The 52,073-nt window shown below is 72.0% G+C and carries 52 protein-coding genes; 23 read left to right on the top strand and 29 right to left on the bottom strand.

Annotated elements, in window-relative coordinates; all coding sequences use genetic code 11:
* Nucleotides 1-309: biotin carboxylase N-terminal domain-containing protein (locus J7E93_RS29400; RefSeq protein ID WP_308368784.1), on the bottom strand; the 309-nt coding region annotated here is incomplete at its 3' end.
* 345 nt (nt 310-654) lie between these two features.
* On the opposite strand from J7E93_RS29400, the gene J7E93_RS29405 reads away from it, so the two are divergent.
* The gene (locus tag J7E93_RS29405; RefSeq protein ID WP_215073041.1) at nt 655-1,095 is read left to right on the top strand and encodes a hypothetical protein; all 441 of its coding nucleotides are present in this window, start codon (nt 655-657) and stop codon (nt 1,093-1,095) included.
* A gap of 27 nt (nt 1,096-1,122) precedes the next feature.
* On the opposite strand, the gene J7E93_RS29410 is transcribed toward J7E93_RS29405, so the two are convergent.
* The 3 genes from J7E93_RS29410 to J7E93_RS29415 form a co-directional block, all read right to left on the bottom strand.
* On the bottom strand, nt 1,123-1,728 hold the full coding sequence (locus J7E93_RS29410; RefSeq protein ID WP_215073042.1) for a nucleoside triphosphate pyrophosphatase: 606 nt from the start codon (nt 1,726-1,728) through the stop codon (nt 1,123-1,125).
* Nucleotides 1,729-1,846: 118 nt separating this feature from the next.
* Nucleotides 1,847-1,975 carry a morphogenic membrane protein MmpB gene (gene mmpB / locus J7E93_RS37890; RefSeq protein WP_285440970.1) on the bottom strand — a complete coding sequence of 43 codons (129 nt, stop codon included), beginning with the start codon at nt 1,973-1,975 and terminating at the stop codon, nt 1,847-1,849.
* A gap of 75 nt (nt 1,976-2,050) precedes the next feature.
* Nucleotides 2,051-2,719: a TetR/AcrR family transcriptional regulator gene (locus J7E93_RS29415; protein ID WP_215073043.1), complete on the bottom strand. Its 669-nt coding sequence runs from the start codon at nt 2,717-2,719 to the stop codon at nt 2,051-2,053.
* Between the two features lie 35 nt (nt 2,720-2,754).
* Here J7E93_RS29415 and J7E93_RS29420 point away from each other — a divergent pair, with 35 nt between their 5' ends.
* A complete protein-coding gene (locus tag J7E93_RS29420) occupies nt 2,755-4,149 on the top strand; it encodes an MFS transporter (RefSeq protein WP_215073044.1) in 1,395 nt (464 codons plus the stop codon).
* Nucleotides 4,150-4,313: 164 nt separating this feature from the next.
* Here J7E93_RS29420 and J7E93_RS29425 read toward each other — a convergent pair whose 3' ends face one another.
* Nucleotides 4,314-4,526, bottom strand: coding sequence for an acyl-CoA carboxylase subunit epsilon (locus tag J7E93_RS29425; protein ID WP_215073045.1), 213 nt, complete (start codon nt 4,524-4,526; stop codon nt 4,314-4,316).
* Between the two features lie 19 nt (nt 4,527-4,545).
* Nucleotides 4,546-6,138, bottom strand: a complete 1,593-nt coding sequence (locus J7E93_RS29430) for an acyl-CoA carboxylase subunit beta (protein WP_215073046.1) — start codon at nt 6,136-6,138, stop codon at nt 4,546-4,548.
* Nucleotides 6,139-6,282: 144 nt separating this feature from the next.
* On the opposite strand from J7E93_RS29430, the gene J7E93_RS29435 reads away from it, so the two are divergent.
* From J7E93_RS29435 to J7E93_RS29450, 4 genes are all read left to right on the top strand, one after another.
* On the top strand, nt 6,283-7,134 hold the full coding sequence (locus J7E93_RS29435) for a biotin--[acetyl-CoA-carboxylase] ligase (RefSeq protein WP_215073047.1): 852 nt from the start codon (nt 6,283-6,285) through the stop codon (nt 7,132-7,134).
* Between the two features lie 183 nt (nt 7,135-7,317).
* Entirely contained in the window at nt 7,318-8,454 is a 1,137-nt protein-coding gene (locus tag J7E93_RS29440; protein WP_215073048.1) for an adenylate/guanylate cyclase domain-containing protein, read from the top strand.
* Between the two features lie 95 nt (nt 8,455-8,549).
* Nucleotides 8,550-9,353, top strand: a complete 804-nt coding sequence (locus J7E93_RS29445) for an enoyl-CoA hydratase/isomerase family protein (protein ID WP_215073049.1) — start codon at nt 8,550-8,552, stop codon at nt 9,351-9,353.
* A 111-nt stretch (nt 9,354-9,464) separates the two neighbouring features.
* Nucleotides 9,465-10,580, top strand: coding sequence for a GGDEF domain-containing protein (locus J7E93_RS29450; protein ID WP_215073050.1), 1,116 nt, complete (start codon nt 9,465-9,467; stop codon nt 10,578-10,580).
* An 88-nt stretch (nt 10,581-10,668) separates the two neighbouring features.
* Here J7E93_RS29450 and J7E93_RS29455 read toward each other — a convergent pair whose 3' ends face one another.
* Both J7E93_RS29455 and J7E93_RS29460 read right to left on the bottom strand, forming a co-directional pair.
* Nucleotides 10,669-11,127: an ATP-binding protein gene (locus tag J7E93_RS29455; protein ID WP_215073051.1), complete on the bottom strand. Its 459-nt coding sequence runs from the start codon at nt 11,125-11,127 to the stop codon at nt 10,669-10,671.
* A 96-nt stretch (nt 11,128-11,223) separates the two neighbouring features.
* A complete protein-coding gene (locus J7E93_RS29460; protein WP_215073052.1) occupies nt 11,224-12,171 on the bottom strand; it encodes a hypothetical protein in 948 nt (315 codons plus the stop codon).
* A gap of 247 nt (nt 12,172-12,418) precedes the next feature.
* Here J7E93_RS29460 and J7E93_RS29465 point away from each other — a divergent pair, with 247 nt between their 5' ends.
* The 3 genes from J7E93_RS29465 (at nt 12,419) to hutH (ending at nt 15,143) form a co-directional block, all read left to right on the top strand.
* Entirely contained in the window at nt 12,419-13,276 is an 858-nt protein-coding gene (locus J7E93_RS29465; RefSeq protein ID WP_215073053.1) for a helix-turn-helix transcriptional regulator, read from the top strand.
* Nucleotides 13,273-13,467 carry a DUF397 domain-containing protein gene (locus J7E93_RS29470; protein WP_215073054.1) on the top strand — a complete coding sequence of 65 codons (195 nt, stop codon included), beginning with the start codon at nt 13,273-13,275 and terminating at the stop codon, nt 13,465-13,467. Before J7E93_RS29465 ends, J7E93_RS29470 begins: the two co-directional genes overlap by 4 nt.
* A gap of 134 nt (nt 13,468-13,601) precedes the next feature.
* Nucleotides 13,602-15,143, top strand: coding sequence for a histidine ammonia-lyase (hutH, locus tag J7E93_RS29475; RefSeq protein WP_215073085.1), 1,542 nt, complete (start codon nt 13,602-13,604; stop codon nt 15,141-15,143).
* A 64-nt stretch (nt 15,144-15,207) separates the two neighbouring features.
* On the opposite strand, the gene J7E93_RS29480 is transcribed toward hutH, so the two are convergent.
* On the bottom strand, nt 15,208-15,474 hold the full coding sequence (locus J7E93_RS29480) for a hypothetical protein (protein WP_215073055.1): 267 nt from the start codon (nt 15,472-15,474) through the stop codon (nt 15,208-15,210).
* Between the two features lie 108 nt (nt 15,475-15,582).
* On the opposite strand from J7E93_RS29480, the gene J7E93_RS29485 reads away from it, so the two are divergent.
* Both J7E93_RS29485 and J7E93_RS29490 read left to right on the top strand, forming a co-directional pair.
* Nucleotides 15,583-15,936 carry a hypothetical protein gene (locus tag J7E93_RS29485; protein WP_215073056.1) on the top strand — a complete coding sequence of 118 codons (354 nt, stop codon included), beginning with the start codon at nt 15,583-15,585 and terminating at the stop codon, nt 15,934-15,936.
* A gap of 193 nt (nt 15,937-16,129) precedes the next feature.
* Nucleotides 16,130-17,398 carry an Ig-like domain-containing protein gene (locus J7E93_RS29490; protein WP_215073057.1) on the top strand — a complete coding sequence of 423 codons (1,269 nt, stop codon included), beginning with the start codon at nt 16,130-16,132 and terminating at the stop codon, nt 17,396-17,398.
* 113 nt (nt 17,399-17,511) lie between these two features.
* Here J7E93_RS29490 and J7E93_RS29495 read toward each other — a convergent pair whose 3' ends face one another.
* Nucleotides 17,512-18,375: a helix-turn-helix transcriptional regulator gene (locus tag J7E93_RS29495; protein ID WP_215073058.1), complete on the bottom strand. Its 864-nt coding sequence runs from the start codon at nt 18,373-18,375 to the stop codon at nt 17,512-17,514.
* A 129-nt stretch (nt 18,376-18,504) separates the two neighbouring features.
* Here J7E93_RS29495 and J7E93_RS29500 point away from each other — a divergent pair, with 129 nt between their 5' ends.
* A complete protein-coding gene (locus J7E93_RS29500) occupies nt 18,505-19,548 on the top strand; it encodes an NAD(P)-dependent alcohol dehydrogenase (RefSeq protein ID WP_215073059.1) in 1,044 nt (347 codons plus the stop codon).
* Nucleotides 19,549-19,636: 88 nt separating this feature from the next.
* Nucleotides 19,637-20,005 (top strand): DUF1330 domain-containing protein, encoded by a 369-nt coding sequence (locus J7E93_RS29505; protein WP_215073060.1) that lies wholly within the window; start codon nt 19,637-19,639, stop codon nt 20,003-20,005.
* Here the strand turns inward: J7E93_RS29505 and abc-f are convergent.
* Both abc-f and J7E93_RS29515 read right to left on the bottom strand, forming a co-directional pair.
* Entirely contained in the window at nt 19,988-21,664 is a 1,677-nt protein-coding gene (abc-f, locus tag J7E93_RS29510) for a ribosomal protection-like ABC-F family protein (RefSeq protein ID WP_215073061.1), read from the bottom strand. The genes J7E93_RS29505 and abc-f overlap by 18 nt on opposite strands.
* A 281-nt stretch (nt 21,665-21,945) precedes the next feature.
* On the bottom strand, nt 21,946-22,374 hold the full coding sequence (locus J7E93_RS29515) for a VOC family protein (RefSeq protein WP_215073062.1): 429 nt from the start codon (nt 22,372-22,374) through the stop codon (nt 21,946-21,948).
* A 51-nt stretch (nt 22,375-22,425) separates the two neighbouring features.
* Between J7E93_RS29515 and J7E93_RS29520 the strand changes: the two genes are divergently transcribed.
* Nucleotides 22,426-23,214 carry a helix-turn-helix domain-containing protein gene (locus J7E93_RS29520; RefSeq protein WP_215073063.1) on the top strand — a complete coding sequence of 263 codons (789 nt, stop codon included), beginning with the start codon at nt 22,426-22,428 and terminating at the stop codon, nt 23,212-23,214.
* Between the two features lie 16 nt (nt 23,215-23,230).
* On the opposite strand, the gene msrA is transcribed toward J7E93_RS29520, so the two are convergent.
* The 4 genes from msrA to J7E93_RS29540 all read right to left on the bottom strand — a co-directional run bounded on the left by msrA (nt 23,231) and on the right by J7E93_RS29540 (nt 28,276).
* Nucleotides 23,231-23,893 carry a peptide-methionine (S)-S-oxide reductase MsrA gene (gene msrA / locus J7E93_RS29525; RefSeq protein ID WP_215073064.1) on the bottom strand — a complete coding sequence of 221 codons (663 nt, stop codon included), beginning with the start codon at nt 23,891-23,893 and terminating at the stop codon, nt 23,231-23,233.
* 132 nt (nt 23,894-24,025) lie between these two features.
* Nucleotides 24,026-25,162: a hypothetical protein gene (locus tag J7E93_RS29530; RefSeq protein ID WP_215073086.1), complete on the bottom strand. Its 1,137-nt coding sequence runs from the start codon at nt 25,160-25,162 to the stop codon at nt 24,026-24,028.
* A gap of 153 nt (nt 25,163-25,315) precedes the next feature.
* Nucleotides 25,316-26,917 (bottom strand): M48 family metalloprotease, encoded by a 1,602-nt coding sequence (locus J7E93_RS29535; protein ID WP_215073065.1) that lies wholly within the window; start codon nt 26,915-26,917, stop codon nt 25,316-25,318.
* A 249-nt stretch (nt 26,918-27,166) separates the two neighbouring features.
* The gene (locus J7E93_RS29540) at nt 27,167-28,276 is read right to left on the bottom strand and encodes a hypothetical protein (RefSeq protein ID WP_215073066.1); all 1,110 of its coding nucleotides are present in this window, start codon (nt 28,274-28,276) and stop codon (nt 27,167-27,169) included.
* 73 nt (nt 28,277-28,349) lie between these two features.
* Between J7E93_RS29540 and J7E93_RS29545 the strand changes: the two genes are divergently transcribed.
* A complete protein-coding gene (locus J7E93_RS29545; protein ID WP_215073067.1) occupies nt 28,350-29,504 on the top strand; it encodes a cystathionine gamma-synthase in 1,155 nt (384 codons plus the stop codon).
* Between the two features lie 146 nt (nt 29,505-29,650).
* Here J7E93_RS29545 and J7E93_RS29550 read toward each other — a convergent pair whose 3' ends face one another.
* Genes J7E93_RS29550 through J7E93_RS29565 form a run of 4 tightly spaced genes read right to left on the bottom strand, consistent with a single transcriptional unit; the run spans nt 29,651 to nt 31,155 of the window.
* The gene (locus J7E93_RS29550) at nt 29,651-29,842 is read right to left on the bottom strand and encodes a DUF1059 domain-containing protein (RefSeq protein ID WP_215073068.1); all 192 of its coding nucleotides are present in this window, start codon (nt 29,840-29,842) and stop codon (nt 29,651-29,653) included.
* Between the two features lie 50 nt (nt 29,843-29,892).
* Entirely contained in the window at nt 29,893-30,144 is a 252-nt protein-coding gene (locus tag J7E93_RS29555) for a hypothetical protein (RefSeq protein WP_215073069.1), read from the bottom strand.
* Nucleotides 30,141-30,608, bottom strand: a complete 468-nt coding sequence (locus J7E93_RS29560; protein ID WP_215073070.1) for a sigma factor-like helix-turn-helix DNA-binding protein — start codon at nt 30,606-30,608, stop codon at nt 30,141-30,143. Before J7E93_RS29560 ends, J7E93_RS29555 begins: the two co-directional genes overlap by 4 nt.
* Nucleotides 30,609-30,639: 31 nt before the next feature.
* Nucleotides 30,640-31,155 carry a MarR family winged helix-turn-helix transcriptional regulator gene (locus tag J7E93_RS29565; protein ID WP_215073071.1) on the bottom strand — a complete coding sequence of 172 codons (516 nt, stop codon included), beginning with the start codon at nt 31,153-31,155 and terminating at the stop codon, nt 30,640-30,642.
* A 148-nt stretch (nt 31,156-31,303) separates the two neighbouring features.
* On the opposite strand from J7E93_RS29565, the gene ilvA reads away from it, so the two are divergent.
* The 3 genes from ilvA (at nt 31,304) to J7E93_RS29580 (ending at nt 34,658) form a co-directional block, all read left to right on the top strand.
* Nucleotides 31,304-32,533, top strand: coding sequence for a threonine ammonia-lyase (gene ilvA / locus J7E93_RS29570; RefSeq protein WP_215073072.1), 1,230 nt, complete (start codon nt 31,304-31,306; stop codon nt 32,531-32,533).
* A 254-nt stretch (nt 32,534-32,787) separates the two neighbouring features.
* On the top strand, nt 32,788-33,816 hold the full coding sequence (locus J7E93_RS29575; RefSeq protein ID WP_215073073.1) for an ATP-binding cassette domain-containing protein: 1,029 nt from the start codon (nt 32,788-32,790) through the stop codon (nt 33,814-33,816).
* Nucleotides 33,813-34,658, top strand: a complete 846-nt coding sequence (locus J7E93_RS29580; protein ID WP_215073074.1) for an ABC transporter permease — start codon at nt 33,813-33,815, stop codon at nt 34,656-34,658. Before J7E93_RS29575 ends, J7E93_RS29580 begins: the two co-directional genes overlap by 4 nt.
* Before the next feature lie 139 nt (nt 34,659-34,797).
* Here the strand turns inward: J7E93_RS29580 and greA are convergent, their stop codons facing one another.
* Together greA and J7E93_RS29590 are read right to left on the bottom strand one after the other, a co-directional pair.
* A complete protein-coding gene (gene greA / locus J7E93_RS29585; RefSeq protein WP_215073075.1) occupies nt 34,798-35,295 on the bottom strand; it encodes a transcription elongation factor GreA in 498 nt (165 codons plus the stop codon).
* A gap of 189 nt (nt 35,296-35,484) precedes the next feature.
* A complete protein-coding gene (locus J7E93_RS29590; RefSeq protein WP_215073076.1) occupies nt 35,485-35,886 on the bottom strand; it encodes a DUF4307 domain-containing protein in 402 nt (133 codons plus the stop codon).
* A gap of 97 nt (nt 35,887-35,983) precedes the next feature.
* Here J7E93_RS29590 and mca point away from each other — a divergent pair, with 97 nt between their 5' ends.
* Nucleotides 35,984-36,865: a mycothiol conjugate amidase Mca gene (gene mca / locus J7E93_RS29595; protein WP_215073077.1), complete on the top strand. Its 882-nt coding sequence runs from the start codon at nt 35,984-35,986 to the stop codon at nt 36,863-36,865.
* Nucleotide 36,866: 1 nt separating this feature from the next.
* A complete protein-coding gene (locus J7E93_RS29600) occupies nt 36,867-37,124 on the top strand; it encodes a hypothetical protein (protein WP_251067270.1) in 258 nt (85 codons plus the stop codon).
* A gap of 67 nt (nt 37,125-37,191) precedes the next feature.
* On the opposite strand, the gene J7E93_RS29605 is transcribed toward J7E93_RS29600, so the two are convergent.
* The gene (locus tag J7E93_RS29605; protein WP_215073079.1) at nt 37,192-40,452 is read right to left on the bottom strand and encodes a tetratricopeptide repeat protein; all 3,261 of its coding nucleotides are present in this window, start codon (nt 40,450-40,452) and stop codon (nt 37,192-37,194) included.
* 276 nt (nt 40,453-40,728) lie between these two features.
* On the opposite strand from J7E93_RS29605, the gene J7E93_RS29610 reads away from it, so the two are divergent.
* Nucleotides 40,729-41,094: an RdlA protein gene (locus tag J7E93_RS29610; protein ID WP_215073080.1), complete on the top strand. Its 366-nt coding sequence runs from the start codon at nt 40,729-40,731 to the stop codon at nt 41,092-41,094.
* Between the two features lie 138 nt (nt 41,095-41,232).
* The gene (locus J7E93_RS29615) at nt 41,233-43,266 is read left to right on the top strand and encodes a thioredoxin domain-containing protein (protein ID WP_215073081.1); all 2,034 of its coding nucleotides are present in this window, start codon (nt 41,233-41,235) and stop codon (nt 43,264-43,266) included.
* 14 nt (nt 43,267-43,280) lie between these two features.
* On the opposite strand, the gene J7E93_RS29620 is transcribed toward J7E93_RS29615, so the two are convergent.
* Nucleotides 43,281-44,312 (bottom strand): LCP family protein, encoded by a 1,032-nt coding sequence (locus J7E93_RS29620; RefSeq protein ID WP_308368831.1) that lies wholly within the window; start codon nt 44,310-44,312, stop codon nt 43,281-43,283.
* A 771-nt stretch (nt 44,313-45,083) separates the two neighbouring features.
* Here J7E93_RS29620 and J7E93_RS38435 point away from each other — a divergent pair.
* A complete protein-coding gene (locus J7E93_RS38435) occupies nt 45,084-46,637 on the top strand; it encodes a glycosyl hydrolase (RefSeq protein WP_215073082.1) in 1,554 nt (517 codons plus the stop codon).
* 38 nt (nt 46,638-46,675) lie between these two features.
* Here the strand turns inward: J7E93_RS38435 and J7E93_RS29630 are convergent, their stop codons facing one another.
* The 5 genes from J7E93_RS29630 to murJ form a co-directional block, all read right to left on the bottom strand.
* Nucleotides 46,676-47,860: a GNAT family N-acetyltransferase gene (locus J7E93_RS29630; RefSeq protein ID WP_374105446.1), complete on the bottom strand. Its 1,185-nt coding sequence runs from the start codon at nt 47,858-47,860 to the stop codon at nt 46,676-46,678.
* Nucleotides 47,857-48,540 (bottom strand): YveK family protein, encoded by a 684-nt coding sequence (locus tag J7E93_RS29635; RefSeq protein WP_215073089.1) that lies wholly within the window; start codon nt 48,538-48,540, stop codon nt 47,857-47,859. Before J7E93_RS29635 ends, J7E93_RS29630 begins: the two co-directional genes overlap by 4 nt.
* A 17-nt stretch (nt 48,541-48,557) precedes the next feature.
* Nucleotides 48,558-49,691, bottom strand: coding sequence for a glycosyltransferase (locus tag J7E93_RS29640; protein WP_215073083.1), 1,134 nt, complete (start codon nt 49,689-49,691; stop codon nt 48,558-48,560).
* Nucleotides 49,688-50,488, bottom strand: coding sequence for a polysaccharide deacetylase family protein (locus tag J7E93_RS29645; protein WP_215073084.1), 801 nt, complete (start codon nt 50,486-50,488; stop codon nt 49,688-49,690). Before J7E93_RS29645 ends, J7E93_RS29640 begins: the two co-directional genes overlap by 4 nt.
* The coding region (murJ, locus tag J7E93_RS29650) for a lipid II flippase MurJ (RefSeq protein WP_251067271.1) at nt 50,385-52,073 on the bottom strand (1,689 nt) is incomplete at its 5' end. The genes J7E93_RS29645 and murJ, both read right to left, overlap by 104 nt.

Consider the following 52,073-nt stretch of genomic DNA (forward strand, 5'->3'; position numbering starts at 1 on the left):
GCCGATCCAGGTCAGCCCGGCGTCGATCACGGCCTGCGCGAAGTCGGCGTTCTCGGAAAGGAATCCGTAACCGGGGTGGATCGCGTCCGCACCCGAGTCCTTCGCGGCCTGCAGCACCTTGGCCATGTCCAGATAACTGGCGGCCGGGGTGTCACCGCCCAGAGCGAACGCCTCGTCGGCCGCACGGACGTGCAATGCGTCCCGGTCCGGATCGGCGTAGACGGCGACACTGCCGATCCCCGCATCCCGGCACGCCCGGGCGACGCGGACAGCGATTTCGCCACGGTTGGCGATGAGCACCTTGCGCACGATGGCTCCCTCCTTGAAACAAGCTGAGTTTAGGGACTGCCGACACGGCCTTTCGACCCATCCCCAGTGGTGAGCTTGCCCACACGGAGCGTGATACGAGGCGTTCGGGGTCGTGAAATCCCTTGTCGTACCACGGTACGCAGGGTTCCTTTACGGCACAGTAGCTCCGAGGTGTGGCGCAGGTCTCTGTTCCGGCGACCAGTCGCCGAACGGGTTTCTTTGTGGAGTCCCTACGAATGGCCCAATGATTCTTTGCCGCACGGTCCCTCTGCGCGGACCCTTGTCCGAAGGTTTACCAGTCAGTAGCCTTCGCGCTGTCGTCCGTACTGCAGGTAACAGCCGTATATGGGGGTGGCCGAGGTGGCCCGCAGACCGATAGCACTCGTGACGGCGGCGGTGCTCTTCCTCGAGGCGCCGGGCATCGTCGCGCTCAACGCCGTCATGGCCCGGTTCGTCGACGTCCAGTCGATGTCCCTCGACGGTCTGGACCCGGACGCGATGGTGACCGGCACCTGGGTGCTCGGCATCGTCTCCGGCCTCCTGCTGGCCCTCTGCGCCACCGTCGCCCTGATCGCCGGCGTCCGGGACAGGCGCCCCGGCCGGGCGGGCCGGGCCCTGCTCATCGGCTGCGCGATCGTGCACGGGGTGCTCGGCGCGGTGACGGTCGGGCTGATCGGCTGGGGCGCGTTCGCGTTCATGACGGTGGTGCTCGGCCTGATCGTGCTGACCCTGGTGGCCTACGGGAAGGGCGCCGACGCCCCCGAAGGGGCGCCTGCCGCCGCCTGAGGCGTGCGCCTTCACCGAACGACGGCCTCAGACCCACAGGTCGGTGATCGAGATCCCCAGCTTGCCGAGCAGGCTCCGCAGCAGCGGCAGCGACAGGCCGATCACATTGCCCGGGTCCCCGTCGATGCCGTCGATGAACGGTGCCGAACGGCCGTCGAGGGTGAACGCGCCCGCCACGTGCAGCGGTTCCCCGCTCGCCACGTACGCGGCGATCTCGGCGTCCGTCGGTTCGCCGAAGCGGACCACGGTGGAGGCGGTCGCCGACTCGTAGCGCTTGGCGGTCGTGTCGTACACACAGTGACCCGTCTGGAGGATGCCCACCCGGCCGCGCATCGCCTTCCAGCGGGCCGTGGCCTCCTCGGCGTCGGCGGGCTTGCCGAGCGCCTGCTTGTCCAGCTCCAGGACCGAGTCGCAGCCGATGACCAGTGCGCCGCTCGCCTCGGGCCGGGCGGCCACATGGGCGGCCTTCGCCTCGGCGAGGGCGAGGGCGAGCTCGGCCGGGGTCGGGGCGTGCATCTTGTCCTCGTCGACGCCGCTCACGATCACCTCGGGGGCGAGTCCGGCCTGCCGCAGCAGTCCGAGACGGGCGGGGGAGGCGGAGGCGAGCACGACACGGCGGCGATCAGCAGTCATGGGGGCAGCGTAGCCAGTACGACGGCTCCCGGTCGCCCGATCGCCCGGACCGTGGTGGACGCGGCGGGGGACTACGGGCAGGGCCGGGCGGGCTCGGGGAACTCGGCTCGGGGAACGCTCAGTGCACGCCGGCCACGAACATCGCCACCACCATCGCCAGGGCCAGCAGGATGGACGCGCGGCGCAGCATCTGCTGCATGTCGCGCATCTCCTTCGGAGGCTCGTTCTTCGGGTCGGACCAGAGCATGGCTTCGATCCTGCGGGCGGGAAGGCCGGGGCGCCTGAGTATCCGTACTCAGGCCCCCCGGTGCCAACGGACTAATTACGGGCCGGTGAACACCCCGCCACCGGCCGCCGCCAGCGCCGCCAGAACCGCCCGCTCCGCGTGCTCGGGGCCCAGCGGCTCGCGGGTGACCATGAAGCGGTAGTAGAGCGGCGCCGAGACCGCGCGCAGCAACTCCAGGCCGTCGGTGTCCGGCGGGATCTCGCCGCGGGCCGCCCCCCGCTTGGTGACGGGGACCCACTCCTCCAGGCGGGCCCGGTAGAAGCCGTTCAGGGCCTCCGCGCACTCCTCGTCGCAGGCCGCGGCCGCGATCACCGCGCGGAAGACGGCGCCCATCCGGGGGTCGGTGAGGGTCTTCCGTACGAGTTCGGCGTTGGCCCGCAGATCGCCCGCCAGGCTGCCGGTGTCGGAGGCCGGCAGGGACCGGTCCGCCATGTCCCGCAACAGGTCGGCGACGAGGCCGACCGGGGAGCCCCAGCGGCGGTACACGGTCGTCTTGCCGACGCCCGCGCTCGCGGCGATCTGGTCCATGTTCAGCGCGTGGAAGCCCGCGGCGGCCAGGGCCTCCTCGGTCGCTTCGAGGACGGCCCGGCGCACCTTCGCGGTACGGCCCCCGGGGCGCACGGTGCCGGCCGCGGCCGACTGGCTCTCGCTCAAACGGGTCTCCTGTTCCATTAACAGCTCCGACTCTGGTACGGTCCTGACCATCCTAATGGAACCGAGAGCCCATTAAGGGGTCCGTCATGGCCGCCACCGCACTTTCCACCCGTACAGACGACCCGCCCGCCCGCATGGACGGCCGGATGCGACTCGTCCTCCTCGTCCTCCTCGTCGCCCAGTTCATGCTGGCCGTCGACTTCTCGATCCTGAACGTCGCCCTGCCCGTCATCGGCGAAGGACTCGGCTTCTCGCTGGGCAACCTGCAGTGGATCGCCACCGCCTTCGCCCTCGCCGCCGCCGGATTCACCCTCCTCTTCGGGCGCGTCGCCGACATCGTCGGACGCCGGCGCCTCTTCCTCGGCGGCATGGCGCTCCTCGGGATCTCCTCACTCGTCGGCGGACTCGCCACCGGCCCCGAGACACTGATGGCCGCCCGCGTCGCCCAGGGGCTGGCCACCGCCGCCGTCACCCCCGCCGGGCTCTCCCTGCTCACCTCCTCCTTCCCCGAGGGCCCCCTGCGCGCCAAGGCGCTCGGCCTCAACGGCGCCCTCATGTCCGCCGGATTCACCACCGGCGCCGTCCTCGGCGGCGTCCTGACCGAGCTGCTCTCCTGGCGCTGGGCCTTCTTCCTCAACGTGCCGGTCGCCCTCGCCGTCCTCGTCGTCGCGCCCGGCGTCCTGAAGGAGAGCCGCCCCGAGGTCCGCCCCCGCCTCGACATCCCCGGCGCGATCACCGTCACCGGCGGGCTCCTCGCCCTCGTCTACGGCCTCACCGTCGCCGGCGAGCACGGCTGGACCGACCCCCTCGCCCTGACCGCCCTCGCCGCAGGCGCCGTCCTCCTCGTCGCCTTCCGGTTCGTGGAGAAGCGGGCCGCCTCCCCCCTCGTACCGCTGCGGATCCTGGGGCGCCGCACCGTCGTCTGGGGCAACCTCGCCGGGCTCGTCGCCTTCGTCACCGAGACCTCGCTGGTCTTCCTGATGACGCTCTACCTGCAGGACGTCCTCGGCTTCTCGCCGCTCGCCGCCGGGCTCTCCTTCGGTGTCCTCGGCGCCGGAACGATCCTCGGCGGGGTCTACGCGTCCCGGTTCATCGGCCGCTACGGCAGCCGGGCCGCCCTCGTCGCCGGCGGACTCCTCCAGGCCGTCGCCACCGTCGCCCTCTACGCCCTCGGCGACGACCGGAGCTGGCTCTGGCTGCTGCTCGCCGCCACCTTCGCCGGCGGCATCGGCAACATGCTCGCCATCGTCGGCTTCATGGTCACCGCCACCTCCGGACTGCCCGACGAGGAGCAGGGCATGGCGACCGGCCTCGCCACGATGACCCAGCAGATCGGCATCACCATGGGCACGCCGATCATGAGTGCCGTCGTCGTCACCTCCACCACGGTCCTCGACGGCATCGGCCTCGCGGTCCTCGTCAACGCCGCGATCGTCCTGGCGGGCGCGCTCCTCGCGGGGTTCTTCCTGCGGCGCGCATGAGCCCCTCGCACGCACCGGGGACGCACGAAGGCCGGACCTCCCGCACAAGAGGTCCGGCCTTCACGGCTTCGTGCCCGTCACCGGTTGGGACCCGTCACCGGGCCGTCTCCGGCATCGTGTTCGTAGCGGTCACCGGGCCGTGCCCGGCACCGTGTTCGTACCCGTCACACCGGCCAGTAGGAGCGCGCCCACGAACGCGGCCCCGGCCGGTGCCGTACCCCGCGCGCGATCCGCGACGGGTCCGACCAGCCCTCGGGGACCACCGGGCCGCCACCGGCGGCGGACGCCGCCGCCGTCGCCGCGGCCCGGGCCTGGACCACCGCCAGTGCGGCGGCCAGCTCCTCCGGGGTCGGATTTCCTCGTACGACCTTGATCACAGCCGCTCCTTCCAGACCCTTAGAGGGGGATGTTGCCGTGCTTCTTCGGAGGCAGGGATTCCCGCTTCGTGCGCAGCTGACGCAGACCCTTCACGATCTGCGGACGCGTGTCGGACGGCATGATCACACCGTCGATGTAGCCACGCTCGGCCGCCGTGTACGGATTGAGCAGCGTGTCCTCGTACTCCTGGATCAGCCGCGCCCGCTCCGCGTCCTGGTCCTCGGCGGCGGCGATCGTCCTGCGGTGCAGGATGTTCACCGCGCCCTGCGCGCCCATCACCGCGATCTGCGCGGTCGGCCACGCCAGGTTGAGGTCGGCGCCCAGGTGCTTGGAGCCCATGACGTCGTACGCGCCACCGAACGCCTTGCGCGTGATGACCGTGATCAGCGGGACGGTCGCCTCGGCGTACGCGTAGATCAGCTTCGCGCCGCGGCGGATGATGCCGCCGTACTCCTGGTCCACGCCCGGCAGGAAGCCCGGCACGTCGACGAAGGTGATCACCGGGACGTTGAAGGCGTCGCAGGTACGGACGAACCGTGCGGCCTTCTCGCTGGCGTCGATGTCCAGGCAGCCGGCGAACTGCATCGGCTGGTTGGCGACGATGCCGACCGGGAAGCCCTCGACCCGGCCGAAGCCGGTGACGATGTTCGGCGCGAACAGCGCCTGGGTCTCCAGGAACTCGCCGTCGTCCAGGACGTGTTCGATGACCTTGTGCATGTCGTACGGCTGGTTCGCGGAGTCCGGGATCAGGACGTCCAGCTCGCGGTCCTCGTCCGTGACGTCGGTCTCGGCGACCTCAGGGAAGGCCGGCGGCTCGGAGAGGTTGTTCGACGGCAGGTAGGACAGCAGGGACTTGACGTACTCGATCGCGTCCTTCTCGTCGCCCGCCATGTGGTGCGCGACACCGGAGGTGGCGTTGTGGGTGCGGGCGCCGCCCAGCTCCTCGAAGCCGACGTCCTCGCCCGTCACCGTCTTGATGACGTCGGGTCCCGTGATGAACATGTGCGAGGTCTGGTCCACCATCACCGTGAAGTCGGTGATGGCGGGGGAGTAGACCGCGCCGCCCGCGCAGGGGCCGACGACCAGGGAGATCTGCGGGATCACACCGGACGCGTGGGTGTTGCGACGGAAGATCTCGCCGTACATGCCGAGCGCGCTGACGCCCTCCTGGATGCGGGCGCCGCCGGAGTCGTTGATGCCGATGACCGGGCAGCCGGTCTTCAGGGCGAAGTCCATCACCTTGATGATCTTCTGGCCGAAGGTCTCGCCCAGCGCGCCGCCGAAGACGGTGAAGTCCTGGGAGAAGACCGCGACCGGGCGGCCGTCGACCGTGCCGTAGCCGGTGACGACACCGTCTCCGTACGGCCGGTTCTTCTCCAGGCCGAAGTTGGTCGAGCGGTGCCGGGCCAGCTCGTCGAGCTCGACGAACGAGCCCTCGTCGAGCAGCAGCTCGATCCGCTCGCGCGCGGTCAGCTTCCCCTTCGCGTGCTGCTTCTCCACGGCACGCTCGGAACCGGCATGGGTCGCCTCGTCAATACGGCGCTGCAGATCCGCGATCTTGCCCGCGGTCGTGTGAATGTCGATCTCTTGTGGCTCTACCGACTCGGACATCGGGATGCGGCTCCCTGCCTGGTCACGGGGGTTCGTTGACTACGAATGGGCGAATGGTTGGCTGCTGATGGCCTACTGATCCGTAGGGTATCGACGCCGATACGGTTCGGCACTGCGGTCTTTGCCACACCTAGGCTGCCTTGCATGACGTCCTCTCATGGCTCAGGAGGGCCCTGGTCCGACCTGGACCGGCCCCCGCTCAACGCCGGCGCGCTGCGCCGCGCCCTCGTCCTTCCCGACGGTCTGTGGACCTCGCTCGACGTGATCCCCACCACCGGCTCCACCAACTCCGACCTGGCCGCCCGCGCCGACGAGCTGCCCGAGGGCACCGTGCTCGTCGCCGAGGAGCAGACCGCGGGGCGGGGCCGCCTCGACCGCAGCTGGGTGGCCCCGGCCCGGTCCGGCCTCTTCCTCTCCGTGCTCCTCAAGCCCGACGTGCCCGTCCACCGGTGGGGATGGCTGCCGCTGCTGACGGGCGTCGCCGCGGCGACCGGACTCGCGAAGTCCGCCGGCGTCGACCTGTCCCTCAAGTGGCCGAACGACCTGCTGGTCTCTGTCGGCGGCGAGGAACGCAAGACCGGCGGGATCCTCGCCGAGCGGGCCGGCGACCGGGCGATCGTCCTCGGACTCGGCATCAACGTCACCCTGCGTGAGGACGAGCTGCCCGTGCCGGGGGCGGGCTCGCTGCTGCTGGCGAACGCGGTCTCCACGGACCGCGACACACTGGTGCGGGCCGTCCTGCGGTCGCTGGAGAAGTGGTACGGACAGTGGGTGCGGGCCGACGGCGACCCCGAGGCCTCGGGCCTCCAGGCCGCCTACGCCGCGGGCTGCGTGACGCTCGGCCGCCGCATCCGGGCGCAGCTGCCGGGCGAGCGGGTGCTGGAGGGCGAGGCGGTGGCCCTGGACGGCGACGGACGCCTGGTGGTGGCGACCGAGGGCGGCGGCACGGAGGCGGTCTCGGCGGGCGACATCGTCCACGTCCGGTCCACGGCGTAGAGGTCCGGTCCACGGCGTAGAGCGGGGGCCTCCGGCCCGTTCCGCCCCCAGCGGAACGCAGGGTCCACAACCGGCCGCGCGGACGGTTCGGGCGTGAGCTGGCACACACCTGTCGTATCGTGGAGCGCGATCCAGGCTACAGATCGGCAGGGCAGTGGGCAGGGAACGGGCAGGAGGCGGCCGGTGACCGTCGACGACGAGAACGCGGGCGGGGACGAGCCGGCCACGTATCCCACGCCGCACCATGTCGTCGACCACACGGCGGAGCCGACCGACGACCCCCTCGCCATCCGCCTCGAACAGCTCATCCTCGGGGCCGACCGCCGCTACACCCCCTTCCAGGCCGCCCGCACCGCCGGCGTCTCCATGGAGCTCGCCTCCCGCTTCTGGCGCGCCATGGGCTTCGCCGACATCGGCCAGGCCAAGGCGCTCACCGAGGCCGACGTCCTCGCCCTGCGCCGCCTGGCCGGTCTCGTCGAGGCCGGGCTGCTCAGCGAGCCGATGGCCGTGCAGGTCGCCCGGTCCACGGGGCAGACGACCGCGCGGCTCGCCGAGTGGCAGATCGACTCCTTCCTGGAGGGCCTCACCGAGCCGCCCGAGCCCGGCATGACCCGTACCGAGGTCACGTACCCCCTGGTCGAGCTGCTCCTGCCCGAGCTGGAGGAGTTCCTGATCTACGTCTGGCGGCGCCAGCTCGCCGCCGCCACCGGCCGGGTCGTGCAGGCCGCGGACGACGAGGAGATGGTCGACCGTCGCCTCGCCGTCGGCTTCGCCGACCTCGTCGGCTTCACCCGGCTGACCCGTCGTCTGGAGGAGGAGGAGCTCGGCGAGCTGGTCGAGGCCTTCGAGACGACCTGCGCCGACCTCGTCGCCGCGCACGGAGGCCGGCTGATCAAGACCCTCGGCGACGAAGTGCTGTACGCCGCCGACGACGCCGGCACCGCCGCCGAGATCGCGCTGCGCCTGATCGAGACGCTCAGTCACGACGAGACGATGCCGGCGCTGCGCGTGGGCATCGCCTTCGGCACGGTGACGACCCGGATGGGCGACGTCTTCGGTACGACGGTGAACCTCGCGAGCCGGCTCACTTCGATAGCGCCCAAGGACACCGTCCTGGTCGACGGAGCCCTCGCCGAGGAGATCACCAGGACCGGTGACGCGCCCGTCTCGGAGACGCAGGCGGCGGAGGAGGCGGCCCGCGCGGAGAAGGAGGGCGAGGAGCCCCCGACGTACCGTTTCGCGCTCCAGCCGATGTGGCAGCGCCCGGTGCGCGGTCTCGGAGTCGTCGAGCCCTGGCAGCTGAGCCGCCGCCCCACTTAGGGGCCGCGGGGGTGGATCGGGCCGGGCCCGGCCGCATCCGCCCGGCACCCCCTAAGATCCCGGTGAACAGTCGTTAACCGGGAGGGTGTGCGGTCATGTCGGACCAGTCCGAGCAGCGTTTTGGTGAATTCGTCGCGGTCCGGAAGGGCGAGCACGGGCATGTCGCCGAGCTCGTCCTCGACCGGCCCAAGGCGATGAACGCGGTCTCCTCCGAGATGGCCCGCTCCATCGGCGCAGCCTGCGACGCGCTCGCCGCCGACTCCTCGGTACGGGTGACGGTGCTGACCTCCTCCAACGAGCGGGCCTTCTGCGTCGGCGCCGACCTCAAGGAGCGCAACTCCTTCACGGACGCCGAGCTGGTCCGCCAGCGGCCCACCGCCCGGGGGGCGTACACCGGCGTGCTGGAGCTGCCCATGCCGACCGTCGCCGCGGTGCACGGCTTCGCGCTCGGCGGCGGGTTCGAGCTCGCGCTCGCCTGCGACGTGATCGTGGCCGACGCGACAGCCGTGGTCGGGCTGCCGGAGGTCTCCGTCGGCGTGATCCCCGGCGGCGGCGGTACGCAGCTGCTGCCGCGCCGGGTCGGTGCCGCCCGCGCGGCGGAGCTGGTCTTCACGGCCCGGCGGGTCGAGGCCGCGGAGGCGCGCGAGCTGGGTCTGGTGGACCTGCTGGAGGAGGACGCCCGTACGGCGGCCCTTGAGCTGGCCGGCCGGATCGCCGCGAACTCCCCGGTCGGGCTGCGCGCGGCCAAGCGCGCGATGCGGCTCGGGCAGGGGCTCGACCTGCGGGCGGGTCTGGAGGTCGAGGACGCGGCGTGGCGGTCGGTGGCGTTCTCGGGGGACCGGGCCGAGGGTGTCGCCGCCTTCAACGAGAAGCGGAAGCCGCAGTGGCCGGGCGAGTGAGCACCCGGTGAGCCGGTGGGGCCTTGTGAGGGATGCCGGCTTCTCTCCGGCAGGTAACTTTCCGTGACGCTTCGCAGGTAAAAACAGACCAAACGTCCCTAAGCTGTAGAAATGGGAGAGGACGTGCGGCTGCGGGCCGTGGTGGCGCTGGCGCAGGCGATGGCGGCGGCGCACGCCCCGCGCGAGTTCTGGCGGGCGGCGGCGCTCGGCGCCCGCGACGCGCTCGGCGGCACGTTCGCCGCCCTGTCGGTCTGGGAGCGGGACCACGGCCGGCTCAAGGTCCTGGTGAACGCCGGGCAGCGGGCGGTCGGGGAGGAGGAGTTCCCCGACGCGGAGACCTACCCCGTGCACCAATTCCCCGAGATCACCGAGTTCCTGCACGAGCAGTGGGCGGGCGGCGGTGAGCCGGACGCCTGGGTGGAGACCGCGGGGGACCGCATCCCGACGGGCCGCGTGACCGGCCTGCGCAGGCGCGGACGCGGCTGCTGCGTGGTCGCGCCGATCGTGCTGCACGGGCGGGCCTGGGGAGAGCTGTACGTGGCGCGGCCGGCCGGGGCGCCGGTCTTCGACCGCGACGACGCGGACTTCGCGGCGGTGCTCGCCGCGGTGGTCGCGGCGGGCATCGCCCAGGCGGAGCGGCTTGAGGAGGTACGGAAGCTGGCCTTCACCGACCCCCTGACGGGGCTCGCGAACCGGCGCGCGGTCGACACCCGGCTCGACGAGGCGATCGAGCGGTACCGGACGGACGGGTCCGTGGTGAGCCTGGTGGTCTGCGACCTGAACGGCCTGAAACGGGTCAACGACACCCATGGGCACGCGGTGGGCGACCGGCTGCTGGAACGATTCGGCTCGGTGCTCTCGCGGTGCGGGGCGATGCTGCCGGGCGCCCTCTCCGCGCGCCTTGGGGGCGACGAGTTCTGTCTGCTGTCGGTGGGGCCGACGGCGGACGAGGTGGTGGCCGTCGCGGACGAACTGTGCGTACGGGCGGGGGAGCTGGAGCTGGGGGAGGGCGTGGCGTGCGGGGTGGCGTCGACGGGCGATCCGATCGGACCGCTGAAGTCCGCCCGCCGGCTCTTCCGTCTCGCGGACGCGGCGCAGTACCAGGCGAAGGCGGCCAGATCGGCGAAACCGGTCGTGGCGGGCCGTGACGGCACGGTCATCGCCCTGGCCGACGCCCCACCCGGAGCCCGCGACCGCCGCCGCTTCCGCGACGCGCCACCGGTGTGACGGGGCGGGGCGCGGGGGACGCCGGGACGGCGGCTCGGGTCAGCAGGTCGGGTTCGCGGCTCGGGTCGGTGGCCGGCCCCCGATCGCATCAGCGGGCGGGGAGCGTGGCGCAGGCGACGACCGCCCACACGGTCTTGCCCGGGGCACCGGCCCGGGTGGTCGTGCCCCACTCCGTGGCCAGCGCCGTCACGATGGCCAGCCCCCGTCCGCCGTCGGCGTCGGCGTTCGCGTCGGCCTCGGCGTCCGGACTGTCGTCCCGCACCGGGACCGGCTGCCGTTCCCCACGGGTGTCGCTCACCTCCACCCGTACATGGCCGTCGTCGCCCGCACTCAGCCTTAGCTCGGCGTCACGGCCCGGCACCCGGCCGTGGGTGACGGCGTTCGCCGCCAGCTCGGCGACCACCAGCTCCACCGTGTCGTGGGCCGGGGTGCCGTAACCCCAGCCCCAGAGGTCCATCTGATGAGAGGCCAGCCGTCGGGCCAGCCGCGCGCCGCGTGGGGTCGCGGTGAAGCGGAGGGCGAAAGTGGGTGATGGTGGTGTCGTCATGACCCGAAGATCCCGTTCCGGGACGGCCCGTCACCAGGGGTAAGGGTCTTACGGGGAGGCTCTGTCGGGGTGTGTGGGGGTGGTTGTCGGGGCGGTTCAGCCGGAGGTGCAGAGGCCGCAGAGCGTCTCGTCGCCGAGTGGCCTGAACAGCATCGGCTGGATGTGCTCACCCGCGCACTCCCGTGCCCGGGCCAGCCGCGCCGACAGACCTGGGCCGGGGGCGCGTTCGGACGGTTCGGGCGGCGTGGGCGGCGAGACGGGTGGCACCTCGCGGAGCAGGTAGCGCAACAGACCCCCGGGGTGGTGCACGGGGGTTCCGTCGCCGGGGAGGCCGCGCAGGACGTGGGCGTGGATGTCGGCGGAGGTGTGGCCGGCGGCCAGCCAGCGGGCGGTGAGCCGGGTCAACTCGACGCGCATGCCTGGGGGGACGTGCCGCAGGGCGGGGGAGAGATGGGGGAAGGCGGCGACGAGGGCGCGGGCCTCGTCGGGGAGTGCCTGCTCGGCGGGCTGGCTGGGCGCGGTGAGCGCGGTGAGCTCGGTGAGCTCGGCGGGCTCCGTGGGTTCGACGGCGGGGGTGGGAGGGTGGGAGGTGTCCTGCTCTGGGTCTTTCTTTGGATGACCGTCGGTCGGCGGGGTGGCTGGTTCACCGGCCGCCGGAGTCCGGGGACCCGGTGCCACCTGCGGCGACACCCGTTCCGTGCTGGTCGGCGCGGGCACTCCCGAGAGGATCTTCACGGCCTCGGCGGCGCTCAACGGCACGCTGGAGACCAGCTGTTGCGTCACCCAGAGACCGCCCGCCCCCTGCACGCGCCGCTCGTGCACGAAGCCCTCCTCCTTCAGCTGTCGCTTGGCGCGGGTGAAGGCGCATCCCCCGATCCGGGCACGTTCGGCGGTGCGCGACAGCGACTCACGGGCGCCTTGCGGAAGGGAGAGCTGCCAGGTGAGAAGGCGTACGGCGTCGGAGCTGAGGCGCGGATGCCGGATGATCTCGTGGGAGAGCTGGGTGAAGGCGCGCGGGGGCGCGCTAAAGTTCCTGTAAATCACGGTGGAGGCTCGTTCCACTAGTGGTCCAGGCCCTCGTGGACGGTTGCAGCCGTCGCGGGGGCCGTTTTAATGGGCTGACCGTACCGCACGCACCGTGATGGCGTGAACGCGTTGAGTGAAGAAAGCTTTCGCTGGTTTGTTCACCCACACGAGCCAACTTGCCCCGATACCAGTCGGGTTGGCGTAGTCCTGTCCTAGGCTGCCGCCTACAGAGGGTGCCTGTCGCAGGACTCAGGGGGCGAGACGCATGGACACGGGCGCGGACACAGGCGCGGACTCGGGCGCGGGTGCGGGAGTGGAGCCGGACTCCGGCGGGGAGTTCCTGCGCTGCTTCGGCCGCCAGGTGAAACTGCTCCGGGAGACGTCCGGCCTCACCCAGGCACAGTTGGGCGAACGGGTCGGTTACGGCGAGGCCCAGATCGCGGCGGTCGAGCAGGGCCGGCGCATCCCCCGCCCCGAGCTGGTCGACGCGGTGGACCGCGAGGTGGGCGCGCGCGGGGTGCTCGTGGCGATGAAGGGGGAGGTGGCGAAGGCGCGGTATCCCGGCTTCTTCCGCCGGTACGCGCAGTTGGAGCCGGGTGCGGTCGAACTGCACGCCTACGACACTCACATGATCAAGGGCCTCCTGCAGACGGAGGAGTACGCGCGAGCGGTGTTCCGGATGTGGCGCCCGCTGCTCGACGAGGAGACGGTCGAGCAGCGTGTGGCCGCTCGGATGGAGCGCCAGAAGCTGTTCGCGCGTCGCCCCGCCCCTCTGCTGAGCTTCGTCGTCGAGGAACACGTCCTCCGCCGCCCTCTCGGCGGCCGGGAGGTTTCGCGCGGACAGCTGGAGCAACTCCTCCTCTACGGGCACATGCGCAACGTCGAGCTACAGGTCATGCCGACGGGGCGGGAGGAACACGCCGGACTTGCCGGACCGTTCACGTTGATCCATCTCGGGGATCAGCGCAGGATGGCGTATACGGAAGTGCAGGACACGAGCGCCCTGTACGTGGACCCAAGGAAGGTCAGTCCGCTTGAGGCGACGTACGGCATCCTCCGAGCGCAGGCGTTGACTCCCAGGGAGTCGCTGATCTTCATCGAGAAGCTGTTGGGAGAGCTATGAAGCCTGGTGAACTGCGCTGGTTCAAGAGCAGCTACAGCGCGGGCAACGGCGGTGACTGCGTCGAGGTCGCGGACGCGGGTACGGCCGTCTTCGTCCGTGACTCCAAGCGTCCCGGCGAGGCGGTCCTCGCCGTACCCGCCGGGCAGTGGTCCGCCTTCGTGCGGATGGCCGCGCGCGGTTCGCGCGGTTGAGACGGCCGAGGGGCGGTCGGGGCCGAGCACGGCTCCCGACCGCCCCTCGCGCGTTGCCGGGCGCCAGGGGAGCGCGGTCCACCGGCTCCCTAGTGACATGTGGCTCTTCAGTCCGTAGGCTGCTGAATATGGATATGCACACCGTCGTCCTTGGCACGTCCGGAACCACCCCCCAGGACGTCATCGACGTCGCCCGCCACGGCGCCCGCATCGAGCTCTCTCCCGAAGCCGTGCAGGCCCTCGCCGCCTCGCGCGCCGTCGTCGACGCGCTCGCCGCGAAGCCCGAGCCCGTGTACGGCGTCTCGACCGGGTTCGGCGCGCTCGCCACCCGGCACATCAGCCAGGAGCTCCGCGCCCAGCTGCAACGCAACATCGTCCGCTCGCACGCCGCCGGCATGGGGCCGCGCGTCGAGCGTGAGGTCGTGCGCGCGCTGATGTTCCTGCGGCTGAAGACCGTCTGTTCCGGGCACACCGGCGTCCGGCCCGAGGTCGCGCAGACCATGGCCGACGTCCTCAACGCCGGCATCACGCCGGTCGTGCACGAGTACGGCTCCCTCGGTTGCTCCGGCGACCTGGCCCCGCTCTCGCACTGCGCGCTGGCCCTGATGGGCGAGGGCGACGCGGAAGGCCCCGACGGCACCGTGAAGCCCGCCGGCGAGCTGCTCGCCGCCGCCGGTATCCAGCCCGTCGAGCTCCGCGAGAAGGAGGGCCTCGCCCTCCTCAACGGCACCGACGGCATGCTCGGCATGCTGATCATGGCGCTCGCCGACCTCGACACCCTCTACAAGTCCGCCGACATCACCGCGGCCCTCTCCCTCGAAGCCCTCCTCGGCACCGAGAAGGTCCTCGAACCCGAGCTGCACGCCATCCGCCCCCACCCGGGCCAGGGCGCGTCCGCCGCCAACATGCTCGCCGTGCTCAAGGGCTCCGGCCTCACCAACCACTTCCAGGAGGAAGAGGCCCCCCGGGTCCAGGACGCGTACTCCGTGCGCTGCGCCCCGCAGGTCGCCGGCGCCGGCCGCGACACCATGGCCCACGCCCGCCTGGTCGCCGAGCGTGAGCTGGCCTCCGCCGTCGACAACCCGGTCGTGCTCCCCGACGGCCAGGTCCGCTCCAACGGCAACTTCCACGGCGCCCCCGTCGCGTACGTCCTCGACTTCCTCGCCATCGCCGCCGCCGACCTCGGCTCCATCGCCGAGCGCCGCACCGACCGGCTCCTCGACAAGAACCGGTCCCACGGCCTGCCGCCCTTCCTCGCCGACGACGCCGGCGTCGACTCGGGCCTGATGATCGCCCAGTACACCCAGGCCGCCCTGGTCAGCGAGATGAAGCGGCTGGCCGTCCCGGCCTCCGCCGACTCCATCCCGTCCTCCGCGATGCAGGAGGACCACGTCTCCATGGGCTGGTCCGCCGCCCGCAAGCTGCGCACCGCGATCGGCAACCTCAACCGGATCATCGCCGTCGAGCTCTACGCCGCCACCCGCGGCATCGAGCTGCGCCGCGGCCTGACCCCCGCCCCCGCCTCGCAGGCCGCCATCGCCGCCCTGCGCGCGGCCGGCGTCCAGGGACCCGGCCCGGACCGCTTCCTCGCCCCCGACCTGGCGGCCGCCGACACCTTCGTCAGCGAAGGCAGGCTCGTCGCGGCCGTGGAGCCGGTCACCGGCCCGCTGGCCTAGCGGACGCGAACACGCGAAGGGGCCGCCCCGATGGGGCGGCCCCTTCGCCATGCTCCGGTCCGGACTACGAGGCCCGGCCTCCGCGTCTCATCGCCAGCGTCACGAAACCGGCCCCGACGACCAGAAAACCCGTCCCACCCAGCAGATACGGCGTCGTGTCGACCCCGCCGGTGTCCGCCAGGCGCGTCTCGGCCGCCGCGCGCTCCTCCTGTGTGACCGTCGCCGAGGTCCGTTCCTCATCGGTGGCGTTCGCGGACGGAACGAACCACAGAGCGCAGAGCAGCGTCCCGGCGGCGGTGGCGGTCAGCAGCGGGCGGCGTGCGACGGACACAGATTTCGATCCCCCTTGCGGCAACCGCGAATTGGTAGGTGCGCCGATGCTAGTGAAAACAGCGGGTCGCAGGAAAGCCGGGACCCGGGGCAGCCTACGCTCCGACGTATGAGTACTTCCGAGACATCACGTTATGTACGCCTTCGAGTAGAAGTCGTCCTGGAGATCGACGGCCCCGAGGAGCTGACCGAGGCCGCCGTCGCCCGGATCGGCACCGACGAGTTCATGCCGGAGGACGAGCGCGAGCACGCCCGGTCCGCCGTGCGCGAGGACAGCGCCGAGGCCCTCGCCTATCTCATCGAACCGTTCGACCTCGTCAGTACGGTCCCCGGGATCGAGCTGGTCCAGGCCTCCTGGAGCAGCGAGGAGATCGACTACGACCCCGATGCTCAGGAGTGGGACCTCGACGAGGAAGATGGGGACGACGACGCGGAGGACGCGGACGACGACGAACGGGTGTAGCAGCGGCCCCGCCTCTGCTCGGAGCCCCGGTGAAGCGTCGCCCTCGCGGCGCGCACCGGGGCTTCGCCCGTACGGGAACCGGACGCCCCGCGCCTGCGTGTCGATCAGTGGCGTTCCCCACAAAACGCCCGGTTCCGGAACCGGGCGGGGTCTCATGGATGTTTCAACGAGTGTTGGCAGGGATTCGGCGACGATGGAGAAGCGTGTGATGACGGACAGCAAGCGTCGCAAGCGCATGGCGGCGGCCGCCGTGGTGCTCGGTGGCGTATTGGTGCTCTCTGCGTGCAACGACGGCGGTAAGGGCAGCGCCGCCGACAGCTCCCAGTCGCCACAGTCACAGGCGCAGGTCGACGAGGCCGCGGCGCAGAAGACGTCCAAGGCCCAGATATCCATCGCGCCCGAGAACGGTGCCGCCAACGCGTCGATCAACAACGACGCCAAGGTCACCGTCACCGACGGCACGCTCACCGAGGTCACCCTCACCACCGCCGAGGGCGAGAGCGTCAAGGGTGAGATCTCCGCCGACGGCACCAGCTGGAAGCCCACCGAGCAGCTGAAGCGCGCCACCGTCTACAAGATCGCGGCGACGGCGAAGGACGCGGACGGCCTGGAGGCCCACGAGAACTCCTCCTTCACCACCGTCTCGCAGGCCAACAGCTTCATCGGCAGCTTCACGCCCGAGGACGGCTCCACCGTCGGCGTCGGCATGCCGGTCTCGATCAAGTTCAACAAGGCGATCACCGACAAGAAGGCCGTCCAGGGCGGTATCACGGTGACCTCCAGCAGCGGCCAGGAGGTCGTGGGGCACTGGTTCAACTCCCAGCGCCTCGACTTCCGCCCCGACGACTACTGGACCGAGGGCTCGACCGTCACGCTGAAGCTGAACCTCGACGGCGTCGAGGGCGCCGACGGCGTCTTCGGCGTCCAGCAGAAGACCGTCACCTTCAAGATCGGCCGCAACCAGGTCTCCACCGTCGACGTCGCCACCAAGACCATGACGGTCAAGCAGGACGGCAGGACGATCAAGACCATCCCGATCTCCGCGGGCTCCCCGGAGAACCCCACCTACAACGGTGAGATGGTGATCTCCGAGAAGTTCAAGGAGACCCGGATGAACGGCGCCACCGTCGGCTTCACGGACGACGACGGCAAGGGCGAGTACGACATCAAGGACGTCCCGCACGCCATGCGGCTGTCCACCTCGGGCACCTTCATCCACGGCAACTACTGGGGCTCGGACTCGATCTTCGGCTCGGTGAACACCAGCCACGGCTGCGTCGGCCTGAACGACGTCAAGGGCGCCGGCGACCCGAACCAGATGGCCGCCTGGCTCTACGACCACTCGATCGTCGGCGACGTCGTCATCGTCAAGAACTCCAAGGACAAGACGATCGCGCCCGACAACGGCCTCAACGGCTGGAACATGAGCTGGTCGCAGTGGAAGGCCGGCTCGGCGCTCTGATCCGTACGCAGGCACAGAGAACGTAGGCACAGAGAACGGCGGCTCCCTCGTCACGAGGGGGCCGCCGTTCTCGTCACCGTACGTTGAGGTGGGTCAGCGTACGCCGAGGCGCCTCACCGTACGTCGAGAGGCTCGTCCACACCCCAGTTGGCGAGCAGCCGCAGCGCGTCCGCCGACGCCGTCCCCGCCTCCGCCTGGTACGTCACGAGCATCAGGTCCGGGTCCCCGCCGGACACCTTCATCGTCTCGTAGCCCAGCGTCATCTCGCCCACCAGCGGATGCCGCAGCCGCTTCGTCCCGTGCCCCTTGTCCGTGACCGTGTGGGCCGCCCACAGCGAGCGGAACTCCTCGCTCTTCACCGAGAGCTCGCCGACCAGCGCCAGCAGCGCCGGGTCGTCCGGGTAGCAGCCCGCGTACAGCCGCAGCACGCTCACCACCTCGGTCGCCTTGCACTCCCAGTCGATGTAGAGATCACGCGAATTCGGGTCCAGGAAGACCAACCGCGCGACATTGCGTTCCTCCGGCGCCATGGCCGCGAAGTCACCGAGCAGCGCCCGCGCCATCCGGTTCCAGGCGAGCACGTCCAGCCGGCGCCCGAGGAGGAACGCGGGGATCCCGTCCATCGAGTCCAGCAGATGCAGCAGGCCCGGTCGCACCTGCTGGGGCCGGGTGATCGCCGCTCGCTGCTTCTTCTTCACGGTCGGCTTGGCCAGATGCGTCAGATGCGCGCGCTCGGTGTCGCTCAGCCGCAGCGCCCGCGCGATCGAGTCCAGGACCTCCATGGACACATTGCGGCCGTTGCCCTGCTCGAGACGGGTGTAGTACGCCACGGACACCCCGGCGAGCTGCGCGAGCTCCTCCCGGCGCAGCCCCGGCACGCGGCGATGGCGCCCGAACTCGGGCAGGCCCACGTCCTGGGGCTTCAGCCGAGCCCGGCGCGAGCGCAGGAATTCGCTGAGTTCCGCACTGAGATCCATACCATCCAAGTATTCCCGGTCGGGCGACCGAAACGGCGGGTGTACCTGTCCCTGCCAGTGGTAGGCACGCTGGACGTAGGCAGAACAGAGGTCTGGGCGGCGATCGCTCCCTCCGGCAGGCTTGCCGCCATGACCACGAACGTTTCCGCTTACGCCGCACCCGCCGCCAACGCCCCGCTGGAGCGCACCACCGTGCCGCGCCGCCCGGTCGGCGAGCACGACGTCCTCATCGAGATCAAGTACGCCGGCATCTGCCACTCGGACATCCACCAGGCCCGCGACGGCTGGGGCGAGGGCATCTTCCCGATGGTGCCCGGCCACGAGATCGCCGGAATCGTCACCGAGGTCGGCGCCGGCGTCACCCGGCACAAGGTCGGCGACCGCGTCGGCGTCGGCTGCTTCGTCGACTCCTGCCGTACGTGCGAGTACTGCGAGCAGGGTCTGGAGCAGTACTGCGTCAAGGGCGGCACCGGTACCTACAACGCCCTCGACAAGAACGGCGAGCCGACCTACGGCGGCTACTCCACCCACATCGTCGTCGACGAGAACTACACCCTGCGCATCCCGGACGGCCTCTCCCTCGACGAGGCGGCCCCGCTGCTCTGCGCCGGCATCACCCTCTACTCGCCGCTCGCCCACTGGAACGCGGGCCCCGGCAAGAAGGTCGCGATCGTCGGCCTCGGCGGCCTCGGCCACATGGGCGTCAAGATCGCCCACGCGCTCGGCGCCGAGGTGACCGTGCTCAGCCAGTCGCTCAAGAAGCAGGAAGACGGCCTCAAGCTCGGCGCCGACCACTACTACGCCACCAGCGACCCGGAGACCTTCACCGCGCTCGCCGGTTCCTTCGACCTGATCGTCTCGACCGTCTCGGCCCCGATCGACTTCGGCGCCTACCTGAGCCTGCTCAAGACGGACGGCGCACTGGTCAACGTCGGCGCCCCCGAGGAGCCGATCGCGCTCAACCTGTTCTCCCTGATCGGCGGCCGCAAGACGCTGGCCGGCTCGATGATCGGCGGCATCGCCGAGACGCAGGAGATGCTCGACTTCTGCGCGGCCCACGGCCTGGGCGCCGAGATCGAGCTCATCCGCGCCGACCAGATCAACGAGGCGTACGAGCGGGTGCTCGCGAGCGATGTGCGCTACCGCTTCGTGATCGACGCGTCGACGATCTGATCCGCAGCCCGATCCTCTTCGCGAGAGTGCCGGTGCATGACGTCCGGGGTAATCGACCCCGTACGGCATGCCCCGGCACTCTTGCGTCATGACCGCATACGCACTCGGAAACCTGCACCCGAAGCCCGTCCTCGACGACGAGGTCCTCACCTACATCGAGCGCATCCAGGACACCCTGGACCCCTTCGGCGGCCACTTCCTCGTCCACGGCGCCCCGAAGCGCGAGGTCCGCGAGGGCGCCTGGCCCGGCGGGCTCGTCATCATCGGCTTCCCGTCGTTCGACCAGGCGCGCGACTGGTACGACTCCGCCGCCTACCAGGAGCTGATCCCGCTGCGCACCCGGCACATGGACGGCGACATCCTCCTGATCGACGGAGTCGCACCCGGCTACGACCCGGCGGCGACCGCCGCCCTGATGCGGGCCGCGCAGGCGCCCACGTCAGACGGCCCGGCCTGAGCGCAGTTCGAGGCGCCCGCCCCGGAATCCGGCGCGGAAGCGGTGGTCGTGGGAGACCGCGACCACCGCCCCCTCGAAGGCGTCGAGAGCCGCCTCCAGGTCCTCCACCAGGGAGAGCGCCACATGGTTGGTCGGCTCGTCCAGGACGAGCAGATCGGCCGGCCGGGTGACCAGACGAGCCAGCTCCAGCCGCCGCTGCTGCCCCACCGAGAGCGCGGACACCGGCACGGCCAGGTCCTCCTCCCGGAAGAGCCCGAGACCCAGCAACTCGTCCGCGTACTCCTCGGGCAGGCCGGGGCGGCCCGCCGCGTACGCCGTCAGGAGCGGCTTCATGGACGGTACGGCGGGCAACTCCTGCGGCAGGTAGCCGACCCGGGCCCGGCGGGTGACCGTGCCGGCGTCGGGGCGCAACTCACCGGCGAGGATCCGCAGCAGGGTCGTCTTGCCGGCCCCGTTGGGGCCGGAGACCAGAAGCCGGTCGCCCGCCGTGATCCGCAGCTCGTCCAGCCGCAACCGGTCGCCGACCACGATGTCACCGAGCTCGGCGAGGACGGGACGGCCGGCGGTGCCGGTGCCGGTGCTTGGATCCGTGCCCGTGCCCGTGCCCGTATCCGTGGTGGTGTCCGTGGTGGCGATCCGGGCCGTGAAGCGCAGCGGCTCCGGCGGGGCCGGCACCGGCTCCCTGCGGAGCTGCTCCAGCCGGGTCCGAGCCGCCCTGACCTGCCCCGAGAGCTTGTTCTCGTGCGAGCGGCGGTGCTTGCCGAACCCCTGTCGCGGATCCTTGCCGGACACCGCGAGCCGCTGCCCGGCCGCGGCGACCAGTTCCTCCGTACGCGCCACCTCCTCCCGCCACTCCTCGTGCCGCTGAGCCCAGCGGTGGCGGGCGGCGGCCTTGGCGGCCCGGTAGCCGGCCCAGCCGTCGCCGTACCGGGTCACCGCGCGGGTGTCCCGGTCGACCTCCAGGATCGCCGTCGCCATCCCCTCCAGGAACATCCGGTCGTGGGTTACCGCCACCACCGTGCCCCGATGGGACCGCAGCCGCTCCTCCAGCCAGGCCGCGGCCGCCCGGTCGAGATGGTTCGTCGGCTCGTCGAGGAGCAGCAGCTCGGCGCCCGAGGCGAGGACACCGGCGAGTGCCAGCCGTGCCTGCTCGCCGCCGGAGAGCGTGCCGATCGGGCGCTCGTACGGGACATGGCCGAGGCCGAGGCCGTGCAGGGCGGCGTCGACGCGGGCGTCGGCCTGGTAGCCGCCCCGCTCCTCGTACCGGGTGGACAGCTCGCCGTACGCGGCGAGTTCCTCGGGTGTCGCGGAGCCGAGGGTCTCCTCGGCGGACCGCATCTGCCGCTCCATCGCGCGGAGTTCGGCGAGGGCCGCGTCGACGGCGTCCCGCACGGTGTGCTCGGGGCCGACGCCGAAGGTCTCGGCGAGCGTCTGGGCGAGCCGGGCGGTCCCACCGGGGGAACGGAGGGTGACCTCCCCCGAGTCGGGGGCCTGCACCCCGGCGAGCAGCCGGAGCAGGGTGGATTTGCCGGAGCCGTTCTCGCCGATGACGGCGGTCTTCTCGCCGGGGCGGACGGTGAGGGAGACCTGGTCGAGGACGGAACGGTCCCCGTAGGACGTGGAGACATGGCGGAGCGTGAGCTGGGCGCGGTCGCGCATGGGTGTTTTCCCTGAGAGCGTGGGTTCCTTCGGGCCGGTCGGGGCGGGGACACGGCGACCGCCGCTGCCGGGGGCCCGGAGGGCGCCGGTCAGCGGGTCAGGCCGTGTCCGCGGCCGGAATCAGCGGAAGAAGTAGTACGAACCCATGGGCCCGAGTGTGCCACGCGGCCCGCCGGCCGCGCAGTCCCTTTTTCCGCCGCCGCCGCCGACGCCGCCGACGCGATTGTGCGGCGGTTGGCGGACGGCCACGGCGGGCAGCGGCGGTCGGTGGCCCCGGAGCCTCACCGGCCCCGGGGATCCGGGCGGTGCTCGACGTATTCGACGATCGTGCCGTCCGGATGCCGGGCGGTGAACCCGGCGCCGGTCGGCACGGCGTGCAGTGGGTCGAGCACCTCGCCGCCCTCGGCCGTCAGCCGTTCCAGGTGGGCGCCCGCGGAGTCGACGAGCAGCGTGCCGTCGACCTCGCGGAAACGCGCGACGTCGGCCGGCTCGCCCTCGATCAGCAGGAACCCGCCGACGACGGCGAGCGCGAGCCGCGCGGCCGGATACGTGAACCACATGTCGCGCTCGACGCCCTGCACACGCTCGTAGCGGGCGGTGAGCTCTTCGAGGGTGCCGGGACCGGTGAAGACCCGGATCAGCGCACGCGGGGAAGTGAGGCGGGAGGAATCGTTGTTGACCCGCCAGAGGACGGTGGTGTCTGCGTTCATGGCACCACCGTCGCCGCGCCGCCCGAGCGGGACCAGAGAGGCGTTCATGCTGTGACCGACACTCATAGGCTCGCGCTCCGCCGCGCGTTGGGCACCTTTCTGCGCGCCCACCGCGAACGGATCGCGCCCTCCGACGTCGGCCTGCCGACCGGCGGGCGCCGGCGCACACCCGGCCTGCGGCGCGAGGAGGCGGCGGCGCTGTCGGGGGTGGGGGTCGCCTGGTACACCTGGCTCGAACAGGGCCGGGTGGACACCTCCCGCGAGGTCCTGGACGCCGTCAGCCGCACCCTGCGCCTCGACACCGACGCCCACCACCACGTGCTGCGTCTCGCGGGCTTCGCCCCACCCGAGACCGTGCGGGAACCGGCCCTGGACCCCGCTCTCCTGGAAGGCTGGCCGGACAGCCCCGCGATCCTCCTCGACGGCGTCCTGCACATGACCGCGTGGAACACCGCCTACACCCGGCTCTGGCCGGACCCGGCCGCCGTCCCGACCGCACGGCGCAACCTGCTGCTGCTCCTCGCCACCGACCCGGAGTACCAGCGGCTCCTGCCCGACTGGGAGCCGCAGGCCATGGACCTCCACCGGTACGTCCGTACCGGGGCGGACACCCGCCCCGGCGATCCCGCGGTCCGCGCCCTGACGTCGCTCCTCGCGGCCGAACGCCCGGACCTGGAGACGTGGTGGACGTGCCGGTCGGTGGGCGCCTTCACCTCCCGTACGGTCCGGATCACCGGCGCCGGACCGTACACGCTCTCGATGCTGCACACACCGGACGCGCCGGGCTCGTCGATCCTGCTGTTCAGCCCGGACCGCGCCCGCGGGGACGTGTCGGGATGACGGTCCCGCGCCGGGGTCAGCCCTCGGCCTTCGCCACGCCGATCGGGCAGGAGACGCCCGTGCCGCCGATGCCGCAGTAGCCGGCCGGGTTCTTGTCCAGGTACTGCTGGTGATAGGGCTCGGCCGGGTAGAACGTGCGGCCCTCGGCCGGGAGGATCTCCGTGGTGATCGTGGAGTAGCCGGAGCCCGTCAGGACCTTCTGGTACGCGGCGCGGGAGGCCTCGGCCGTCTCGGCCTGGGCGGGGGAGTGGGTGTAGACGGCCGAGCGGTACTGGGTGCCGACGTCGTTGCCCTGGCGGAAGCCCTGGGTCGGGTCGTGGGACTCCCAGAAGAGCTTGAGCAGCTGCTCGTACGAGACGATCTCCGGGGCGAAGACGACCCGGACGGCCTCCGTGTGCCCCGTGAGGCCCGAGCAGACCTCCTCGTAGGCCGGGTTCGGGGTGTAACCGCCCTGGTAGCCGACGAGAGTCGTCCAGACGCCCTCGGTCTGCCAGAACTTGCGCTCGGCGCCCCAGAAACAGCCGAGCCCGAAGTCCGCCACCTCGAGTCCCTCGGGGTAGGGGCCGAGCAGCGGGTTGCCGAGGACGGTGTGGCGGTCCGGCACGGCGAACTCGGGGACCTCGCGGCCCTTCAGCGCCTGCTCGGGGGTGGGGAGGACGGGGGTGCGTGACAGGAACATGCGGCATCTCCTCGACGGTGGGCGTTACGCACAACGCGCGGGGACCGGGAGGGATTCCCCCGGCCCCCCGCGACCGCCCACGGGCGCCGCCGCGACCGCTCGCGGGCGACGCCGCGGCCGGACACGTCCGCGTCAGCCCGCCTTCCCGGCCTGCGCGTCGGACACCTGGGCCACGCACTCGTCGCGCATCCGGCAGAACTCCTCCGCCGCGTTGCCCCGGTAGCGCCAGGGCAGGAAGGCACCCGCGTGGCCGTCCACCCGGCGGAACTGCTCAAGTGCCTCGTCCCACCGTTCCTGCAGGTAGAGGTAGTACGCCAGCAGATGACGCACCTCCGGCAGTCGCGGGTGGTCCGGGTCGGCGGCGGCCACGTCGGCGAGCACCGCGTCGACCGTCGCGTACATCTCGGGGGTGCGGTCGACGTCGGCCGAGTCGGAGTCGTCGTGCTCGAAGTGCGCGATCAGCGGGAAGACCGACATCAGGGTTCCGGCCGGGGCCTCGGCCGCGGCCCGCACGGCGAAGGCCCGGGCGAGCGCCTCGGAACCGCGCCACTTCGCGCACCAGTACTGCAGCGCCGAGAAGTGGGCCTCGTAGTGGTACGGGGCGCGGCTCGTGAGCTCCTTCCAGATGCGGCGCAGCTCCTCGTGCGGGAGGCCGAGGCCGATCGCCGTCCAGATGGCGCCCACGTACGGAGCCGGGTCGCCCTCGGGCGCGAGCGCCGCGGCGCGGGTGTGCTCCTCGCGCGAGCGGAGCAGCGTGCGGCGGAAGCCCTCGAACTGCTCCTGGGTGGTGTACTGCGCGCCCTTCGCGCCCCGCACCTTCCAGGCCAGGACCACGGTGCTGCGCGCCCGCAGCAGGGCCGCGGCCGGATCGTCGGGGCGGGCGCTCTCCCACGACAGCAGCCAGGTGTCGTCGTCGGCGGCCACGTCCGCGAGCTGTTCGCAGAAGTGGGTACGGAGCTCCCAGTCGCGCTCGGCCGCCGTCGCGTCGAGGAGGTCGGCGGCGGGCTGCCAGTCGCCGGCCCTGGCCGCCGCCATGGCCACCGTCAGGGCCGGCTGCAGCGGTGCGGGCAGTTCGGTGTTCTGGCGCTCGGGGGGCAGCAGGCCCAGCGCGGCGACGCGCGCGGCCGTCTCCTCGGCGGCGACCTCGTCCTCCGTGCCGGAGCGCAGGCCCTCGATGGTGCCTTGCACGATGGCCTTGAGGAAGTACAGCCCGAGGGCCAGCACGCCCAGGACGAGGGGGGTCAGGACGACCCAGAGGATGATCACGATGACGACCTTGGTGGGTGCTCGGGAGGGGGTTCGGGGGTGCGGGGGTATCGGGGAGTTCGGGGACTTCAGGGACTTCAGGGATGCGGCGGTTCGCGAGGTTCTCGGCGTTCTCGGCGGTCTCGGCGGTCTCGGGGCTCGCGGAGGGCGGCGGATTCAGGGCGTGTGCAGAAGCATGCGGAGGGGGCCGGTGTCGGGGCGGTCCGCCACCGCCGCGTCCAGGGCCGCCGGGAGCTCGTCCTCGTATCCGGGCGGCAGGAGCAGGACGGCCGGGGCTGCCCAGGAGAGCTGCCAGCGCGCCCGCCCGTCCTCGGTGAGCGCGTCCGTCACCAGCAGTGACAGGCCCCGCCGCAGTACCGGCCGGGCGAACTCGCGGGCGGCGCGGCCCGTCGCGGCGCCGGCCCGCTCTGACTTCGGGAGCCGGTCGGCGATCTCCCAGGCCTTTCCGGCGTCGACCGCGTCGAGCAGTGCGTCCAGCACCGCGCCCCGGGACACCGTGCCGGTCACCTCGGCCGTCGCGTGCAGCAGCGGCTCCGCCTCGCTCATGGAACGGGCGCTCATCGCCTCGTGCACCAGGTCCGCCCACTCCACCCGGCGCATCAGCAGCGCGTCCGCGGTGAGGGAGACGTCCTCCACCGCGGCGAGCGAGCGGTCGGGCGAGACGAGCAGGGAGAGCGAGGGCGGCGAGGCCGGCGCGCCCCGGCCGTCGTCGGCCAGCGCTTCGAGTCGGGCGACCCGTTCGGCCATCGGCGGGTGGGAGTCGTAGGGGGAGGCCGGCTGCGTCGGCAGGTCCTGCCGCAGGTCCTCCAGCTCCTCCGAGCGCGCGGCGAGCAGATGCCGTACGCCGCCGATCACCTCACCGTGCGGGGGCAGCATCCCGAACTCGGCACCCAGCGTCGCGTACGAGTCGAGGAAGAAGCCGTTGGCCGCCTCCACGACGGCGATCTCGCGCAGCGCGGACGCGGTCGCGTCACGGCCGGCGACGCGGGACGCCGCGAGGTCGGCGGCGATTTCCTGGCGGCGCGAGTCGGCCTGCGTGGCCCGCAGCGAGAACCGTCCGTAAGCGGTGTAGATCCTTGCCATGGTGCGGAGGGTGAAGCCCACACCGGTGGTGTCGATCTCGTGCGCCGTCCTGCCCCTGGCGATCCGCTTCGCGGCCTTCCTCTCCTGCCGCGCCCGCTCCTTGGCGACCTTGCCGCCGGCCTTCTCCTCGAAGTGCGCGACGGTCCGCTCGACCTGGACGCGGCAGCGGGCGGTGAGGGCGGAGAGGCGGGTGTCGGCGTGGGTGAAGTGCCCGAACTCGTGGGCGAGGACGGCCCTCAGCCGCGCCTCGGAGAGCCCGGCCATGAGCGGAAGGCCGAGATAGAGGCGGCGCCGGCCGCCCAGCAGGCCGAGCAGCCGGGAGTCCTCGCTGACGGCGGCGTTGACCTCGGCGGTCAGCCGGATCTCGCCGGGCGCCCGGGTGCCGACCTGCTCGGCCAGCTCCCGCACGGCCCGCCAGAGCCGCGGCTCGTCGGCGTCGGTGACGAGGACGCTCGCGGGGATCTCGTCGGTGGGGGTGCGCAGCAGGAGCATGCCGCGGACGACGGGGACCGCGAGGACGGCGGTGACGACGTAGAACTTCAGGGCCCAGGGACCGGGGGTCCAGAGCGTCGCCGCCCAGTCGATCAGAGCGAGGACGGTCAGGACGGCGAGACCGAGGAGATAGAAACCGGCAAGCAGCACGAGGGCGCGCAGCGCGCGCAGAGAAGCGCCCATTGGGCAGAGTTCCCCCACGGATGAAGACGATCGGTCGAGCTGTGGGGGGAAGCGGAGTATCACCCATCGGCGGGCGGGCCGTCCACCGGGAAAGGCGCCCGACCTGCGCTCTCGTACGGGAGGGGAGCCGTGCCGGGCGCCCCGTACGGGCACCTCTCCCGTACCGGCGCCCCTCCCGTACCGGCACCTCTCCCCGTACCGGCGCCCCTCCCCCTACGGGCACCCCTCCCGTATCAGCCTCCGAGGCGGCTACCTCGGCAGCGTCGCCGGGCTCCCGCCGTTCGCCTCGTAGCCCGCCACCGCCAGATTCCGGTACACGGTGTACTCCGCCGCCGGGTCCGCGCTCAGCGTCCACGGCAGCGCACCCACGTGACCGTCCACGTGCACCAGTTGGTGCATCGCCTCCGACCAGCGCTCGGAGCGGATCAGGAAGAGGACGAGCAGGTGGCGTACGTGCGCCAGCATCGGGTCGTCGGGGCGGGCCGAGTGGACCGCGTACAGCGCGCCCTCCATCGCCTTGGCGACCACCTCGGTACGGAAGAAGTCCTGGACGAGCACGATCTCGGGCAGATGCTCGTACACCGCGAACAGCGGCAGCGCGGCCAGCAGCGATCCCTGCGGGGCGCGGGCCGCGGCCGCCGTCGCGAAGCGGTCGGCGTCCGCGCGCGAGCCGTGCCACTTCTCGCACCAGTAGTGCAGGGCCGCCAGGTGCGCGCCCATGTGCTGCGGGGCGCGGTCGATGATCTTCGCCCAGACCTGGTCGAACTCCTCGTGGCTGTAGCCGAGTCCACGGGCGACGGCGAGCTGCACGATGTACGGGACGGGGTCGCCGGGGGCGAGCAGCGCCGCCTCCTCGCTCACCTTGCGGGCCTCCTCGAGGATGATCCGGAAGTCGTCGGTGCCGGCGGCGGACGAGCGCCAGGCCTGCTGCACCAGGAACTCGGCGTGCACGGCGGCCCCGCCCGGGTCCTTGGGCGAATCCGCCCGCCAGGCGCGCAGCCACGCCCCGCCGACGCCCGGCTTCTGCTGGAGCTCCAGGGAGGCCGCGCCCGCGAACGCCTGGACGCGCTGCCAGCGGACCTCGCCCTCCTTCTCCGTACCGGCGAGCAGCTGCGAGGCGGCCCGCCAGTCCTGGGTCGCCTGGACGACGTCGAGGACGTCGAGCAGGTCGCGGTCGGGGCCGGGCATCCGTACGTCCTGCTCCTCCTGGCGCAGGAAGCCGTACGCCTCGGGGTCGGCGGCGTCCGGGGAGCCGGGCGCGACCTGGTGGATGCCGAGGCCGGACCGGCGGCGTCGCAGGTACGGAAGGACGACCGCGATCAGCAGCCCCATCGCGATCAGGAACCAGAGAATCTCCATGTGTCCATTGTCCAGGACACCCGGTGAGACGCTGGGCGGCGGTCGGGGGTGCTCGGGACTACGCTCCTGAACCATGAGCGACCAGCACATCCACCAGAGCTTCGAGACCCGCGCGATCCACGCGGGCAACACGGCCGACCCGCTGACCGGCGCGGTCGTCCCGCCCATCTACCAGGTGTCCACCTACAAGCAGGACGGCGTGGGCGGGCTGCGCGGCGGTTACGAGTACAGCCGCAGCGCCAACCCCACCCGTACCGCTCTCGAGGAGAACCTCGCGGCCCTGGAGGGCGGGCGGCGCGGCCTCGCCTTCGCCTCGGGCCTCGCCGCAGAGGACTGCCTGCTGCGGGCGCTGTTGGCCCCCGGCGACCACGTGGTCATCCCCAACGACGCCTACGGCGGCACCTTCCGGCTCTTCGCCAAGGTCGTGCAGCGCTGGGGCGTGGACTTCTCGGTCGCCGACACCTCCGACCTCGCCTCGGTGCGCGGTGCGGTCAACGACCGTACGAAGGTGATCTGGGTCGAGACCCCCTCGAACCCGCTGCTCGGGATCACCGACATCGCGGCGGTCGCGGACGTGGCCCGTACCGCCGGCGCGAAGCTGGTCGTCGACAACACCTTCGCGAGCCCGTACCTCCAGCAGCCGCTGGCGCTCGGCGCGGACGTGGTCGTGCACTCGCTGACCAAGTACATGGGCGGCCACTCGGACGTCGTCGGCGGCGCACTGGTGACGGCCGACGAGGCGCTCGGCGAGGAACTGGCGTACCACCAGAACGCGATGGGCGCCGTCGCCGGCCCGTTCGACTCGTGGATCGTGCTGCGCGGCATCAAGACGCTCGCCGTGCGCATGGACCGGCACAGCGAGAACGCGGGCAAGGTTGCCGAGATGCTGACGCAGCACCCGAAGGTGACCCAGGTGCTCTACCCGGGCCTGCCGGAGCACCCGGGCCACGAGATCGCCGCCAAGCAGATGAGGGCGTTCGGCGGGATGATCTCCTTCCGGGTCGCGGGCGGCGAGGAGGCGGCCGTCGCGGTCTGCAACCGGGCGAGGCTGTTCACGCTCGGCGAGTCCCTGGGCGGTGTCGAGTCGCTGATCGAGCACCCGGGGCGGATGACGCACGCCAGCGTGGCCGGCTCGGCCCTGGAGGTCCCGGCGGACCTGGTCCGGCTCTCGGTGGGCATCGAGAACGCGGACGACCTGCTGGCCGACCTGCGCCAGGCGCTGGGCTAGGCGACCGGCCCGACAAAGGCCGGTCCGGCAGAGGCCGGCCGACCGGTCCGGCCGAGCGGTCCGACGGACGTGCGGGCCGGGCGCCCTCCTCGGAGGGCGCCCGGCCCGCTGGATCCTTCGGACGGGGACCTTCAGGCGGGGAGCTGTCAGGCGGGGACCTTCTCGTCCTCCAGCGATTCGCGGACCGACTTGCGCAGCTCCGGGCTGTCCGTGTGGCCGTGCACCGAGATCGCGTGCTCGGTCGAGGCCCGTACGACTTCCTCTTCCTCACCGATGATGGTGAGCGTGCAGCCCATGACGCTGGGCTCCTTGCGGCAGTCGGCGACCTTCCTGGTCATGGCGGCCTCCTCCGCTCGGGTGCGTGCCGCTCCCTCCAGCCTAGATCCGTTCACCAGCCTTCGAGCGGTGGCGTCGTCTCCGTGGAGGGCACCTCCCAGGGCTCGGCCACCGAGGCCCACACCACGAAGGCGATCACGACCGCGGTCAGCACCACCCACAGGGCACGGCGCACCACCCGGTCCCGGTGCAGAAGCCGCGTCCCGCGCTCGACGGCGCGTGCGGCCAGGTCCCCGGGGACCTGGGGGTGCGCGGTTTCGAGCATCCGCCGGACCTCGTCCTCCCGCTGCTCGTGGCGGGTCACGAGGCGGCCCTCGTTCCGTACGGGCCGGCGCGCAGCGCGGAGACGGCGCGGGCACAGACGGCCCGCACACGCTCCTCCGGCAGTCCGAGCAGGGCCGCGGTCTGCTCCTCGGCCACCCCCTCGTACAGCCGGAGCACCACGACGAGTCGTTCCTGCGGGGCGAGCGCGGAGAGGACCCCTCCCTGGCCGCGGTGATGGCGCCACGCGGTGCGGGCGAAGCGGGTGGCGAGGTCGGCGCGGGTGCGGTCGTACGGATCCTCGCCGCGCAACCGGTCCCACTGGGCGTAGGTGTGCGCGAGCGATGCCGTCAGCAGCGCCTGGGCGCGCGGGTTGCGGGTCCGGGTCTCGGCGGTGAGCAGCGTCGCGGCATGCAGCAGCCGACCCGCCGCCCCCGCCACGAACGCTTCGAACTGCCGGGCGCGGTGGGGCTGTTCGTCTCCTCGACCGTCCTGCCGATCTCGCACGTCCTCATATGAGGACAGGGCGCGGCCCAGGTCAAGAGGTCGGGGAGGACTCGCCTTCCGGGCTCGCGGGAAGGCCCGACTGGCGTGCGGAGAGAGCCGAGTTGAAGCGGGTCAGCAGCGTGCAGAACGACTCGCGCTCCGCCGCCGTCCAGCCCTCCGTCACCTGCGCCATCAGGTCGCGGCGCGAGGAGCGGACCTCCTCCAGGCGGGCGAGACCGCGCGGGGAGAGCTGGAGGACGACCGCGCGCCCGTCCTCCGGGTGCGAGGTGCGCTTGACCAGGCCGGTGTCGACGAGCGGGGCGACCTGGCGGGTGACGGTGGACGAGTCGATGCCCATGCCCGCCGCGAGCGCCTTGACGCCCATCGGCCCTTCCTGGTCGAGCCGGTTCAGGAGCAGGTAGGCGGCGCGGTCCATCGAGTTGCGGAGCTGGCCCGTGCCGCCGAGACGGGTCTGTTCGGCCCGGCGGGCGAAGACGGCCACCTGGTGCTGGAGGGCATCGAGGAGACCGGGGTCATGCTCAGTCGTCATGTCCTGAGATGTGGGCATGGCTGTGGGGGGCTCTCTCGTGCGGTGGTCGGTTGGTGGGGGACAGAGTACGCGGACCTGTGTGGGTCCGTACCTGCGCTGCGCAAACCCGATGCACCGCCTCTCGCCCGGGCGGCCACGGCGCCGTTGAGCTGCGAGACTTGATGTCATGAGCTTCCGTACGCCTCACCCCTTGCATCCCCTGATCCTCGACGATGTGCGCGGGGCGCAGAAGATGCTCTCCGGGGTGGCCAGAGTGACCGCGATGGAAGGCAGCCGGTATCTGTCCTCGCTGGTGGGGGCCCCTGTCCACCTCAAGTGCGAGAACCTGCAACGGACCGGTTCGTTCAAGCTGCGCGGGGCGTACGTACGGATCTCGGGGCTGCGGCCCGAGCAGCGGGCGGCCGGTGTCGTCGCGGCCTCGGCGGGGAACCACGCGCAGGGGGTCGCGCTGGCCTCGGCGCTCCTCGGTGTGCGGTCGACGGTCTTCATGCCGGTGGGAGCGCCGCTGCCGAAGGTGGCGGCGACCCAGGAGTACGGCGCCGAGGTGCGGCTGCACGGCCATTTCTTCGACGAGACACTGGCGGCGGCGGAGGAGTACGCGGCGCAGACCGGAGCGGTCTTCATCCACCCCTTCGACCACCCGGACATCATCGCCGGGCAGGGCACCGTCGGCCTGGAGATCCTGGAGCAGTGCCCGGAGGTCCGCACGATCCTGGTCGGGGTGGGCGGCGGCGGTCTCGTGGCCGGCATCGGTCTCGCGGTGAAGTCGGTGCGGCCGGACGTGCGGGTGATCGGCGTCCAGGCGGCGGGGGCGGCCGCCTATCCGCCCTCGCTCGCCGCCGGCCACCCGGTCGTGGTCGAGTCGCCGGCGACGATGGCCGACGGGATCAAGGTCGGGCGCCCCGGCGACGTGCCGTTCGCGATGGTCCAGGAGTACGTCGACGACGTCGTCACCGTCTCCGAGGACGCCCTCTCCACGGCGCTGCTGCTCTGTCTGGAGCGGGCGAAGCTGGTGGTCGAACCGGCAGGCGCGAGCCCGGTGGCGGCGCTGCTGAGCGATCCGAAGGCGTTCCGGGGGCCGGTCGTGGCGGTGCTGTCCGGCGGGAACGTGGATCCGCTGCTGCTGCAGCGGATCCTGCGCCACGGCATGGCCGCCGGGGGCCGCTACCTCAGCCTGCGGCTGCGGGTCACGGACCGGCCGGGCGCGCTGGCGACGCTGCTCGCGGTGCTCACCGTCGTCGACGCGAACGTGCTCGACGTGAGCCATGTGCGGACCGATCCGCGGCTGGGACTCACGGAGGCGGAGGTCGAGCTGCACCTGGAGACGAAGGGGCCGGAGCACTGCGCGGAGGTCGAGACGGCGCTGCGGGAGGCGGGGTACGTCGTCCTGGGCTGACGGACAGCTGGGCTGACGGACAGCCTGGGCTGAGGGGGAGCCTGGGCCGATGGAGAGCGGCGGAGCAGTACGGCGAGCGCCGGGGACCGGGAGGTCCCCGGCGCTCGCTCGTTCTCCACAGCCTTTCCGGAAGGGCTTGTGTATCGCGATGTATCGCGTTATGGTGTGGCTCCCGTCACAAATCCACTGGGCGGGGATGGTCCTTCAAACCTAAACTTGGGTGGAAAACGCCCGAATTCGCTGGGAGAACCCACATGCCAGGCGCGATCTACGCCGAAGGTCTGGTGAAGACCTTCGGCGACGTACGAGCTCTGGACGGCGTGGACCTCGATGTTCCCGAGGGCACGGTCCTGGGCCTGCTCGGCCCGAACGGCGCGGGGAAGACGACCGCCGTGCGTGTACTGACGACCCTGCTCCAGCCGGACAGCGGAAGGGCCGTCGTCGCCGGAATCGACGTGCTCAAGCATCCCAACGAGGTCCGGCGCTCGATCGGTCTCTCCGGCCAGTTCGCCGCCGTCGACGAATATCTGACCGGACGCGAGAACCTCCAGATGGTCGCCCGGCTCTACCAGATGAACGCCAAGCGGGCGAAGGCCCGGGCGGGCGAACTGCTCGAACGCTTCAGCCTCGCGGACGCGGCCGACCGCCCCGCGAAGACCTACTCCGGCGGCATGCGCCGCCGCCTCGACCTCGCCGCCGCCCTGGTCGTCTCCCCGCCGGTGATGTTCATGGACGAGCCGACGACCGGCCTCGACCCACGGAACCGGCAGGCGCTCTGGGAGGTCATCCAGGAGCTGGTCGCGGGCGGTACGACGCTGCTCCTGACGACCCAGTATCTGGAGGAGGCCGACCACCTGGCCCACGACATCTGCGTCGTCGACCACGGCAAGGTCATCGCACGCGGCACGTCCGACCAGCTCAAGGCCCAGACGGGCGGCGAGCGCGTCGAGGTCGTCGTCCACGAGCCGGAGATGATCCCCCGCGCCCGCGACGTCCTCGCCCGCTACGGCCTGGCGGGCATAGGCCACGGCGAGGTCTCCGTCGAGGAGCACACCCGCAAGCTGACCGTCCCCGTCACCGGCGGCGCGAAGCTCCTCGCCGAGGTCATCCGCGATCTCGACACCGTCGGCGTCGAGATCGACGACATCGGCCTGCGCCGGCCCACCCTCGACGACGTCTTCATCTCGCTGACCGGCCACGCGGCCGACCTGGCGGACGAGGAGAACGGCGGGGCGGCGGCGGACACGAAGGGCCGGAAGAGCCGGAAGGAGGCGGTCAAGTGACCGCGGTGACCGACGCTGTCGCACCCCCGAAAGCGCGCGGCGGCATAGCCCAGTCCGTCGGCGACTCCCTCGTGGTCGCCAAGCGCAACCTGATCCGGATGACCCGGATCCCGGAGATGGTCATCTTCGGGCTCATCCAGCCGATCATGTTCGTGGTGCTGTTCAGCTACGTCTTCGGCGGCTCCATGAACATCGGCGGCTCGACCTCTCCGGGCATCTACCGCGAGTTCCTGATGGCGGGCATCTTCGCCCAGACCGTCACCTTCGCCACGGCCGGTGCGGGCGCGGGCATCGCCGACGACATGCACAAGGGCCTCATCGACCGATTCCGCTCCCTGCCGATGGCCCGCGGCGCGGTCCTCACCGGCCGCACCCTGGCCGACCTGGTGCAGACCGCCCTCACGGTCGTGGTCCTCGCGATCGTCGCCCTCCTGGTTGGCTGGCGCATCCACGAGGGCATACCCAAGGCGCTGGGCGCCTTCGCCCTCCTGCTCTTCCTGGGCTACGCCTTCTCCTGGATCGGCGCGCTGATCGGCCTCTCGGTCCGCACCCCGGAGGCGGCGACCTCGGGCGGACTGATCTGGCTCTTCCCCGTCACGTTCATCTCGAACGCCTTCGTGGACTCCAGCCAGATGACCCCCTGGCTGCGTCACATCGCCGAATGGAACCCGTTCAGCGCGACGGTCCAGGCGTGCCGCGAACTCTTCGGCAACCCCGGGGTCTCACCGTCCGACGCCTGGCCGATGCAGCACCCGGTGTGGGCCTCGCTCCTCTGGTCGGTGCTGATCATCCTGGTCTTCCGGACCCTGGCGGTCCGCAAGTACCGCTCGGCGACGGTGTGACTCAGAGCAGGTAGCCGGAGACCACCGGGCCGTCGGGGAGGGCGACGAAGACCGCCCCTTCGGCGGCCGGTGCCGGTGCACACAGTGCGAAGGGCCGGACCCCGAGAGGTCCGGCCCTGCGCGGAAGGGTAGAGAAGCGTCAGCCGGTGTACGGCGTGGCGCTGAGGACCTTCACCGTGGCCTTCCTGCCGTTCGGCAGTTCGTACTCGGCGTCCTCGCCGGCCTTCTTGCCGTTGACGCCCACGCCGAGCGGGGACTGCGGCGAGTACGTCTCGATGTCACTGCTCGCGTACTCGCGCGAGGCGAGCAGGAAGGTCATCGTGTCGTCCTCGTCACCGTCGAAGGCGATCGTGACGACCATGCCGGGGGCGACGACGCCTTCGTCGGCCGGAGCCTCGCCCACCTTGGCGTGCTCGAGCAACTGGGTCAGCTGGCGGACCCGGAGCTCCTGCTTGCCCTGCTCCTCCTTGGCCGCGTGGTACCCGCCGTTCTCGCGCAGGTCGCCCTCCTCGCGCGCCGCGGCGATCTTGGCGGCGATCTCGGTTCGCGCGGGACCAGACAGGTACTCCAGCTCGGCCCTGAGCTGGTTGTACGCCTCCTGGGTGAGCCAGGTGACGTTGTCGCTGGTCTGGGTCACAGGTGCTCCTCGTAGGTACTGGGAATACAAAGCATCGCCCTACCCAGAAGGATTGTCCGTCCTGGGTGGGCGAAACCACGAGCCTAACAATTAGTGGCGAAAAGGGGGAGGACATAAACCACCGGGATGGCGTCGCTCCTGGTCAGCGGGCGGATCGTGCTCGACGCGCCGGTCGGCCCCTACCCACCGCTACTGCGCCGTACACCCCACGAGCTCGGCGCTGGTCGCCTTCGCGGTGGTACGGATCGAGTACACGCGGTCGATGCGCTCCACGGCGTCGTCGAGGCGGACGTCCTTGCGGCCGACCTCGGCCCCGTCCTCGGCGCGCGAGCGCAGGGTGCAGACGCCCGTGACGTCGGCGTCCTTGCGGACCTCCAGGTGCACCTGGACCTCGCCGTCGCTCACCACGTCGAACTTGATCATCTCGGCGCTGATCTTGTTGTCGACGACGTAGTACCAGCCGAACCAGCCCATCAGGCCGAGGAACAGCACGCCGAGCACGGCGCCGACGACCCTGAGCGTGCGGTCGGCGCGCTGATCCGCGGAGCGGCCGTAGCGCCCGTCGGGCAGCTGCTCTCGCACCGCGCTCATGATCTTTCCTCTCGCCTCGGGGGACCCGGAATTTTCCGCCCCCCGGTTCCGTCACTATAGAAGCCTCCCTCCGCGACGAATCACTGAGGATCGAGTCTTGACTGAGCAGCTGCGACTGATGGCCGTTCACGCCCACCCCGACGACGAGTCGAGCAAGGGCGCGGCGACGATGGCCAAGTATGTGTCCGAGGGGGTGGACGTCCTTGTGGTCACGTGCACGGGCGGCGAGCGCGGCTCCATCCTCAACCCGAAGCTCCAGGGCGACGCCTACATCGAGGCGAACATCCACGAGGTGCGCCGCAAGGAGATGGACGAGGCCCGCGAGATCCTCGGCGTGAAGCAGGAGTGGCTCGGCTTCGTCGACTCCGGCCTTCCCGAGGGCGACCCGCTGCCGCCGCTGCCCGAGGGCTGTTTCGCCCTGGAGGACATCGACAAGGCGGCCGGCGCGCTGGTCCGCAAGATCCGTTCCTTCCGTCCGCAGGTCATCACGACCTACGACGAGAACGGCGGCTACCCGCACCCCGACCACATCATGACCCACAAGATCACGATGGTGGCCTTCGACGGCGCGGCGGACACCGAGAAGTACCCCGAGGACGAGTTCGGCCCGGCGTTCCAGCCGCAGAAGCTCTACTACAACCAGGGCTTCAACCGTCCCCGCACCCTCGCCCTGCACCAGGCGCTGCTGGACCGGGGCATGGAGTCCCCGTACGGCGAGTGGCTGGAGCGCTGGAAGGAGTTCCAGCGTGCCGAGCGCACGCTGACCACGTACGTGCCGTGCGCGGAGTTCTTCGAGACCCGCGACAAGGCCCTGGTCGCGCACCGTACGCAGATCGACCCGGACGGTGGCTGGTTCCGGGTGCCCATGGAGATCCAGAAGGAGGTCTGGCCGACGGAGGAGTACGAGCTCAGCAAGTCGCTGGTCGATACCTCCCTCCCCGAGAGCGACCTCTTCGCGGGCATCCGCGACAATGCCTGACATGAGCGCACACCTGGCACTGACCCAGCTTGTCCCCTTGGCCGCCCAGGAGCTGGACAAGAACAAGGTGACCCCCGGCGTCCTCGGGTTCGTCGTCTTCGCCGTGATGGCCGGGGCCGTCTGGCTGCTGATGAAGTCGATGAACCGCCACATGGGCAAGGTCTCCTTCGAGGAGGCCACGGACCCGGCGGCGACCGCCGGGTCCGCCGCGAAGCCGGCCGAGGCGGCCCAGGCGGCCAAGGCGGCCACGCGGGAGTAGCCGGCGCGCGGCAGCGGGGCGGCCCCGCGCCGGGGGCAGGCGGACGACCGCCGGCACCCGCCGCGGATCAGCCCTGCGAGCCCGCCCGGCCCACCTCCGGTTCATGGCCCGGAACCGGTACGCCCATCACCTCACGGGCGTGCCGGTTCGGCACCATGCGCAGGTCCCAGGCCCGCCACCCCGCGTCGAGCTGGACGCCCCGCTCCAGGACCAGGGCGTACGCCTCCGCGCAGTCCTCCAGCTTTCCGTCCCGCGCCGGGTGACGGTCCTCGACCAGCCGGCGCAGCTCCTCCTGAGCGACCGCCGTGCCCACCTCCACCCCGCCCGGAGAGGCGTACGGAAGCAGGGTGCAGCGCAGGAAGAGAGCCCAGTCGGCACCCCGACGGTCCTGGTACGAGAGGAAGAGCCGGGCCGCCTCCGCGCACAGCTCCAGAGCCTGCCCGGCCTTCGCGTTCCCGCCGTCCACGATCGCCAGCTCCAGGCAGGTCCAGGCCTCGCCGTGGGCCACCCCGATGCGGTGGAAGTCCGCCCGGGCGTCGACCAGGAGCTGCCGTGCGAAGCCGGAGTTGCGCAGATTGCCGGTCTGGGCGGCGCGCTGGTCGCGGGTGACCCGCCCCGAGTGGTGCCGGGCGCAGGCCAGCCCGTAGACGTCCCGCATCCGCGAGAACATCGTCCGCGCCCGCTCCAGCTCCCGTACCGCCTCGTCCAGATCACCGCTCTCCTCGAGCGCGTGACCCAGGTAGTACAGCGTCCAGGCCTCGCCCCGGGCGTCCTCCAGATCGCGGTGACGGGCCAGCGCCCCCCGCAGCCCGTCGACCGCGGGCGCGATGTCGCCCTCGACGAGCCGCGCACGGGCCAGCTGCGTCAGCGCCCACGCCTCGCCGCGCCCGTCGTGGGTACGGCCGTACAGGTCGAGGGCCAGACGCAGCTCGGCGTCGGCCCGCCCCACATCGCCCATCCGCAGGCACACCTGCCCCCGCTGGAAGTGCGCCCAGGCCTCGCCGTGCAGCGACTCGTTCTCCCGGTGCAGTTCCAGCGCCGCGTCCAGCAGTTCCAGCGCCTCCGCGAGCCGCCCCCGGTCCCGCTCGACCGCCGCGAGGGCGTGCAGCGTCCAGCCCCGGTCGGCGGCGAGCGACTCCGGCTCCTGCAGGGCGAGGGCCTCCCGGAGCTTCACCGAGGCCTCCGTCAGATTGCCCTGGTGGTGCAGGGTGATCCCGAGCGAGCAGAGCGCGAGCGCGGCCCCCGCGTCCTGGTGGGCCTCCTGGTAGAGGGAGACCACCGAGGTCAGGGTGGTGCGCGCCTTGTCGAGCTCGCCGAGCTGACGGGCCGCGATACCGGTCCTCCACTGCACCGAGCGGGAGAGCAGCCCCTGCCCGACGGCGTCGGTGAGCTCGTTGATCTCGCCCAGCCGGTAGAGATCGCCGCGCAGCAGGCAGTAGTCGCAGAGCGCGCCCAGCAGGTTCAGCACGGTCTGCTGGTCCACGCCCTCGGCGTTGCGCAGCGCCGCCGTGATGAAGCTCGACTCGTCGTCCAGCCAGCGCAGCGCCGCGTCCAGCGAGCCGAAACCGTGGCCCCCGAAGCGGTCGGCGCGCGTCGACATCTTCCCGTCGACCATCCGGATCACCGCGTCCGCGAGCTCCGCGTAGTTCTGGATCAGCCGCTCCTGCGCGGCCGCGATCTCCGCCGCGTCCTCCTCCTCCTGGAGCCGGGCCGCCGCGAAACCGCGCACGGAGTCGTGCAGGCGGTAGCGCTCTCCGCCCACACCCCCACGGACGTGGTCCAGAAGACCGGCCCGGGCGAGCTCCCGCAGCAGCCGGGCCCCGTCCTTCCCGCCCCCGCCGAGGAGCGCGCCGGCCGCCGCCGCGCCCAGCGAGGCCCGCCCGGCCAGCGCGAGCCGCCGCAGCAGCCGCCGCCCGTCCTCGTCGAGATCCGTGAAGTACCGTACGGAGAAGGCCCGTTCGAGTGCGTCGACACCCCGTCCTGGGCGGTCGAGGAGCTGCGCCAGCTCGCCCATCGAGCGGCCGCCCAGCGAGGACCCGGCGACCCGCAGCGCCAGCGGAAGCCCCCCGCACAGCTCCCGGACCCGGTCGAAGGCCTCGGAGTCGTACGGGCCCGGGTCGGGCGCGTCGGCCGCCTCCCGCAGCAGCTCCTCCGCGCCCGCCGCGTCCAGCGCCTCCACCGGCAGCAGGTGCACGGACGCCGGCACCTCCGCACCGAGGTCCAGCGGCTCCCGGCAGGTGACCAGGACCAGGCTGTCCGAACGCTCCGGGAGCAGCGTGCGGACCTGTTCCGCGTCCACGGCGTCGTCCAGGACCACCGTCACCGGCAGTCCCGTCAGGTGCTGGTGGTACAACTCCGCGAGCCGGCGCACCTGCTGCTCCGCCGAGGACCGCTCACGGAAGAGGAGCTGCTCGCGCGGCGCGCCCAGCCGGTTCAGCAGGTGCAGCAGCGCCTCCCGGGTCGACAGCGGCTTCTCGCCCCGCGTCCCGCCGCCCCGCAGGTCCACCACGCACGCGCCCCGGAACTGGTCCTTCAGGGCGTGCGCCGCCCGTACCGCGAGCGTCGTGCGCCCCGCGCCGGGGGTCCCGTACAGCATCACCACCGTCGGGCGGGTCGTCGTCGACGCCCGCCCCGCCTGCACCCACCGGGTGATCCGGGCCAGCTCGGCGCGCCGCCCCGCGAACGGCCCGGCCGGGTCCGGCAGATGGCCGAACGACTGCTGGAGGACGGTCCTCCGCCGCGCCGCCGCGCTACGGTCCACGCCGCGCAACTGCGCGACGACCTTCTGTGCCGGATTCTGGGTGGCCGCGAGCAGGACCCGCTGCTGGTCGAGGAACGGGCGCACGCCCCGCACCTCCAGCGCCGTGAGCCACTGCAGCCGCAGCTGCTCGGTGCCGCCCGGCCGGCCGAGCGCTCCCGCCCTGCGGTGCGCGGCCGGCCAGTGCCCGGCGGTCACCTTCAGAACGGTCGCCGCCGCGCCCGCCACCGCCACCACGGCCCCCGCACCGAGCGCCGTCCCGGCGGCCGTGCCGAGGGCCAGGTCCGCCCCGAAGGCCGCGGCCGCCGCGACGGCCGTGACCAGCGTGGGCGTTCCCACCGCCGCTTTGCTGAACCGATCCCCGAGCGACTGCTCTCCCGCCTCCGCCTCCTCGAGCGCGCGCAGGTACTCCGCGTACTCCTCGCCCGCACCCGCCGCCATGGTGTCCAGCGCGGCCCGGCCGCGTGCCAGCAGCACCGTGGAGTCGAGACGGCCTCCGGAGCGCCGCACCTCCTCCTCCACGGCGCGCGCCAACAGCCGTTCCGCTTCGGCCCGGTGGCTGTCCCGCATGTGCGTCCCCCTCCGAGAGCTTCCGCTTCCGCGCACAAGTGTCCTGCGTGACGCGCGTCGGCGCGAGGGAGTGGGGCGATCGCCCTTGGGATCCCGGGCCTCCGGCGGCCCCGGACCACATCCGAACGCGTGCCCCTCGCGCTCGTGTCCGATGGCGTTCATCTGCCGAATACCGCATCCGGGTGACCAGCCGGAACCAATCCATTCACCGGCAGTTGATCAGCATGCTTCGGTAACGGAGCATTCCAGGGCCCTCCAGCTCAAGAAGGAAATCTCGTGATCAAGAAGGTTCTTGCCACGGCGGCAGTTGCGGCCTCCGTCGTCGGTATGTCTGCTGCCACGGCGTCCGCGTCGGGTGAAGACGCCAACACCGCCAACCTCATCGGCAACAAGTCGCAGCAGTCGATCGGCAGCAGCCACGTCGACGGCCACAACTTCGGCCTCGTCAACGGTGGCATCCTGCACTGCTTCGACGTCCAGGACGTCACTGTTCAGGTCCCGATCGTCGGGGTCGCTGTCGACGACATCCTGAGCCCGAAGCAGAACCAGACCTGCACCCAGAACTCGGTGGAGCAGATGCAGAACAACCCGCTGAAGGACCTCATCGCGGTCCTGGCCGACAACGGCACCGACATCAGCTGACGTCAGCTCGTCGCTGAGCGGCCCCGTCACTCGCAGTCCGCTGCCTGGGGCGGGGCCGCTCGCCGTACCGGTGCCCCGTTCGCACGCCACTCCCGTGGCGTACGGGCGGGGCTCCGGCGCGTGCGCGAGGATGGAGGTATGCCGAACAGACTGGCCCATGAGACGTCCCCCTACCTCCTCCAGCACGCCGACAACCCGGTCGACTGGTGGCCGTGGTCGGCCGAGGCGTTCGAGGAGGCGCGCCGCCGTGACGTGCCCGTGCTGCTCAGCGTCGGCTACAGCAGCTGCCACTGGTGCCATGTGATGGCCCACGAGTCCTTCGAGGACGACACCACCGCCGCGTACGTCAACGAGCACTTCGTCGCCGTCAAGGTCGACCGCGAGGAGCGGCCCGACGTCGACGCCGTGTACATGGAGGCCGTGCAGGCGGCGACCGGACAGGGCGGCTGGCCCATGACGGTCTTCCTCACCCCGGACGCCGAGCCGTTCTACTTCGGCACGTACTTCCCGCCCGAGTCCCGGCACGGCATGCCCTCCTTCGGCGACGTCCTCGACGGCGTCTCCCGCGCCTGGACCGAGCGCCGCGCCGAGGTCGGCGAGGTCGCCGGGAAGATCGTCAAGGACCTCTCGGCCCGCTCCCTCGCCTTCGGCGGCGACGGCGTCCCCGGCGAGGAGGAGCTGGCCCAGGCGCTCCTCGGCCTCACCAGGGACTACGACGCGACCCGCGGCGGTTTCGGCGGCGCGCCCAAGTTCCCGCCGTCGATGGCGCTGGAGTTCCTGCTGCGCCACCACGCCCGTACGGGGGCCGAGGGCGCGCTGCAGATGGCCGCCGACACCTGCGAGGCGATGGCCCGCGGCGGGATCTACGACCAGCTCGGCGGCGGCTTCGCCCGCTACTCGGTGGACCGCGACTGGATCGTCCCCCACTTCGAGAAGATGCTGTACGACAACGCCCTGCTGTGCCGGGTGTACGCGCATCTGTGGCGGGTCACCGGCAGCGACCTGGCCCGCCGGGTCGCGCTGGAGACCGCCGACTTCATGGTCAGCGAGCTGCGCACGGCCGAGGGCGGCTTCGCCTCCGCGCTGGACGCCGACAGCGACGACGGAACCGGCAGGCACGTCGAGGGCGCGTACTACGTCTGGACGCCGGAGCAGCTGGCCGAGGCCCTCGGCGACGAGGACGCCCGGTACGCCGCCTCGTACTTCGGGGTCACCGAGGACGGCACCTTCGAGGAGGGCGCCTCCGTCCTCCAGCTCCCGCAGGACGCGGGCGTCGCCGACGCCGAGCGGATCGCCTCGGTCAAGGAGCGGCTGCTCGCCGCCCGCGACCGGCGCGCACGCCCCGGCCGCGACGACAAGATCGTCGCCGCGTGGAACGGTCTCGCGATCGCCGCCCTCGCCGAGACCGGCGCCCTCTTCGACCGCCCGGACCTGGTCGAGCGCGCGACCGAGGCCGCCGATCTGCTCGTACGGGTCCACTTCGACACCGCCGCCGGCGCCCGGCTGGCCCGTACCTCCAAGGACGGCCGGGTCGGAGCCAACGCCGGCGTCCTCGAGGACTACGCGGACGTCGCCGAGGGGTTCCTGGCGCTCGCCGGGGTCACGGGGGAGGGGGTCTGGCTGGAGTTCGCCGGATTCCTCCTGGACATCGTCCTGGACCAGTTCGTCGCCGAGGGCGGGGCGCTGTACGACACGGCGCACGACGCCGAGACGCTGATCCGCCGCCCCCAGGACCCCACCGACAGCGCGACCCCCTCCGGCTGGACGGCGGCCGCCGGAGCCCTGCTCTCCTACGCCGCCCACACCGGCTCCGACGCCCACCGCGCCGCCGCCGAACGTGCGCTCGGCGTGGTCAAGGCGCTCGGCCCGCGAGCCCCCCGGTTCATCGGCTGGGGGCTGGCCACCGCGGAGGCCCTGCTCGACGGGCCCCGGGAGATCGCGGTGGTCGGTACGCCGGGTGACGAGCGCGCGGCGGAACTGCGACGGGCCGCCCTGCTGGGCAGCGCCCCCGGCGCGGTCCTCGCCTTCGGCGCACCGGACAGCGACGAGTTCCCGCTCCTCAAGGACCGCCCGCTGGTCGACGGCCGGGCCGCCGCCTACGTCTGCCGTCACTTCAGCTGCGACGCGCCGACGACCGACCCGGCCGAGCTGGCGCGCACCCTGTCCCGCTGACGAGAGCCGACCGACTACGCGCAGACGAACGACGAGCCGCCGGCCGGCCGGTACTCGGCCTGAGGGATCTCACTCGACGGGGTGGGGCCGGCCGGCGGCAACGGCTTGTCCGCGCGCAGCGCCTCGAACACCTCGGCGGCCTGCTCCACGTTCCAGCCGACGCTGGAGCCGACGCCGTCGACGGTCGGGTTGAAGCCGCGGACGGGCACGATCGCGAACTCGGTACGGTCGGGGGTGAGGTGGCGCAGGCGCATGGCCAGGATCAGCAGCTCGGTGGTCGACAGACCGCGGTTCACCGTCGCCGTCCCGCGCAGCGTCGAGGCGAGCGCCCACAGCTTCGCCGGATCATGGAGGAGGTCCGACCGCACCTCCTGAAGGGTGTTGACGACGAACTTCTGTTGCTTCCGGATCCGCCCGAAGTCCATCTGTCCGTCGGCGCGCCGCGAGCGTACGTACTGGAGCGCCTCGCCTCCGTCGACCCGCTTGGTCCCCGGGGCGAGATCGATGCCGGTGACCGGGTCGTTCAGCGGCTCCGTCGTACAGATCGGCACGCCGCCCTCGAACCGGTTCACGCTGTCCATGAACCGGCGGAAGTCGATCTCGAGGTAGCGGTGCACGGTGGTCCCGGTCATCGTCTCGACGGTTCTGACGACGAACGAGGGGCCGCCTTCCGCCCAGGCGCCGTTGAGCTTCGCCGCATGCGCCTCGTGGACCTCGCCCGTCCGCCGGTCCCGGTGGCCGTCGGGGAACTCGGTGAGCGAGTCGCGGGGCAGACCCACCACACTGACCCGGTCGTTGCCGGCCGACACGTGCACCAGCATCATCACGTCGGTGCAGTCGCACTCCTTGCCACCGAGCCGGTACTTCTCCTTCTCCTGATCGGTCACGCCCTTCCGGGTGTCGAGGCCGACCACCAGGATGTTGAGGCCGCCCTCGGGGGACGGCAGGGAGGGGGGAACCGCGGCGAGCGCCGCCGGGGCGAGAGCGAGGAGCGCCGCGGCGAGGAGCACGAGTCGCCGTGGGCGCGTGATTTTCCTGACGGGCACGGGCAGGCACCACCGATGTTCGGGAGTGGGGGATGGCGGCACCGTAGGTCGACATCAGTCGCACACAGGTACGCGACGCGGCGAGGACAGGACGAATCACTCTCCTGCAGGCCCTGTGTAATGATGCGGTAACCGCAGCGGATGGGAGGGAAGAGATGGCGCCCGACCCCGGGAAATGGGAGCGGCTGGCCTTCATTCCGAAGAGCCGCCAGGTGGCGGACCCGCCACCTGTCGACCGGGGACCTTTCCCCGTCTATTCCTCGCTGGTGCAGCAGTGGGCCCTCGCCGGGCGCACGGTGCCGGGAGCCCCGGATCAGGAGTGGGCACGGCTCATGGCGACGCCGATCTGGCCCCGCTGAACGACGCGATCGAGTGAATGCCGCATGTCTTACGATCTGCCGATTCCTTTTTATGACATGGTCGTTGCGATGTTCGCGGTGGAGGTCGGGCGCTTCATCTGAACGTGCCGGCGATTCGCGAAATCCGTGAAATCTGACGCGCCCGCGCCCGCAGGGGGCGCACACCGACGGGCCGGTTCCGCAAGACGTCCAAGGCGTCTTCCGGGACCGGCCTTTGTCATGCCCGGCGGCAGCACCTTTTGTTCCTGGCCAGAAGGCGCCGGGCTCCGCCATGCCCCAACTGGGCGATGAATTCCCCTGATGGACTACTCATCAGATCGGCACCGGGCTCTCGGTCGGCTTATTAGGAATACTTACGGAACATCGGACTGACGGATCGTCAAGTGACGCAGTGTGCGAAGGAGTGGTGGCCATGGCCGACCGAAGGCGGAAAACACCGAGTGTGTGGTTGGGGGTGTTCACAGCAGGTCTCCTCGCCTCAGGTTCCGTCGTGCTGTCCTCTCCCGCTCACGCCGCCGAATCCGGGACGACCCGGGACCCCGCTCCGACTCTCTCCACCGCACTGGGCGCGTTCCTCGAATCGGGACCCGTCGGCGTCAGCCGGATCAGCCAGCTGGAGCGGTGGCTCGGCGGCCGCGAGCTCCGCGTCGGCCACACCTACCTCCCCGGCGACCTCTGGTCGAACATCGAAGGCCCTCCGGGCTTCCTGGACTCCTGGGCGGAGTGGCGCAGCGAGCGGGCCGACCGGCTGTTCGTCCTGAACGTGCCAATGCTGGAGCGGAACGAGGCCGGCGTCTCCGACTACGAGGTCCGCCGGCAGTTGCAGCTCGGCGCGGCGGGGTACTACGACCACCACTTCCGCACGCTGGCCGAGCGACTCGTCCGGCTGAAGGCGAACGACACCGTCATCGTCCTCGGCTGGGAGATGAACGGCACGACGTACACCCACCGGTGTGCGCCGGACCCCGCGGCCTGGAAGAAGTACTGGACCCGGATCGTCACCGCCATGCGGTCCGTCCCCGGTCAGGAGTTCCGCTTCGACTTCAATCCGAGCCGGGGGACGGACGCCATTCCGTGGACGGAGTGCTATCCGGGCGACGACGTGGTCGACATCATCGGCATGGATTCCTACGACCAGCCGCCGGGGGCCAGTTTCGACCGGCACGTCAGTGAGCCGTACGGGCTGCGGAAGCAGGTGGATTTCGCCGCCGAGCACGGCAAGGAGATCTCGTATCCGGAATGGGGGCTCTTCCGGAACGGGGACAACGCCGAGTACATGCGGCAAATGCTCGACTGGATGGACGAGCACAAGCCGCTCTATCACACGATCACGGACTACTGTCCGCACGGCGTCTGGCAGTGCGACGACAACCCGAGGTCGGCGCAGGTCTTCCGGAAGGCGCTCTACGGAGCCGAGCCGCAGGCCCCGGAGGTGCCGGAGGTACCTGAGGTCCCGACGAAGCCGGAGCCCGAACCGAAGCCGGAGCCGAAGCCGGAGCCGGAGCCCGAGGTCCCGACGAAGCCGGAGCCGAAGCCTGAGGTTCCGACGAAGCCCCAGCCCGAGCCGAAGCCTGATCCCAAGCCGGAACCGAAGCCCGAGGTTCCGCCCGCGCCCAAGCCCGAACCGAAGCCCGAGGTTCCGCCCGCGCCCAAGCCCGAACCGAAGCCCGAGCCGGAGCCCGAGGTCCCGACGAAGCCGGAACCCAAGCCGGAGCCGAAGCCCGAGCCCAAGCCGGAACCCAAGCCGGAACCCAAGCCTGAGCCGAAGCCGGAACCCAAGCCGGAGCCGAAGCCCGAACCCAAGCCCGCGCCCAAGCCGGAGTGCTGGACCTTGAACCTCGGTTCGTGGGTGGAGAGCTTGATCGGCGGGCCCATCTGCATTCCCAAGGTCGACTGGATGGACGACGAGACCGACACCGCCGAGGCGTGGGAGGTCATCATGGACAGCGAGTCCTGGCCCTTCTGATCACCGAAGTGACCCGGCCCGCACGGCGGCGGAGGAGATCATCCTCCGCCGCTTCTCGGCCGTCCCAGCAGCCGCGCGAGCGCCCGCCCCACCCAGGGACGCTCCCGCGCCTGCCGCGCCGCCCAGCGCCGCCCGTGCGCCGCGCCCGCCCGCAGCCACAGCAGCGGAGCCGCGCCCCGCCCGGCCAGCATCAGCCGCTGGTTGGGGACGGTCTCCGGCCGCCAGCGCTGCTTGTACGGTTCGTTGCCCCGCAGCATGCTCAGCGTGGCGCGCCCGCTCCCACTGGTCCGGCGTGCGCCGTGCCGCAGCAGCATCGTCGCCACGTCCACCTTCCGCGCCCGCAGCACCGGATCCGCGCCGTACAGATAGCCGCCCGCGAGCCGCGGCGACATCAGGGTGAGGTCGGCCGCGACCACGTCCCCGCCGAGCCGGAACTCGGTCACCATCGCGTCCCCCCGCTCGACCATCGGCCGCACCGCGCGCGCGAGATGCTGCGCGAACCGGTCGCTGGTGTGCTCGGCCGTCACACCCCGGCCCTGCCACTGGAGCTGATGCAGCTTCAAGAGCCTTTCCAGCGCGGCCGGCACCTCCTCGCCGGTCACGACGTACTCGTCGATCCCGAGGGCGTCCAGCTTGCGCAGCTTGGCGCGGACCCGCTGGGCCTTGCCCGAGGGAATCCGTTCGAGCAGGGCGTCCATCGGCACCGCGGGCAGCTCCAGGCAGAGCGAGTCCGCGAGCCGTCGGCGCGGCCCGCGCCAGCAGGCGTGGACCCGTTCGGCCGCGGCCCCCGGCCGGACCTCGCGCAGATCGACGACCGCACCACGCGCCGCCCGGGCCAGTGCCCGGGCCAGCGCCGGCGCCGCCTCCGGGCAGGCGTCGTCGAGCAGGACGTCCGTGAAGTCGGTGATCGCGCCGCCGAGCGGGGTGAGGACCGGCAGCGGCCCGGGGGCGCGCATCAGGGGCGCCGCCCCGACCAGTTCGCCGTCCTCCCGCCGTACGAGCACCACCCGCAGCGCGCCCGGCCTCCCGTACGACACCCACCAGGAGTGCAGCCAGGAGTGGGACTGGAACGGCGTGGCCGTCGAGCAGCGGGCGTACAGCGACGCCCACTGCTCCCCGAGCCGCCCGAACTCGGCGCCGTCCCGGCAGATCTCGGTCCGCAGCCCCGTCGGCAGCCCCCACGGCAGCCCGGTCCGCGGCCCCGTCCGGTCGCCCGCGGTCACACCGCCTCCGGTTCCGGCTGGTGCTGCGCCCCCGCCGGGCCCGGAACGGCGGCCGTCTGCTGCCGGGAGTGCCGAGCCTCGGTACGGGCGGCACGCCGCGGCCGTACCAGCAGCGCCAGGGAGCCGATCAGACCGCCCGCACAACCGCCGACCAGCGCGGAGAGCGGGGCGGAGGGCGAGACCGGCTCGTCGGGCCTGGTCGCGCGGGAGAACTGGACCACCTTCACGCCCGTGCTCCCCGAGACGTGCGAGCTGTTGAGCACCAGCGCGCGGGCCACCCCGTCGGCCATCGAGACCGCCTTGCCCGGCTTCGTGGACCGGGCGGTGATGGAGATCATCGGCGCGTCGGGGGAGGTCGCCGCCTGGACGCTCGCGCGCAGCGTCGCGGCGGAGACCCCCGCCCACACCTGGGCGTCGCCGGTCACCGCGATGTCCGTGGCGACCCTTCCGTACGCCTGCGCGAAGCCGAGCGCGGCGGAGGGGTCGGACTTCTCACCGGGCACCACGATGACGTAACTGGTGGCCGCGTACTGCGGGGTCTTCAGCGCTCCGTAGCCGCCGCCGAGGGTGACGCCGACGAGCACCGAGGCGGGCAGCACCCACCAGCGGCGCGGTGTACGCAGGGCGCTCAGAAAGGGAGAGCGTTGCTTGAGCAGCGCATGGGGGTTCAAAGGGGTCATGTAGCTCATGGGGTGTCTCACTTCGCGACGGGAGGGGTGCCGTGGACGGCCTGTTCGTAGAGGGACATCAACTGCTGCGCGCTGTGGGCGATGTCGTAGCGGTGGGCGGCGGCCGGCTGCGGCAGCCGGGCCAGCCGGGCGTCCCGGATGCCGCGCAGCGCCGAGACAAGGTCCGGAACCGACTCGCCGATCCGGCGGGCCCCCGGGGCCGCGTCGGGCGGCAGGTCGTCGATCGCCGGGCAGGCGACGTACAGCACCGGCAGGCCGGCGGCCAGCGCCTCCACGACCGCGAGCCCGAAGGACTCGTCGGGGGAGGTGGAGACGAAGACGTCCATCGCCGCGAGCAGGGACGGCAGATCGGGTCCGTCGCCCCCCGGCGGAGGCGGGTCCTCGCACGCGCCCGCCAGGAGCACCCGGTCGGCCGCCCCGCACGACCGGGCCACGTCGAGCAGGCGCCCGCGCTCCTCGCCCTCGCCGACGAGCAGCAGCCGCGCCTCGGGGACCGACGCCACCGCCCGTACGAGACGGTCGAAGCGCTTTCCCGGCGCGAGCCGCCCCACCCCGCCGACGACGAACGCCTCCTCCGGCAGGCCGAGCAGCTTCCTCGTCAGCCGGCGGGCGTCCTCGTCGTGTGCGAAGCGGGCCCGCTCGATGCCGTTGGGGACGACATGGATGCGCGAGGGCGCCACGCCCCACCGCTCCAGACGGCGGGCCACGCTGGGCGAGACGGCGATCGTGGCGGCGCCCAGACGCTCGGTGGCCAGATAGAGGGCGCGGGTGCCCGCGGTGAGGGGACGGCCCTCGATCTGCGTGTCGCCGAGGGAGTGTTCGGTGGCCACGACCGTACGGACCCCGCCGAGGCGGGCGGCGATCCTGCCGTACACGCAGGCCCGGTAGAGGTGGGTGTGGACGAGGTCGTACCGGCCGCGCCGGACGAGCCGGACGAGCCGGGGCAGCGCCCCCAGATCCCGGTTGCCGGTCATCCCGAGATGGGTCACCGGGACCCCGTCGGCCTCGATGCCGCGGGCGACCGCGCCCGGGTTGGTGAGCGTGACGACCTCACCGCGGACGGGCAGATGGCGCAGCAACAGCCGCAGCTGCTGCTCGGCGCCGCCGATGCCGAGACCGGTGATGACGTGCAGGACCCTCATGAGACGCCCGCTCCGGCCGGCCGGATCCGCGCCGGCAGGGGTTCGGCCGGCCAGCGGCGGCGCAGCGGATGCAGGGTCCGCTTGGCGGTGAGACGCCACGAGGTGTCCTGCTCGCCGATGTGGGCGCGCGGCAGAGCGTACGCACAGGTCAGCGCGCCGGGGGCGATGCCGCAGCCGTACCGGTAACCCGCGTCCCGCACGGCCTGGATCGTCCGGGCGTCGACATCTCCGTACGGGTAGCAGAAACCGTCCACCGGCGCGCCGGTGATCTCCTCCAGGAGCGCGCGGCTGCGCCGCGTCTCCTCGGCGAGAGCCCGGTCGTCCAGGGAGGGGAGCGAGACATGGCGCATGCCGTGCGAGCCGATCTCCATGCCGGCCTCGAAGACGCGCCGGATGCCGTCCTCGGTCAGCAGGGACTTGCGCGGCCCGTCGCCGTCCCAGGCGTTATCGCCGCCGATCCGGCCCGGCAGCACGTAGACGGTGGCGGTGAACCCGTGCCGCCGCAGCAGCGGCAGCGCCGACTCGGCGAAGTCGGCGTACCCGTCGTCGAAGGTGAGCCCCACCAGACCCTTGGCGCGCCCTGAGGCGGTGGCGGCGAGCAGCTCGCGCACCGAGACGCCGCGCAGCCCACGGTCGTTCAGCCAGTGCAGCTGGCGGGCGAAGCGGACGGGCGAGACCGTCACCCGGTACGGATCAGCCTCGGTGTCCGCGATCGAGTGGTACATCACCACCCACGGGGGCGGCTTCGGCAGCAGACGACGAATCGTGGCGGTGCGGGGCGCCGTGGCAGCGGGCATGGGCGAGCCTTCGTGATGCGGTGGGGGTGAGGGGTGGGAGGTCCGGCGCACGAGCGGCGCAGGCGAGGAAGAGCAGGAAGACCGAGACGGCGACCAGACCCGCCACGGCGAGGGAGAGCAGCGCGGGGCGGACCAGGAACGAGCACAGCCAGCCGGCTCCGGTCGCCCAGGCGGCGGCGGTCGCCAGCCGGAGCAGCCCCTCGCCGAGCGCACCGACCCGCACCGGAATGGACTGGCGGTGGGCGCCGAGCAGCAGCATCACGGCGGTCAGCGTGATCCCCAGAGCATTGGCCGCGGCGATGCCGACGGCTCCCCAGAGGGGGGCGGCCAGGACTCCGGCGACGGCGGTCGCGGCGAGACCCGTGGCCATGGCGGCGGCCGGGTACCAGAGGGGACGCGCGGCGGAGAAGTAACAGCGCACCAGGGCGCCGACCGTCGTCTGACCGAGCAGTCCCAGGGCGTAGACCCGCATCACGGAGGCGGTGGCGGCGGTGTCGGCCCCGTCGAAGGCCCCGCGCTGGAAAAGGATCTCGACGATCTGCGGGGCGGCGGCGATCACGATCGAGGTGCCGATGAGGACGACGACGGCGGCGAGGAGGAGATCCCGTTCGACGCGGCGCCGCGCGCCCTCCGTGTCGCCCGCCGCCATGGCACGGGCGACGACGGGGAAGCTGACCGTGCACAGCATCAGGGAGAGGATCATCGGCATCTGCGCGATCTTCTGCGCGTAGTTCAGATGCGAGATGGCGCCGGCGGGCAGCGGCGAGGCGAGGAAGCGCTCCACGAGGATCTGGGACTGGCGGGAGAGCGCGAAGGCGATGACCGGGGCGATCAGTCCGAGGACGAGGAGCCGCCCGTCCCCGCCGGATGCCGCCGACGGCCCCCGCCCGGACCCCGGGCGACGACGCAACTCCCTGACCAGGAACGGCGCCTGGACCAGCACCATCAGCACACCGCCGACGGCGACACCGGCCGCGGCCGACCGTACGCCGAGCGGCTCCCGCAGGACCAGGATCGTGCCGATGATCCCGACGTTGTACGCGACGTAGATGGCGGCCGGCGGAAGGAAGGAACCGTGGGCGCGCAGGGCGGCCGAGCAGTAACCGGCGAGCGCGAACGCCAGTAGGCAGGTCGCCGTCAGCCGGGTGCAGTCCACGGCGAGCCGCGGGTCGGGCAGACCGGGCGCGAGCGCGGCGACGACCAGCGGCGCGGCGAGGACCAGCAGCCCGGCGAGAGCGCTCATGGCGAGCGCGAGCCGGGGAAGCGTGGAGCGTACGAGGGTACGGACCGGGTCCCCGAGCCGGCCGCCGCTCCGGCGGGCCAGGGCCCGGCTGAACGCGGGCACCAGGATCAGGGCCATCGCGTCCTCGATGAGCAGAGTCGAGGCGAACTCCGGCACCGTCCAGGCCACCAGGAACGCATCGGTCTCGGCCCCCGCCCCGAAGGAGTGCGCCAGGATCTGGTCCCGCGCGAGCCCGAGCACCGCCCCGGCCGCGGTGAGCCCCGCCGTCACCGCGGCGGCCCGCACGAGGAACCGCCCGGTCGGCGACCACGAACGCCCGCGCCGCGCCGCGTGGGCGGGGCC

This window comes from Streptomyces sp. ISL-36, from assembly GCF_018614205.1.
GTDB lineage: Bacteria > Actinomycetota > Actinomycetes > Streptomycetales > Streptomycetaceae > Streptomyces.

What these genes read in the sequence shown, in the direction of transcription:
- J7E93_RS29405 (WP_215073041.1), top strand. Translation starts at nt 655, where the DNA reads ATGGGGGTGGCCGAGGTGGCCCGCAGACCGATAGCACTCGTGACGGCG.
- J7E93_RS29410 (WP_215073042.1), bottom strand. Translation starts at nt 1,728, where the DNA reads ATGACTGCTGATCGCCGCCGTGTCGTGCTCGCCTCCGCCTCCCCCGCC.
- mmpB (WP_285440970.1), bottom strand. Translation starts at nt 1,975, where the DNA reads ATGCTCTGGTCCGACCCGAAGAACGAGCCTCCGAAGGAGATGCGCGAC.
- J7E93_RS29415 (WP_215073043.1), bottom strand. Translation starts at nt 2,719, where the DNA reads ATGGTCAGGACCGTACCAGAGTCGGAGCTGTTAATGGAACAGGAGACC.
- J7E93_RS29420 (WP_215073044.1), top strand. Translation starts at nt 2,755, where the DNA reads ATGGCCGCCACCGCACTTTCCACCCGTACAGACGACCCGCCCGCCCGC.
- J7E93_RS29430 (WP_215073046.1), bottom strand. Translation starts at nt 6,138, where the DNA reads ATGTCCGAGTCGGTAGAGCCACAAGAGATCGACATTCACACGACCGCG.
- J7E93_RS29435 (WP_215073047.1), top strand. Translation starts at nt 6,283, where the DNA reads ATGACGTCCTCTCATGGCTCAGGAGGGCCCTGGTCCGACCTGGACCGG.
- J7E93_RS29445 (WP_215073049.1), top strand. Translation starts at nt 8,550, where the DNA reads ATGTCGGACCAGTCCGAGCAGCGTTTTGGTGAATTCGTCGCGGTCCGG.
- J7E93_RS29450 (WP_215073050.1), top strand. Translation starts at nt 9,465, where the DNA reads ATGGGAGAGGACGTGCGGCTGCGGGCCGTGGTGGCGCTGGCGCAGGCG.
- J7E93_RS29455 (WP_215073051.1), bottom strand. Translation starts at nt 11,127, where the DNA reads ATGACGACACCACCATCACCCACTTTCGCCCTCCGCTTCACCGCGACC.
- J7E93_RS29465 (WP_215073053.1), top strand. Translation starts at nt 12,419, where the DNA reads ATGGACACGGGCGCGGACACAGGCGCGGACTCGGGCGCGGGTGCGGGA.
- J7E93_RS29470 (WP_215073054.1), top strand. Translation starts at nt 13,273, where the DNA reads ATGAAGCCTGGTGAACTGCGCTGGTTCAAGAGCAGCTACAGCGCGGGC.
- hutH (WP_215073085.1), top strand. Translation starts at nt 13,602, where the DNA reads ATGCACACCGTCGTCCTTGGCACGTCCGGAACCACCCCCCAGGACGTC.
- J7E93_RS29485 (WP_215073056.1), top strand. Translation starts at nt 15,583, where the DNA reads ATGAGTACTTCCGAGACATCACGTTATGTACGCCTTCGAGTAGAAGTC.
- J7E93_RS29490 (WP_215073057.1), top strand. Translation starts at nt 16,130, where the DNA reads ATGGAGAAGCGTGTGATGACGGACAGCAAGCGTCGCAAGCGCATGGCG.
- J7E93_RS29495 (WP_215073058.1), bottom strand. Translation starts at nt 18,375, where the DNA reads ATGGATCTCAGTGCGGAACTCAGCGAATTCCTGCGCTCGCGCCGGGCT.
- J7E93_RS29500 (WP_215073059.1), top strand. Translation starts at nt 18,505, where the DNA reads ATGACCACGAACGTTTCCGCTTACGCCGCACCCGCCGCCAACGCCCCG.
- J7E93_RS29505 (WP_215073060.1), top strand. Translation starts at nt 19,637, where the DNA reads ATGACCGCATACGCACTCGGAAACCTGCACCCGAAGCCCGTCCTCGAC.
- abc-f (WP_215073061.1), bottom strand. Translation starts at nt 21,664, where the DNA reads ATGCGCGACCGCGCCCAGCTCACGCTCCGCCATGTCTCCACGTCCTAC.
- J7E93_RS29515 (WP_215073062.1), bottom strand. Translation starts at nt 22,374, where the DNA reads ATGAACGCAGACACCACCGTCCTCTGGCGGGTCAACAACGATTCCTCC.
- msrA (WP_215073064.1), bottom strand. Translation starts at nt 23,893, where the DNA reads ATGTTCCTGTCACGCACCCCCGTCCTCCCCACCCCCGAGCAGGCGCTG.
- J7E93_RS29535 (WP_215073065.1), bottom strand. Translation starts at nt 26,917, where the DNA reads ATGGGCGCTTCTCTGCGCGCGCTGCGCGCCCTCGTGCTGCTTGCCGGT.
- J7E93_RS29540 (WP_215073066.1), bottom strand. Translation starts at nt 28,276, where the DNA reads ATGGAGATTCTCTGGTTCCTGATCGCGATGGGGCTGCTGATCGCGGTC.
- J7E93_RS29545 (WP_215073067.1), top strand. Translation starts at nt 28,350, where the DNA reads ATGAGCGACCAGCACATCCACCAGAGCTTCGAGACCCGCGCGATCCAC.
- J7E93_RS29550 (WP_215073068.1), bottom strand. Translation starts at nt 29,842, where the DNA reads ATGACCAGGAAGGTCGCCGACTGCCGCAAGGAGCCCAGCGTCATGGGC.
- J7E93_RS29565 (WP_215073071.1), bottom strand. Translation starts at nt 31,155, where the DNA reads ATGCCCACATCTCAGGACATGACGACTGAGCATGACCCCGGTCTCCTC.
- ilvA (WP_215073072.1), top strand. Translation starts at nt 31,304, where the DNA reads ATGAGCTTCCGTACGCCTCACCCCTTGCATCCCCTGATCCTCGACGAT.
- J7E93_RS29575 (WP_215073073.1), top strand. Translation starts at nt 32,788, where the DNA reads ATGCCAGGCGCGATCTACGCCGAAGGTCTGGTGAAGACCTTCGGCGAC.
- J7E93_RS29590 (WP_215073076.1), bottom strand. Translation starts at nt 35,886, where the DNA reads ATGAGCGCGGTGCGAGAGCAGCTGCCCGACGGGCGCTACGGCCGCTCC.
- J7E93_RS29600 (WP_251067270.1), top strand. Translation starts at nt 36,867, where the DNA reads ATGAGCGCACACCTGGCACTGACCCAGCTTGTCCCCTTGGCCGCCCAG.
- J7E93_RS29605 (WP_215073079.1), bottom strand. Translation starts at nt 40,452, where the DNA reads ATGCGGGACAGCCACCGGGCCGAAGCGGAACGGCTGTTGGCGCGCGCC.
- J7E93_RS29615 (WP_215073081.1), top strand. Translation starts at nt 41,233, where the DNA reads ATGCCGAACAGACTGGCCCATGAGACGTCCCCCTACCTCCTCCAGCAC.
- J7E93_RS38435 (WP_215073082.1), top strand. Translation starts at nt 45,084, where the DNA reads ATGGCCGACCGAAGGCGGAAAACACCGAGTGTGTGGTTGGGGGTGTTC.
- J7E93_RS29635 (WP_215073089.1), bottom strand. Translation starts at nt 48,540, where the DNA reads ATGACCCCTTTGAACCCCCATGCGCTGCTCAAGCAACGCTCTCCCTTT.
- J7E93_RS29640 (WP_215073083.1), bottom strand. Translation starts at nt 49,691, where the DNA reads ATGAGGGTCCTGCACGTCATCACCGGTCTCGGCATCGGCGGCGCCGAG.
- J7E93_RS29645 (WP_215073084.1), bottom strand. Translation starts at nt 50,488, where the DNA reads ATGCCCGCTGCCACGGCGCCCCGCACCGCCACGATTCGTCGTCTGCTG.